Here is a 55,437-nt window from a genome sequence, read left to right on the forward strand (position 1 = left end):
GCCGTCTGGTCCAGCATGGCGCCGAAGTCGATGGCGGGGTTGAAGCTGGACAAGTCCAGCTCCAGCCGATAGGTCTCTGACAGGGCTTCGTCCAGCGTGAATTCAATAACGTCGAATGCCACACCGCGAGCGGACGGCACGAAGGTAAAGCGCAGATCGGATGAGGGGGGCATGGAGGGTTCCTGGGCAGGCGCACCGCAATACTCGCGGCCATACCTCAATGCAACTTCCGTGCCAGCTTTCCGTTTCCTGGATTAAACGCAATGGATTCAGAGACTTACGATTCAGAGCCAGCGCGTCCCTCCAGGAATTGGCCACCAAACCGCTGAAAACACGCGTTTTTCAGGGGAAATCAGGCCACATTTGACCCGCTTTTTGCTAAGCCATTGATTCATAAGGAAGTGCATCGAGTCAGATTTGGCCCGATCGAGTCAAATCTGGCCCACACGGCAGACGTACCGCCATTTCGCTCGCGGCCAACCCGATAGCGCCCTCCCCCCCAGCCATGCGTGTTCCGCATGGCCTTGATCAAATCCGGCATGCCCTCGCTGCCCTGATCGTCCCTACCATTAAGCCTTCCGACGACGGCGCCCTAGGCGCCAGCCACATCACAACAAGGCAAGGGGCATATATGGATCAACCCGTCCAGGCGGCGCTGCGAGCCGGCACGCTGACCGGTATGCGTGCAGCAAACGGCATGTGCCGCTACAGCGCCATTCCCTATGCGCAGGCACCCGTGGGCAGCCTGCGCTTTGCGCCGCCGCAAGCGCCCACGTGGCGCGGTGAGCGCGACGCCACCCAGCCAGGGCCGGTATCACCTCAACTGCCCTCGCGGCTGCGCGAGGCCATGGGCGATTTCGATACCCCGCAATCCGAAGACTGCCTGCACCTGACGGTGTGGACGCCCGCCGCGGACCAACAGCGCCGGCCGGTGGTCGTGTGGTTGCATGGCGGCGCCTGGCAAAGCGGTGGCGGCGCGCTGGACTGGTACGACGGCTCCGGCCTGGCAGCGCGCGGTGACCTGGTGGTGGTGGCCGTGAACTATCGGCTGGCCGCGTTGGGCTGGCTGTACGTGCCGGGGCAGACAGCGAACGTGGGCCTGCTGGACCAGGAGGCCGCCATTGATTGGGTGCTGGACAACATCCAGGATCTGGGCGGCGATCCCGAACGCATCACGGTCATGGGTCAATCGGCCGGCGCATCTTCCATTTGCGCGATGCTGGCGCGCCGTCCGCGCTTCTCGCGCGCCATCCTGCAAAGCGCCGCGCTGGGTCGGGGGTTCCGCACCGCGTCCCAAGCCGACGCGCTGGGCCGTGCCTTTCTACAGGCCGCCGGCGTCGACACCCTGGACGCCGCGCGCGCGCTTCCCGTGTCGGCCTTGCTGGCCGCGCAACGGGCGCCCGCCGTGGCCGAAGCGCTGCGCGCCGAGGGCAGCAGCCGCAGCCAGTTCGGCCCCGTTCTGGACGGACAGGTGTTGCCGGAAGGCATTGCGCCGGCACTGCGTCAGGCCGCGTCGCGGGCGGATGTGCTGGTGGCGTATACCCGCGACGAAATGGCCGCGTTTCCCGACCACGCCCTGGATGCGGCCAGCCACCAGATGGGTGACGAGGTCTTCGGCGCGCCTTCCCGCCTGTGGGCGCAAGAGGCCTTGGCCCAAGGCCGTCAAGCCTGGTTGGCGCGCTTTGACGTGGCGCCTTCCACGCGCTTCGGCGCCTGCCATTGCATCGAACTGCCCTTCGTGTTCGGCACGCTACCGGCCTTTGCCGATGCACCCATGCTTGCAGGGCTGAGCCAAGATCACGCGGAACAGCTGGTGACGCAGACCCAGCAGGCATGGATAGCGTTCATACGCGGCGACGCGCCCGACTGGCCGATGGCGCCGCATCAACAACTGCTGGCCTGAACCAGCAACAAATACAAGGGGAATTCCATGTTCAAGCAAACCGTGCTGGCGCTTGCGCTGCTGACGCCGCTGGCCGCGCAGACCACGCAGGCCGCCTATCCCGACAAGGCGGTGAAGATCATCGTGTCGAACCCACCGGGCGGGCCGGTGGACGTGATGCTGCGCGTCCTGGCCAGCAAGCTTGGCGCCGCCTGGGGCCAGCCCGTGGTGGTGGAGAACCGGCCCGGCGCGTCCGGCATCATCAGCACCGGCGCGCTGGTCAAGTCCGCGCCTGACGGCTACACGCTGGGCATGGTGGTGGCCTCGTCGGTCACCATCGTGCCCTTCGCGGTCGACAGCCTGCCCTTCGATACCGAGAAAGACCTGCAACCCATTTCGCTGGTGGCGCGCACGCCGTTCATATTCATCGTGCCCAAGGACAGCCCCATCAAAACCTGGGACGATTTTGTGCGCGAGAGCAAAGCGCGCAGCCTGAGCGTGGGCTCGTTTTCAATCGGCACCGCGTTTCACCTGGTGTGGGAACAGACCGCGCGGCGCGCGGGAATCCAGGCCTTGTACGTGCCGTCGTCTTCATCAGGAAAAACGCAGAACGACCTGATCGGCGGCCAGCTGGATGTGGGTCTGGACGCGCCCTCCAGTTCCAAGGGCTTGATCGACAGCGGCCGGCTGCGTGCGTTGGCCATCACCAGCCCGGAGCGTTTCGGCGGGCTGCCCGACACGCCGACGCTGAAGGAATCCGGCTTGAAAGACTACGCGCCGCAACCATGGATTGGTCTGATGGCGCCTGCCGGCGTGCCGAAGGATCGCGTGGCGCTGATTCAGAAAACCGTGTCGGACATCCTGAAGCAGCCCGAGATGCGCGCACAAATGGAAACGCTGGGGATGATACCGATCGGCAGTACGCCGGAAGAACTCGCGGCCACGATCAAGGCAGATCGCGACACCATGGCGCCCCTGATCAAGGAACTGGGCATCAAACTGCAGTAGCGCTTTCCTTGCGGCATCACCTTGCGGCCATTCCGCATTGACGGCCGGGCAGGCCCTGGATACATTGGCCGGCAACCCTGCGCCATCGGCATCGATGGCGTTGCCTTTTTACCCCGTGTGCGTTTGCATGTGCATTTGCATGTGCATTTGCATTTGCGCCGCGGGGCCAATCCGCACGATCCCAGGAATTTTCATGAACAGCTACCGCGTCGGCATCGCCGGCTTCGGCGCCATCGGCCAGGCCGTGGCGCAATCCCTGGATGCCGGGCTACCCGGCCTGACCCTTGCCGCCATCGCGGTGCGCGACCCCAAGGCCGCACCCGAGGTGGCGTGGACCCAGGCGGCGCCGGCCTTCACCACCCTCGACGCGCTGCACGAGCATTGCGACGTGGTGGTGGAATGCGCGCCTGCCTCGGTGTTCCGCAACATTGCCGAACCCGTGCTGCGCGCCGGCAAGAAGATGGTGGTGCTGAGTTCCGGCGCGCTGCTGCAAAACGATGACCTGATTGAACTCGCCCGCCGGCACCACGGGCAGATCCTGGTGCCGTCGGGCGCCATCCTGGGGCTGGACGCGATTACCGCTGCCGCCGAAGGCGTCATCCACTCCGTCACGATGATGACGCGCAAGCCGCCGCGCGGCCTGATGGGCGCCCCCTACCTGACCGACAACAACATCAATCTTGATGGCCTGACCGAACCGCGCCTGATCTTCCGTGGGTCGCCGCGCGAAGCCGCAACGGGTTTTCCGGCGAACTTGAACGTGGCGGTCAGCGTGTCCCTGGCGGGCATCGGACCCGACCGGACCACACTGGAAATCTGGGCCGACCCGTCCTTGGAACGCAATGTGCACCGCGTGGAAGTCGTGTCGGATTCCGCCATGTTCTCGATGGAAATCCAGAACATCCCGTCGGCCAATCCCAAGACCGGCCGCATCACCGCGCAAAGCGTCATTGCGGTCTTGCGCAAGCTGACCGGGCCGTTGCGCGTGGGGACCTGAGCCGAATCACGCCGCCTCGCGCAGCGCGGCCTTGTCTTGCGGCGGCGCCATCGGGCCCGTCGTCCACCCGCCTGCGCCATCCAGATGCAGCCGATGCGTATGGAACGGGTCCAGCGTGCTGCGGTGCCCCACGCTGACCAGCATGCAGTCAGGCAAGGCGCTGCGCAGCAGGCCGTACAGCATGTGTTCCAGCCCTTCGTCCGTGGCGGAGGTGGCTTCATCCAGGAACACGATGGCCGGGCGGTTGAACAGCACGCGCGCGAACGCCACGCGCTGCTGTTCACCAATGGACAGGATGCGCGACCAATCCGCCACCTCGTCCAGCCGATGGCTCAGATGCCCCAGGCTGACCAGACGCAACGCATCCACCAGCCGCGCGTCGTCTTGCGGCAGCGCTTGCCCGGGATAGGCCACCGCGCTGCGCAGATCACCCAGCGGCAGGTATGGCCGCTGCGACAGGAACAAGGCCGCCGTGCCCTCCGGCCGCCGCACATGGCCTTGCGCATAGGGCCACAAGCCCGCCAACGCGCGCAACAAGGTGGTCTTGCCACTACCGGACGGCCCCTTGATCAGCAAGGTCTGCCCGGGATGCAAGCGCAGATTCAAGCCTTGCAGCAAGGCGTGGCCATCGGGCCGCCTGACCGTCACGCCATTGATGTCCAGGCCATCGGGCAAGGGTTCCGTATCCACCGAAGGCAGCGCACGCGCGGCTTCGTTGGCGTCGAGAAAACCATTCAGCCGGTCCAGCGTGGCGCGGTACTGCGCAAAGCTGTCGTAAGACGTACGAAAGAAAGACAGCGCGTCCTGCACCTGCCCGAACGCCTGCGAGGTTTGGATGACGTCGCCGAGCTTGATCGCGCCGCTGAAAAAACGCGGCGCTTGCAGGATGAAGGGAAACACCACCGCCACCTGGCTTACCGACAGGTTGAAGCCGTCGAACTTCAGGCCCCGATACACGCGCGCCCACAGGTTGGCGATGTAGGCGCTAAAGCGCGTCCACAGCGTGCCGCGCTCGACCGCTTCGCCTTGATAAAACGCCACGTTTTCAGCGTTCTCGCGCAGCCGCACCAGCGCATAGCGAAAGTTGGCGGTCAGCCGTTCAGACAGGAAATTCAGCTTGATCAGCGGCCGGCCGATCTTGAAGGCGAACCAGGTGGCGACGATGACGTACAGGAACACCACGAACACCATGGCGCGCGGAATTTCCACGCCCGCCACCATCAAGGGGCCGGACAAGCCCCACAAGATGCCGGTGAACGCCACCAAGGACACAATCGCGCTTAACGCGCCGATGGCAAGCGTGCGCGACCCCGTCACGAACATCGAGATGTCTTGTTCGATGCGTTGGTCGGGGTTGTCCACGGGCTCATCCACGAAATGGCCCCGGTAGTACGCGCCCGCGCCCAGCCAGTCGCGTGTCAGGCGGTCGTTGAGCCACACGCGCCAGTGGATGTCGAAGGCCTGGCCCACGTAGCTGTCGGCCAGCGCGCGCACCACATGCACACAGGCCAACACTGAAAAAATGCCCAGAAAGCGCCAGAACGCGCTCTGGTCCAGCGCTTGCAGCGCACTATAAAAGCCGTTGTACCAAAACGAGAACAGCACTGTCATGCGCACGGCGGCCATGGCCAACAGCAGCAGCACGGCCAACGTCAACAAGGGCCGCCAACTACGCCGGGGCGTCAGATACGGCCACGCCAGGCGCCAGAACTTGCGCCCCCAATCGGTCGTGCGCGCCAGCACGACGGACACGACGGCCAGCGCAAGCGCCGTGATGCCAAACGCGCTCGCCAACCAGATGGCGCTGTCCACCAATTGCTGCTGCCAGTTCAGATCCATCGACACGCCCCTATCAACACCGATCCTGGTTAGACGGGGACTTTGTGCCGGGTTCCACGAAAAATGCGGTCTTAAGCGTCGCTTAAGCGTTTCGGCTGGGTAGGTGAAGGCGGTTTGAAAGGATGGGCCGCATCAGCGCGTGCCCAGGTCCAGATTGGCGAACACATCGGCCAAGGTAGGCACCGAGCGCGCGGGCCAGATGGCGCTCAGGTCGAAGCTGGGTAGCGCTTGGCCGTCGCGCACTTCGCAAAAGCGCACGCCGCCAAAATTCATCGTGCGGATCCAACTGGGCAGCAAGGCCACCCCGCATCCACCCGCTACGCAAGACAGCACCGTCAGCGTGCGGTTGGCCTCTTGCGCGACGTGCGCGTCGTGGCCGCCCTTGCGCATGGCGTCCAGGATGCCCGCATAGAACGCCGGCAATTGCGCCTGCGGGTACATCACCAGCCCGGCGTGCGCAATCTGCGCCATGGATACCGTGCCGTCGTCGGCTACGTCAAACTCATCCGGCACGGCGGCCACCAAGCGGTCACGCAGCAGTTGCCGTTCGCGCATGCGTCCGCCCACCGCCACCGGCGTGTGCATCAGGCCGATATCGATCTCGCCGGTTTGCAGCGCATCGGCCTGCTCGGCATTGCTCATCTCGCGCAAGATCACGCGCACCCCGGGCGCCTGCCGCCGCATCTCGCGCAGCGCGCGCGGCAAGGTGTCAAACAAGGCCGACGACACCAGGCCCACCGTCAGTTGCCCCGCGCTGCCGCGCCCGATCTCTTGCGCGCGATGCGCCGCCGCGTCGATCCGGGCCACGCTGATACGCACGTCTTCCAGAATGGCCAGCGCGGCCGGCGTGGGCGCGGCCCCCAGCCGCGACCGCTCAAAGAGACGCACGCCCAGATCTTTTTCCATGCGGCTTAGCGCCTGGCTCAAAGCGGGTTGCGCAATGCCCAGCCAGTCAGACGCGCGGCTCACGCTGCCGTGATCCACCACCGCCAGGAAATACCGCAGGTGCCTGGTTTCCATATTGATCCGATATATAAATCGCAGTTTCAAACAATAGAAAACTATACCTCGACTCCCTAGAATCCGGCCATATAGAAGAGCGCGCGGCCATGCCCGCGCCACGGACAGGAGACTGCTTTGCCCCCGCTTTCGAACGGCGTTGCCGTCGACACCCATGCACACGTATTCCGGCAAGGCCTGGCGTTGGCAGGCACCCGCCGCCATACCCCGGATTACGACGCCACGCTGGCCGACTACCTGGCGCTGCTGGATGCGCACGGCTTGAGCCATGGCGTGCTGGTGCAACCCAGCTTCCTGGGCACCGACAACAGTCACATGCTGCAAGCGCTGCGCGCGGCGCCCGAGCGCTTGCGCGGGGTGGCCGTAGTGGCACCGGAAATCACGGACGCGCAGCTACAAGCGCTGGCCGACGGCGGCGTGGTGGGTATCCGGCTGAATCTGATCGGTCTGCCCCCCCCTGCCCTGCATGCCTCGCCGTGGCAAGCCTTGCTGGAACGCGTCAATGCGCTGGGGTGGCACGTAGAAGTCCACCTACAGGCCGCGCGCCTGCATGAAGTCTTGCCTGCATTGCTGGCGGCGGGCTGCCGCGTGGTGGTGGACCACTTCGGCCGGCCCGACCCGGCGCTGGGCGTGTCCGACCCCGGCTTTGAATACCTGCTGCAACAAGGCCGAAGCGGCCAGGTGTGGGTGAAGTTGTCCGCGCCCTACCGCAATTGGACGGGTACGGACTGCGCCGCGTCTGGTCGGCAGGCCGCGCAGCTTTTGCTTCAGGCCTACACGGCCGAACGCCTGATGTGGGGCAGTGACTGGCCGCACACCGAACATCGCGACGTGGCGTCCTACCCTGCGGCAACGCAATGGCTGGACGCCTGGATCGACGATCCCACGCAACGACGCGGCGTGCTTGCCGATACGCCGTTGCAATTATTCCAATTCCAAGGAGACAAACCATGAACCCCTTCTTCAAACGACTGGCCCACCGTGGCAGCGTGTTGATCGCGGCAGGCCTGTTGGCAAGCGCCGCGGGCGCCGCATCGGCCGCTTATCCCGAACGCCCCGTCACGCTGGTGGTGACGTATCCGCCGGGCGGCACCGTGGACGTCGTTGCCCGCCTGATCGGCCCGAAGCTGGCCGCCGAATTGGGCCAGCCCGTAGTGATTGAAAACCGGGGCGGCGCGGGCGGCATGATCGGCGGCGCGGTCGTGGCCAAGGCGCAGCCTGACGGCTATACCTTGATGCTGGATGCGTCCAACCACGCGCAGAATCCCGCGCTGCATTCCAAGATGCAGTTCGACACGCTGACCGCCTTCGCGCCGGTATCGCTGCTGCTGCGCGTGCCCAACGTGCTGGTGGTCACGCCGTCGTATGAAGTGAAGTCGGTGGCCGACCTGATCCGGCTGGGGCAGCCCGACGCCAAGGAACCGGTGTACTTCGCGTCGGCCGGCCCCGGCTCGGCGCAGCACCTGGCCGGCGAACTGTTCAACCTGCTGGCCAAGACAAATCTGCAGCACGTGGCCTACAAGGGCGGCGGCCCGGCCATGATCGACGTCATGTCGGGCCAGGTGCCCGTCATGTTCGCCAGCATGGGTTCGTCGTGGCAGCACGTGAAGAACGGCAAGCTGCGCGCGGTAGCCGTCGGCGGCTCGGAGCGTTCCAAGGCCGCCCCCGATCTGCCCACCATCGCAGAGTCCGGCGTGCCAGGCTACGAAACCTATGAATGGAATGCCGTGTTCGCGCCGGCCGGCACGCCGCCCGCCATCGTGGAGCAGGTGTCGCAAGCGTTGGCCAAGGTGCTGAAAGACCCCGCCATTGCCGCGCAGTTGGCGGGTATTGGCGCGGAGCCCATCGGCTCGACCCCGGCCGAACTCGACATCTTCCGCCGCGCCGAGATCGCCAAATGGCAGCGCGTCGTCAAGGAAGCCAATCTGAAACTGGATTAAGACCTGCCCGGCCCGCCGGCACATTGCCGGGCGGGCCGGGTTGGCGGAAAGCCGGACTTGCGGCGTCCCTCAGGGCGCCGTTTTTTTTGAATGCGCGCTCGGGGCTATCATTGCGGCTTGGGCAAAACACATCGCAAAGCGCTTCAAAATGGACAAAATTCGACTCGACAAATGGCTGTGGGCCGCGCGCTTCTACAAGACGCGCAGCCTTGCCGTGCAAGAGATCGGCAAGGGCCGCGTCTTCGTGAACGACCAGGCCGCCAAACCGTCGCGCGAAGTCTCGGCCGGCGACCGCGTCACCATCCGCAAGGAAGACCCCGCGCTACAGGTGCAAGTCGTTGCGGTCAGCGGCGTGCGTGGCCCCGCGCCGGTTGCGCGGCTGTTGTATGAAGAAACTCCCGACAGCATTGCCGCGCGCGAACGCGCGGCGGAAATGCGGCGGCTGGCGCCGGAACCCGCGTTGGGTATTGAAACCGGCCGCCCCACCAAGCGCGACCGCCGGCTGATCGACCAGATGCGAGGCAAGTAAGCATCATGAAACGCAGCTCAAGCGGCGGCCTGGTCTATTCCACCGAATCCGGCCGCATGTGCCCGACATGCCGCCAGGCACTTGCGCAATGCCAATGCAAAACCGCCGCGCGCGCCCTGCCTGCGGGCGACGGCGTAGCGCGTGTATCGCGCGAAACCAAGGGCCGCGGCGGCAAAAGCGTAACGGTCGTACGCGGACTGGCATTGGACCCGTTAGCACTTGCGGCCCTGGGCAAGCAACTGCGCACGGCATGCGGCTCGGGCGGCACCACCAAGGATGGCGTGATCGAGGTGCAGGGTGACCACTGCGAACGCATCATCAACGCCCTGACAAGCAGCGGCCATCGCGCCAAGCGCGCGGGTGGCTGAACCGGACAAGACACTCATGAATGATCTGGCAATAAGCAGCGTGGTCAGTTGGCACGCGCATGTGTACTTCGACGCGGCCAGCCGCGACGCCGCGTTTGCATTGCGTGAACGCGTGCTGGCGCAGTGGGACGGCAAGATGGAAATGGGGCGCTTCCATGAGCGCCCCGTCGGCCCGCATCCGCTATGGAGCTACCAGATTGCGTTCGCCCCTGAGCACTTCGCCGACATCGCTACCTGGCTCACGCTGAATCACGGGGCGCTTGACGTGTTCATGCATCCGAACACGGGCGATTCACTACGCGACCACCGCGATTGCGCCGTGTGGATCGGACGCAGCCATGTACTGAACCTGCAAGCGCTGGGCGGCTGACCCCGACAGGCGCGGGGCCACTGACTTCTTACAGCGCACGGCCCACGATCAGCGGGTCCAGCGCCAGGCCGGGTTCACCGCTCTTGCCCTCGTAGGGCAGGCGGTTAAGCACATAGCGCATGGCGTTCAGGCGCGCGCGCTTCTTGCAGTCCGACTTCACCACGATCCACGGCGCGTCGGCAGTATCCGTATGCGCGAACATCGCCTCCTTGGCGCGCGTGTAATCGTCCCATTTATCCAAGGACGCCAGGTCCACCGGGCTCAGCTTCCATTGCTTCAGCGGATGCACCTTGCGTTGCAGGAAGCGCCGGCGCTGCTCTTCGCGGCTGACCGAAAACCAGAACTTCACCAGGTGGATGCCGCTGGATACCAGGTGGCGTTCGAAGTCCGGCACCTGGCGCAGGAAGTCCAGGTATTCCTGCTGTGAACAAAAGCCCATCACACGCTCAACCCCGGCGCGGTTGTACCAGGACCGGTCAAACATCACGATCTCGCCGGCAGTTGGCAGATGCTGCACATAGCGCTGGAAGTACCACTGGCCCTTCTCGGTATCCGAGGGCTTTTCCAGCGCCACCACGCGTGCGCCGCGCGGATTCAGGTGTTCCATCATGCGCTTGATGGTGCCGCCCTTGCCCGCCGCGTCGCGCCCTTCGAACAGAATCACCACGCGCTGCCCGGTGGCCTTGACCCAGGCTTGAAGCTTCAGCAACTCCACTTGCAACTGGTACTTCTGCTTTTCGTAATTGCGGCGCAGCATGCGGTGGCGATAGGGGTAGATACCTTCGCGCCAGTCCATCGCCAGCTCTTCGTCGGGATTGCGCCGCGTGCCGGGCGCCTGCGTGTTGGCCTCCAACAGCGCGCGATGCACGGCGCGTGCGTCGTCGGGCGACAGTTCTTCGATGACGGAACGCAGCGCCTCGTGGGCTTGCGCGTCGGGGCCGACGGTATAGCGGCGGGCAATGTCCGCCAGCACCGACACCGTTTCCTGCCGCGCGGCGTCTTCACGTGCCCTGACCTGCGCGGCCATCACCTGCTTGCGCGCCAGCACGCCATTGTTGGCGGACGGCGCCGGGCGCGAGGCCGCGGCGCTGCCGGTTTCGGCGCTACGTTTGGCACTGTTTTTTGCGCTGTTTTTTGCGCTGCTGTCAGCGCTGCTGTCAGCACTACTCTTGGCGGCGCCTGGCGAAGCTGCGCGGCGCTTGCGCGGCGCGGCGGCTACATTGTCCGGAATGGCTTGCGGTGTCTTGTCTGTCATCGATCCTGTCCTTGCTGCGCTTGTCGTCCAGCCCACGCTGGCCAACCCAGAGCGAGCAGCCCGTCAGGGCAAGGCGCAACCCTACCTGCTTGCATGCGGCGTGGAATTGACGAGAATCAAAGGTTGTAACATTCTTTACAACAACAGGCGCCGCTACACTGCCGAATCCTCATCGCTCCCTACCTCTCATGTGGTCACGCATCAAGCGCTTTCTGTCCGGCCCGCCCGCGCCCGAAGATCCTTTCCGGCAATCGGTGAGCTTCGACGATGCCGGGTTCACGCGGCACTGCGAATTGGCGCGCGCGATGGGCCTGCAAGCGTTCTGGCCTTGGGCGGACGTGCATGAGTTCGGCTTTTCATTCCAGCGCGCACTCTATCCCGACCCCTGGTATGGCGACTACATGGAAAGCCTGTGGTACCTGTGGCTACGCTGCGAAGACGGCGACATGATGCGGGTGTTCATTGATGAACGGCTGCTGGACGCCAACCATTTGCCGCCCGCGCTGTTGCGCAACCTGCCCGGGCTGGACATAAGCGTGCTGCACGCCGGGCTGGCGACCGCGCGCCGGGGGCTGCGCCATTTCAAAGGCGAAGGCGAGTGGCCCGCCTGGCGCCGCGATAGCGCCGCGCCATAGCCCCCGCTATAGCCCCGAGTCATTGCCGGACACTGGATGCCAGGCACGGCACTTGCTGACGCCCTGGCCCGATTGACGCCGTCAAACTCGCTTACTACAGTCAAGACCGATGACCCCATTTGTTGGTGCGCCATGAATTCCCAGGAAAACACGCTGTCGCCATGGAAGCGCTTGCGCGCGCACCGTGGCGGGCGCGTCGCGTTAAGTGCAGGGCTGATTGTGCTGGCGGCCATCGCGGCCACGCAGGCATGGGACCACCTGGGCGAACGCGCTCAGGAAAAGGTCGCCACCGCTGAAATCCGCAAGGTCGCGGATACGCTCAGCCAGATGGTGGCGGGCGCCGAGGGCGAGCCGGACGCCCTGCCATCCATCGACCCCACCCCCAAGGCCAAGGGTTTCTATGGCGAACTGGAACGGGCGGTCAAGACGGTGGCCAGTGAACGGGTGGCGCAGCACAAGGCCTATCTGACCGAGCTGAAAGACATCGGCATGCCCCGGTTGCTGGACGCGCACCGGCTGGCGCTGGACACCGGCCTGGTGGAAAGCCGAATGATTCTTGAGCAGGCCGAGCGCCTGGTGCCCAAGTACCGCGACCAAAGCATCCGGGTGCTGCAAGACATGCCGGAACTGATCCGGTCGCTGGCCATACGCGAACCCGAAAAGCAGAAGATGATGAACACGCTGACCGCAACCCTGGCGCGCCGCAGCGACAGCCTGGGCCAGGTCTGGCTGCTGGAAACGCGCATCCTGCACGAGTTCGGCCAGATGATTTCACTGCTGGATGACAACCGCCAGTTTTGGTACGCCGACCATGACGAGCTGATGTTTGAACGCGACGGCGACTTGAAGCGCTTTAACCAACACATGGTGGCGATCAACAAGATGGCGTTTGAACAGGAACGGCTGGGCAAGCAGCAGTTGGCCAACCTGTTCGCGGTACTTCCTTGACACCCTGCCCCGCGCCGTCCGTCAGAACGGCTTGACCACCACCAGCGTCACGATGACCGCGCACGCGATCACGGTGAATGGCGCGTAAAGGTCCACCAGCGGCGGACGCTTGAGCGAGCCGTTGACCATCCGGCGCAACGACGCGCTTTGCAGGCCCAACAAGGCCGACAGCGCCAGCGCACAGCCCACCTTGATCCAGATCCAGTTCATGGCGAACCAGCCGAAGGTCATGGCCAGATGCAGGCCAATCAGCCACGACACGAGCATGGCCGGCGTGGTCACCCACAGCGTCCAGCGCCGCAGCGCGCCAAGCATCTTGCGTTCCTTGGGCGCTTCATCGCCGTCTTGCGGCTGCGACGACAACAGAAACAAGGACACGAACAGCGAGCCGACAATCCACGTCACCACGGCCGCCACATGGGCCATCTTCAAGAGTTGATACGTCATGGCGCGGGCTTGTCCGCGCCGGCGTCGGACGCCGATTCGGCTTTCTCGTTGAGCGTGGCCGAACCGGAGGGACCATTCGCGGTGGCCGGGTTCAGCGTGTCGGCTGGCGCGTCCGGCGACACCACGGGGTCAGCCGGCGGCTCGGCAGGCTTGGAGGCGGCGGGCGGCGGGGACGTGGTGCTGGGCATGGAGGGCTGAGCGGCGCTGGCCGGGCCGGACGGAGCGGCTGGTGGCGCCACCTGGGGCACAAGCTTGGGCGCAACCCGTGGCGCAACATGCGGCGCCACGGCGGCCTCGGCATCCGGCAGGAAACGCTGCAAAAGCTGGAAAAACCCTTCGTAGAACTTCGGCCGCGACACCGTCTGGCTGGCCGTCTTCACCAGCGAATCGTCGCTGGAACCGAACGGCATCGATACCTGCCCCAGCACGCTCACGCCCACGCTGGCCGAGCTGGTGGTGCGCTTGATGGAATAGCGGTCTTGCACCGCGTTGGCGAACACCGTGGCGCGCTGGTTGGCGCTGCCGTCCGAGGCGCAATCAATATTGAAATTGATCTGCGTGTGCTGGCCGTCTTCGCCCTGGAAATTCTTGTGGCCGGACACTCGCGCCGGGTCAAAGCGATCGATGTTGTAGCCCTGGCTCAGCAAGGCGCGGCGGCCCGCGTCGCAGGCCGTGGTGCTGGCAGTGGGAAAGGTGCGCGAGAACACGTCGTTCTGCGTGAAGTCTTCGCGTTCGTAGGCCGGTTTGGGGGAGGTACATCCCGCCAGGATCGCCGTCAGGCAGACAAACAGGGCAACAGGCAGACGACGGGTAACGCAGGGCATGAGGGGTCCGGCTTTGGGCGTAAAGCGGGCATTATCGACCAGAAAGAAACGGCTGGCGAATGGCTGCCAACCGGATCCCCCCGGCCCGTGATGCGTTGAAACAGTTAATTCACCCGAATACACCTCACCTCGTGCCCCGACGCCACGGGCACGATGTCCGGCACCGCCGCCTGGCAGCGCGGCTCGGCCAATCCGCAACGCGGCGCGAACGCGCATCCGGGCGGCAAGGCGGCCAGGTCGGGCGGCGACCCCGGTATGGTTTCCAGCCGTTGACCTTTCTGCATGGCGCCATGCGCGCGGCCCTTCAGCAAAGCCAGCGTGTAGGGATGACGCGGTGCGCGCAGCAGGTCCGCCACGCTGCCCTGCTCCACGATGCGCCCGCCATACATCACCGCCACCCGGTCGGCAATTTCCGCGGCCGCACCGATGTCATGGGTCACAAACACGATGGACAAGCCCAGTTCGCGTTGCAGCTCGCGCAGCAACAGCAGAATCTGAATCTGCACCGTGGCGTCCAGGGCGGTGGTGGGCTCATCCGCCAGCAGCACCTTGGGGTTGCACGACAGGGCCAGCGCGATCATGGCGCGCTGGCGCATGCCGCCGGACATTTCATGCGGATAGGCTTGCAGCCGCCGCTCGGGGCTGGGAATACGCACGCGCTCGAACAGCGACAAGGCGCGCGCACGCGCCTCGGCGGCGCTCTTGCCGGTGTGCCGGCGCACCATTTCTTCAATCTGACGGCCCACGGTGTAGACGGGGTCCAGCGCCAGCAACGGCTCCTGGAACACCATCGACACCACCGGGCCGCGCAGGGCGGCAAGCTCGCGGGCGTTCATTGCCAGCACGTCGCGGCCATCCACGCTCATTTCGCCGCTGATGCGCGTGCGGCGCGGCGGGTGCAGCCGCATCAGGGCGCGCAGGGTCACGCTCTTGCCGGAACCAGATTCGCCGATCAGCGCCACGGCTTCTCCGCGCCCCACGTCCAGGTTCACGCCATTCAAGGCATGCACGGTCTTGGCGCCCGCCTGAAAGGCGACTTCCAGGTTGCGGATGCGGACCAAGGGGGAGGTCGGCGCGGTCATGTCAGCGCTCCAGAAGCGGCATAGCCCGAATCAGGTTGATGGATCAGGCAGCGCACGGCATGGCCGCCCTGCTGCGTCACGGCTGGCGCTTCGGCCGCACAGGCCGCGCGCGCAAACGCGCAGCGGGTGTGGAAGCGGCACCCCGAAGGCGGGTCGATGGGGTTGGGCGGGTCGCCAGACAAGGGCGCCGATTCCGTGCGCTGCCCAGGTTCCATCGACGGCATGGACCGCAGCAGCGCTTGCGTGTAGGGATGGCGCGGCGCGTCGAACACCTGATCCACCGGCCCCAGCTCCACGACCTCGCCCAGGTACATCACCATGACGCGGTCCGAGATGTAGCGCACCACGTTCAAGTCGTGGCTGATGAACATATAGGTCAGCCCGAAATCGTCTTTCAGGTCCAGCAGCAGGTTCAGCACCTGCGCTTCCACCGACTTGTCCAGGGCGGACACCGCTTCGTCCAGAATCACCAGGCGCGGATGCAAGGCCAGCGCGCGCGCGATGTTCACGCGTTGGCGCTGACCGCCCGACAATTCATGCGGGTAACGGCCGGCAAAGCGCTGCGCCTCCAGGCCCACGCGGCCCAGCAGCCCACGCGCCACCGAGATGGCGTCGCGCTTGGGGCTGCCGTGCACCAGCGGGCCGAAGGCCACGGAATCTTCGATCGTCATGCGGGGGTTCAGCGACGAATAACTGTCCTGGAACACCATCTGTGTCTGGCGGCGAAATTCGCGCAGCGCCAGCGCGCGCGAGCCTACCGCCATGCCATCGAACACCAACTCGCCCCGGTCCTGTTTGATCAGTTGCATCACCAGCCGCGCGGTGGTGGACTTGCCGCAACCCGATTCCCCCACCACGCCCAGCGTCTCGCCCTTCTTCACGTCGAAGTCCACGCCGTCCACCGCGCGTACCGCGTTGCCGCCCCGGCCACGCGAGAGCGGATCGCGCTTCAGCGGGAAGTGCTTGACCAGGCCGCGCACGCTCAACAAGGGCTGGGCCGGGCCGCCCACGTCTTCATGAGCCAAGCGCACTGCATCGTTGACCGCATTCATTCCTTGACATCCATGGCCGAGCGCAGTCCGTCGGACAGCAGGTTGAAGGACATCGACGTGATGAAAATCATCACGCCCGGCAGTGCCGCCACCCAAGGTTGGGTGTAGATGGCGGTGCGCAAGGTGTTCAGCATCAAGCCCCATTCCGGCTCGGGCGGGCGCACGCCCAGCCCCAGGAACGACAGGCCCGAGGCCAGGATCATGGACACCGAGATCAGGCTGGTGGAATGCACGAAGATGGGACCCAGCACGTTCGACAGCACATGCGCGCGCACGATGGTCAGCGGCGATGCGCCCGAGGCCCGCGCCGCGTCCACGTAGTCGCTGCGCCGCACCTGCGTGGTGACGCTTTCGGCCACGCGCACGATCTGCGGAATGAAGACGATGGTGAGCGACAGCAGCGCGTTGAAGATGCCCGCGCCCAAGGTGCCCGACAGCGCAATGGCCAGCAGCACCGACGGAAACGCATAGAACACGTCCACCACCCGCATGATCAGCGTGCTGGTCCAGCCGCCCGCGTAGCCCGCCAGGATGCCGATGGCGCTGCCCACCACGAACGCCGCAATCACCGGCACGATGCCCATGAACAGCGACAGGCGCGCGCCCAGCATCAAGCGCGACAACATGTCGCGGCCCAGCTCGTCGGCCCCCAGCGGATAGCCTTCGGTACCGATGGGCCGCAGGCGCTTGAGCATGGACGCATGGAACGGGTCCGCCGGCGTGATCCATGGCGCCAGGATGGCGATGAGGATCAGCGCCAGGATGACGCCGCCGGCGGCCAGCGCCACGGGGTCGCGGCGCAAGCGGCGCAGCACGTTCGACCAATAGCCCGGCGATCGCGCCACGGGCGCCACGACCGCCGTGGCGGTCAGGCTGGCAACGGAATCGCTCATGTCAGCTCCTTTCGATGCGTGGGTCGAACAGGCCTTGCAGGATGTCCACGGCCAGGTTCAAGACCACGAAGAACAAGGCCAGCACCAGGATCGTGCCCTGCAACAGCGGCAGGTCGCGCTGGAAGATGGCGGCGTTGAGCAGGAAGCCCGTGCCCGGCCACGAGAACACCGTTTCGATCAGGATGGAGCCGCCCAGCAGATAGCCCAGTTGCAGGCCCATCACCGCCAAGGCGGTGGGCGCGCAGTTCTTGACGACGTGCAGGAATACGCCCAGGTCGGTCAGGCCGCGCGCGCGCAGACCCACCACGAATTCCTGCGACAGCGTCTCGGCCACCAGCGCGCGCACGGTGCGCGCGATGATGCCCATCGGTATCACCGACATCGTCACGGCGGGCAGGATCATGTGGCGGATGTGCGCCCAGTCCGCCGCCCATTCGCCCGACCCGCCCGGCCCCGCCCCCGTGGGCGGCAGCCACATCAGCTGCGTTGAAAAGATGATGACCAGCACCATGCCCAGCCAGTAATGCGGCACGCTGACGCCGAAGACCGACACGAAGGACGCAATGCGGTCCAGCGGCGAATTGCGGAAGTACCCGCCGACAAAGCCCAGGAACGCGCCCACGACAAAGCCCAGCAGCGTGGCCAGACAGGCCAGCCGCAAGGTGTTGCCCACCGCCTTGAAGACCTCGGCCGACACGGGGCGGCCGGTGGCGATGGACGTACCCAGGTCCCCATGCAGCGCGCGCCACAGCCAGCCGGCGAATTGCTCGATCAAGGGGCGGTCAAAGCCGTAGAGCTGCATCAACTGCCGTTGCAGGTCGGCGGACGCATCGGGAGGAAGAATGGACACCAGCGGATCGCCGGGCGCCAGGTGAATCAGCAGAAAACAGAGCAGCGCGACCCCCACCATGATGGGCAAGGCGTACACGATGCGCCGCAGGATGTAAGACAGCATAGGCGTCACCGGCTAGGGCGCCGAAGGCCGCATGGCGCGGCCTTCGGCGCGTTCAGGATCAATCCATCGACATGGTGGCGATATCGATGAACCAGCTCTTGGGCTGCACCACGCCCTTGACCTTCGGCGAAATCGCGCGCGGGCCGACGTCATGCGCAATCCAGACAAACGGCGCCTCTTCCACCACGCGCGCATGCAGCTTGGCCAGGGCGGCGTCGCGTTCGGCGGGGGTGAAGGTGGTGCGCGCGTCCTTGATCAAGCCGTCGATTTCGGCGTTGCCGAAATAGCCCCAGTTGTTGGAGGCCGGCGGAAAGGTCTTGGTGCTGGCAAAGCGCACGATGGCGAAGAACGGGTCCATGGCCGCGAAGCTGACGTTGATGGCGTCGCTGCCGTTGGCCGACGGGTCCTTGGCGCCCTTGCGCCAGTTGGTGAACAGCGTGTTCCACTCCACCACGTCAAAGCTCACGTCGAAGTAGCAGTCCTTCAGGTTCTGCTGCACGAACTCGTTCATGGGCAGGGGTTGCATCTGGCCGGAGCCCGATGCCGAGGTCTGCACCTTCACCTTGATGGGCTTGGCCTGGGAATAACCCGCTTCGGTCATCAGCTTGCGCGCGGCGTCCGGGTCGTACTTGATGTCGAACTTGGGGTTGCCCCACCACGGATGGCCAGGCGGCACCGTGCCCTTGGGCTCGCCCATCATGCCGCCCAGCAACTGCTTGAGCTCGCCCCGGTTCACGCACAGGTTGGCGGCCTTGCGCACCCGCGCATCGAGCCACGGCGAGCCTTCCTTGAACGACAACTGCCACGGCCACACGTGCGGCTGTTCATTGGAATAGATGATGAAGCCACGGCTCTTGATGGCGTCAAAGGCGTCCGGCGCTGGCGCTTCAATCCAATCCACCTGGCCGGACATCAACGCGGCCGTGCGCGAGTTGGCTTCGGGCAGCGGTAGCATCACCACGCGGTCGATCTTCGGGCGGCGCTTTTCGTCCCAGTACTGGTCGTACTTCACCACTTCCAGCCGTTCGCGCGGCACGAACTTGTCCATCTTGAAGGGGCCGGTTCCCGAGGCATCGGCGGCAAAAGCGGCCCAGGCTTTTTGCGAACGCTCGGCCGGATCCGTGACGGACGCCGGCACCTCGGCCAGCTTCTTCTTCCACTGCGCGGGCGACGCCATGTACAGATTGGTCAGGTTGATCGGCAGAAAGGAGTCCGGCTCGGACGTGGTCAGTTCCACCGTCAGGTCGTCGATCTTTTTCGCGGACCTAAGGGTCGGCATGCGCGAGGCCGTCACGCCAACCTGGCTGGCGTCAAACTGCGGCGCGCTCTTGTCCAAGACCTTGCCCACGTTCCAGACCACGGCGTCGGCATTAAAGTCGGACCCATCGTGGAACTTCACGCCGGGGCGCAGCTTGAACACCCACTTGGTCTTGTCCGCCGCGTCCACGTCCCACGACAGGGCAAGGTCAGGGATCAGCACGCTGGGGCCGTCCTTCTTGGACAGGTCCCATTGCGTCAGGCCGTCGTACATCGGAATGCCGGTGAAGCGGTTTCCCTCAAAGCCTTGGTCGGGCTGGCCCAGCGTGCGGGGGATGTCGCCGGCGGTCATGCCGATGCGCAACACCTTTTCGGCTTGCGCCGCGCCAGGGGCGATCACTGCAACGCCGGCGGCCGTCAGCGCAAGCGCGGCGGCATAGGACTTGAGGCGGAAACTCCGTGTCTGCATGTGGTTCTCCAATGTCTTGCAAGATGCCTTCCCCGCGAGGGTGAGGCGCGCGTGAACAGGGTTGGTACACAGATTTTGTATAAGCAATATCCGTGCCATTTTTGGAACCGGGAAGCAGAGTCAGGGATAGTCCCGAGGCGGGCGCGGGGGTGCCGGGCGCAGCGTCGGACGCCCCCGCCGCGCGAACGTGTCCGAGCGCGTGCGGGGAGTCAATGCAAAGGGATTACCAGCAGGTGCTGGGGTGGGTGACGGGTAGGAGCCAGACGGGCGACAGGCACCACGGCGGCGCGAAGTGCGCTCCCCGTGCGCCGCCTTGGTGCAGCATGCACACGTCCGCGCACCTGCGCGTCAACACATCAGTTGGCAACGCCCGCTTGCGCCAGCATGGCGCGCAGCAGGACGTTGCATCCTGCCTCCAGATGGTCGGGGCGCGCGTCTTCGATTTCGTTGTGGCTGATGCCGTCCTTGCAGGGCACGAAGATCATGGCCGCGGGCGCCACACGGGCCACGTAGACGGCATCGTGCCCCGCCCCGCTGACCACGTTCATCGCCGACAAGCCCAGGTCGCGCGCGCCTTCGCGCACCGACTGCACCAAGGCAGGCGCGAACGGTTGCGGCGCAAAGTACACCACCTGCTCGATCTGCGCCGTGACGCCACGGCTGTCGGCCGCCGCATCCACCGCCGCGCGCAAGGCCGCGTCCATGGCCGAGAGCGTGGCGTCGTCGGCCGCGCGCAGGTCCACGGTCAGGCGCACGCGGCCGGGAATCACATTGCGCGAATTGGGGAACACATCCATCCAGCCCACCGTGGCACGCGCATCCGGCGCGTGCGCCAGGGCAATCTGGTTCACCGCCAGCACCAGCTCGGACGCCGCCAGCAAGGCATCGCGGCGCAGCGGCATGGGCGTGGGGCCAGCATGCGCCTCGACGCCCGTCAGCACCACGTCGTACCAGCGCTGGCCCAAGGCGGCGGTGACCACGCCGATGACCGTGTCGGCGGCTTCCAGCACGGGGCCTTGCTCAATGTGCGCCTCGAAGTAGGCGCCTACGTCATAGGCAGGGACGCCGTCCTGCCGCGCTGGCGGCACGGCAACCTGGCCCGCATAGCCGATGGCCTCCAGGGCCTGGCTGACGCTCACGCCCTCGCGGTCCTGCTGCGCCAGCGCATGCTGCAAGGTAAAGGCCCCGGCATACACGCCCGAGCCCATCATCACCGGCACAAAGCGCGAGCCCTCTTCATTGGTCCAGACAGCCAGTTCCAGCGGCGCCTCGGTCTGCACGCCATGGTCATTCAGCGTGCGCAGCACCTCCAGCCCGGCCAGCACGCCGTAGTTGCCATCGAACTTGCCGCCCGTGGGCTGGGTGTCGATGTGGCTGCCCGTCATGACGGCGGGCAAGTCGTTGTTGCGGCCCGGGCGGCGCGCGAAGATATTGCCGATGGCGTCCACGCGGACATCACAGCCGGCCTCTTGTACCCAACGCACGAACAGGTCGCGTCCCTGGCGGTCCAGGTCGGTCAGGGCCAGGCGGCACACGCCGCCTTTTTCCGTACCGCCAATCTGCGCCAGATCCATCAATGACTGCCATAGGCGCGCGCCATCCACGCGCAGGTCGGCCAGCGTTTCGGTAGCGGGGGCAAGGCTCATGGGGACTCCTGTTCAACAAGCAGCCGCGCAAGCTCGCGGCACGGGTTCTGGTTCGGACTCGCCCGATTCTGCTCTGTGTACCAGCGCCCTGCCAAGCCCATTTACAAGACGTAGCCCTGGCCGTGTTCTTGCGTGAGGCTCTGCCGGTAGCTGGCGCAGCCCACCGCCAGCAGCAGCACGCACAGCACGGTGGCCCCGGCGATCAGCAGCGACAGCGATTGCCCTACCGCGCCGGGGTTGCCGAACAGCCGGTCGGTCAGCAAGGCGACAGCCGTGGTGCCCACGCCTAGACCGATCAAATTTGAGATCAGCAGGAACAGCGCCGAAACCTGCGCGCGAATCTGGTTGGGCGGCAGGATCTGCATCGCGGCGGTAGACGTCGGCATCGGAAACGAGGCGAAGAACATGGCGGGCAGCAGCAAGCCCACCGACAGCCACAAGCTGTCCACCTGCGTGAACGCCACCGCCGGCAGCGCCATGCCCACCGCGCCGATCACGCCCGCGCGCAACGGCGCGTCGCGATAGCCGCGCTTGGCCAGCCCGTCCATCAACCAGCCACCGCAGAAGACGCCGGCCGTGTTGGCCACCAGCACCACCACACCCAGCATGTAGCCGGCTTCCACGGGCGACATGCCGAAGCGGCGCATGTAGAACGCGGGCGTCCAGCTCAGCAGTGCGAACAGCACCATGGCGTAGAAAGAAAAGCCCAGGTAGTGGCAGAAGAACGTGCGCCGGTGCCGGCCCAGAAAGCGGAAGGTGTCGCGGATGCTGGGCTTTTGCGCCTGGCCGTCGGCGGCGCGGCGCAGGCCCAGGCGCTGCGGATCGCGCACGGTCAACACAATCAGCAGCGCCACCAGCAAGCCGGGCAAGCCCACGATAAAAAACGTGACCTGCCAGGGCCGCATCGCGCCCACCCAGGGCACCACCACGGTGTCTACGCTTTTCAGCAGGTTGATGACATAGCCGCCGATCAGGAAAGCCATGCCGCCGCCGATGAACGAGCCTATCGAATAGACACCCACCGCGCGGCCGAGCTTGTCGCGCGGGAACATGTCGCTAAGCATGGAATAGGTGGCGGGCGACAAGGCGGCCTCGCCCACGCCCACGCCGATGCGCGCCAGGAACATGTGGGCAAAACTGCGCGACAGGCCACAGGCGGCCGTCGCCAGGCTCCAGAACGCCACGCCGATCGCGATGATCTTGGGGCGCGAATAGCGGTCGGCCAGCAAGGCGATGGGGATGCCCATGACGGCGTAGAACAAGGAAAACGCCAGGCCGTGCAGCAGGCTGAACTGCGTGTCTGACAGTTGCAGATCGCGCTTGATGGGTTCGATCATCAGCGCCAGGATCTGCCGGTCGACGAAGGAAAATATGTACGCTAGCATGCATATCACCACGACGTACCACTCGTAGGCGTAGCGTCTTTTGGCCAGTGGCGGCAGGGTGGCGTCGGTCATGTTTTTTCCCTTGTCTTGTCCTTGTTCTGTCCATCGTTTGTAGGCCTTTGCGCCGCCGGACTCTATACGCCGCGCGCAACGGCTGTTCCCACCGCGCAGGAAAGCATGTTCAACGACACCTATCCGCTGAACCGACATTGCTTGCTGAACTCGGGCAACGCCGCCGAGGTCAAGGATCAGGTCAGCCAACACCTGTGGTCGCACCGCATGTGCGTCGCCCAGGGAAAACCCTTGCAATCGCGGCTGTACGGCGTGTTCTTCGGCAACGCCGCGCTGTTTGATCTGCACTACGGCGCCGAAGTCGAGATCGATGCGGGCGACATCGCCAGTTATTACCTCATCCGCATCACGCTGCAAGGCTCGGGCCTGGTCACGCTGGGCAAGCGCAGCGCGGCCATGCAGGCGGGCAGCCTGACGATTTCGTCACCGTCCGAGCCCAGCATCATCAGCATCGGCCGCGACTGCCGCAACCTGATCCTGCGCGTGGAACGCCAAGCGCTTGAACATCAGTTGCAACGCCTGCTGGACCGGCCCATCAAGCACGCGCTGGTCTTCGACCTGGAAGTCGGCCCCGATTCCCCCGGCCTGGCCGCCGTGCGCGAAACGCTGGACTATCTTTGCCGGCTGTACCAGCACCCCGCCATTGATGGCGTGACGCAGACGCTGGCGGCGGGCTTTTCCGACTACCTGCTTGCCTTGTTGCTGACGCAGTTGCCGCACAACTATTCCGACGCGCTGCGCACCGACCACCGCCAGCCCTTGCCGCAGCACGTACGCCGCGCGCGCGACTACATCGAAACGCACGTCGATGAAGCGATTTCATTGGCTGACCTGGCGGCGCACTGTGGCGTATCCGTACGCACGCTGCAAAACGGCTTCACGCAGTTTCTCAAGCAAAGCCCCAGCGACTACGTGCGCCACCAGCGCCTGACGCTGGTGCATGCCGCGCTGGAACAGGCCCGCGCGGGCGACAGCGTGACCGACATCCTGCTACGCCACGGCGTAACCAGCTTCGGCCATTTCGCCACGCACTACCGCAAGCGCTACGGATGTCTTCCATCAGACACCTTGCGCCAAAATCGTAGGATGGGTGAAGCGCGAGACGCCATCCAAAAAAATGGAAATGGGGATCGCGCGTAATCCATCGCGCGGAGGTGGTGCTGTGGCTGAGGGGGTTAAGAATTCCATCGCTGCATGATGGGTTGCGCGCGTTGCGCAGCATTGTTCTTTTTTAAGGATTCTCGCGCTTCACCCATCCTACGGTCATCCTTTTTCGCTGTTAGCCGCGCGCCGCATTTCCTTGCCGGATCTGAACGGCGCTTGCGCGTTTGGCGCAGCCCGCGCTCCGCGCCACCGCTAGGATCAAGCCTTCATCGAAGGAGCTTGATCATGCGAATCAGCGTCATAGGCGGCGGACACGGCTGTTACGCGGCAGCCGCCGAACTGGCCGAAAAAGGACACGAGGTGCGCTGGTGGCGCCGCGACGGCGCCGCCTTCCAGGGCTTGCGCGATGCCGGCGCGTTGACGGTTACCGACTATCGCGGCACGCGCCAGGTTCCCTTGGGCTCGGGGCCGGGCCATCTGGCGCTGGTCGACGCCTTGCCTGACGCCGTGGCCGACGCGCAGGTGCTGGTCATCCCCCTGCCCTGCACCACCCACGACGCGCTCGCCGCCGCCTTGGCGCCGCTGCTGCAAGACGGCCAGGTGGTGTTCCTGCCGCCCGGCACCTTCGGCAGCTACCTTTTTGCGCGCGCGCAGAAAGACGCCGGCAACCCCGCCCGCGTCGCGTATGCGGAAACCGGCACCCTGCCCTACCTGGCGCGCAAACACGGCAACACGGTGGTGATCAGCGGGTACGCCACGCGCCTGCCCACGGGCGTGTTTCCCAGCCGCCTGTCGGACAACGCGCTGGCGCTGCTGGGCCAGGTTTACCCCAGCATCGAACCCATCGAAGACGGACTGGCGGGCGCGCTGATGAACGCCGGCCCCATCATCCACCCGCCGCTCATCCTGATGAATGCTGGCCCCTTGGAACACTTCGACAAGTGGGACATCCATAACGAAGGCACGCAGCCCGCCATCCGCCGCGTGACCGACACGCTGGACGCCGAACGCGTGGCCATCCGCGAGGCGCTGGGCTACGGGGCGCCCCACTTTCCGCTGGCCGATCACTACGCCAGCCAAGGCGACGAATGGATGTACGGACGCGGCGCGCACGGCAAGCTGACCGACAGCGGCGACTGGCGCGAAACCATCGACCTGCACACGCACCGCTACATGCTGGAAGACACGCGGCTGGGGCTGTCGTTCCTGGTGTCCACCGGCCGCTGGGCAGGTGTACCGACGCCGGTCGCGCAGGGCCTGCTGAATATCGCCAGCGCCATTACCGGCCGCGATCTTTACGCCGAAGGCCGCACACTGGAACGCCTGGGGCTGGACCGCTTGTCGCGTGCCGGCATGGCGGAATTGCTGGAACAGGGGTGCTGATCATGGAAGACAGAATCTGCGTGATCGGCGCCGGCCGCATGGGCGAAGGCATCACCTTGTCGTACGTGCATGCCGGCCGCGACGTGACGCTTATCGACATCAAGCCCAGAACGCCCGCCGAACAAGCCGAGCACCACGCGCGCGTGCTGGCCAACCTGCGGCGCGAACTGGGCACGCTAAGCCGCCTGGGTTTGCTGGATGCCGAGCAGGCCGACACCGCCATGCAGCGCGTGCGCCTGTGCGGGCGCGACGACGCCATTGCCGATCTTCAACACGCGCGCGTCGTCTTCGAAGCCGTGCCCGAACGCCTGGACGCCAAGCGCGACGCCTTCGCCTGGTTGGGGCAGGTCTGCGCGAAGGACGCCATCATTGCGTCAACCACTTCCACGTTTCTGGTGACCGAGCTGGCGGAACTGGTGCACGGCCCCGAGCGCTTTCTGAACGCGCATTGGCTCAACCCGGCCTATCTGATTCCGCTGGTTGAAGTCAGCCGTGGACCGCGTACGGATGATGCCGCCGTGCAAGCCTTGCTGAACGTGCTGCGCCAGGCCGGAAAGGTGCCCGTGCAGTGCGCGCCCTCGGCGGGCTACATCGTGCCGCGCATCCAGGCGCTGGCGATGAACGAAGCCGCCCGCATGGTCGAGGAAGGCGTGGCCAGCGCCGAGGACATCGACACGGCCGTGCGCCTGGGATTTGGATTGCGCTTTTCGGTGCTGGGCTTGCTGGAATTCATCGACTGGGGCGGCGGCGACATCCTGTACTACGCGTCGCGCTACCTTGAAGGCGAGATCGGCCCACGCTTCGCGTCGCCGGATGTCATCGCCCGCAACATGGAACAAGGCCGCAACGGGCTGCGCGATGGCAAAGGCTTTTACGACTATGCCGGCGTGGACGTGGACGCCTACAAGATGGAGCGCCTGGGGCAGCTGTGCAAGCGGCTGGAAGTGATGGGGCTATTGCCGCGCGCGGGTGGCGCGCGCCAGCCCCCCCCTTAGTGCGCGTCCGCTTCAACTCAGCGCGCGTCCGCCTCAAGAATGCGATACGCCAGGCGCACGCGCGCCTCGTTCGGAATATTTCGATTGGCCAGGATCACCACGCCGACCTTCCTGGCAGGCACGAACGCCACGTAGGCGCCGAAGCCGTTGGTGGAACCGGTCTTGTTGATCCACACATCGGCGCGCGGCGACTGCGGCGGCGTCAAGGCCTTGGCCGGCTGGCTCTGGCTGTTCATCGTGCCCGCGTTGGCGGCCAACAGCGCGTCCAGCGTGACGGGGTACGCCAGTTGTTCCCACGCCAGGTCCTGCGTCATCGCGCCCACGTCGTAGTAAGCCACGTGCGTGTCCGCCAGCGCCTTGGCAATCACGGCATCACCAACGACGTCCTTGGCAATCTTCGCTTCGCGCGCGGCCTTCGCGCTGAATTCGCGCGGGGCAGACGCGACGCCCATGTTCGCATCCACAAAGCGGATCAGGTCGCTGGCGCTGGTCTTCACGCCGTACGCTTCGTCGGCCAGCACGCCCGGGTTCACGCGCACGGGCGCGTTCTGTTTGTTGTAGCCCTGCGCGTAGTCACCCATCTTGGCGGCCGGCACGTGGATGTATGTGTTGGACAAGCCCAGCCGGGGCAACAGCGTCTTCTCGATGGCTTGTGCATACGGCTCACCCAGGCTCTTGGCCGCCACCACGCCCAGCATGCCGATGCTGGGGTTGGCATAGGTACGGTAAGTGCCCGGCGCGTAGCGCGGCGTCCAAGCGGCCAGGTAGGCCATCAATTGTGCGTCGTCCGTCACCGCGTCCGGCACTTGCAGGGGAAAGCCGCCGCCCGTGTGCGTGCCCAGGTGTATCAGGTTCAGTTTGCCGAATGCCGTGCCCTGCAAGGCCGGCACGAAGCGCGCCGGGCTGTCGGACAGCGACAGCTTGCCCAGTGCTTGAGCATAGGTGGCCAAGGTGGCGGTAAAGGTCTTGCTGATGGAGCCCAGCTCGAACAATGTGTCGCGGCTGACGGGGGTGTGCGTTTGCAGCGAGGCCACGCCATAGTTGCGGAATTCATGCTGCCCTTCGCGGGTGACGGCGATGGCCAGGCCGGCCACGTCGTACTCCTGCATCAGCGCATGCACGGCGTCGTCGATATCGGCGCCAGCAGGCACCGGCTCGGCACGCGCGGGCTGGCCGGAGGTGGCGGATTGATCCGCCTTCGCAGGAGGCGAGCCCGCCTGCGCGCCGGACACGGCCATCAACGAAAACAGGGAGCAGCCGGCCACGGTGGCCAGGGCGTGCAAGACGGCGCGTCGCGCGGCGTGAAACATCATTCCTATCGTCCTCTCGGTTTGCGCCGCCCCATCAACGTGCGCGGCGCACGCGACATAGTACTAACCCTGAATCAATTACGACAGGAACTTGGCTATTCTCTACCCCGTCGATTCAAAACCGCGCAGAAGAGATTGGCCCTTGCGGCCAACGCCGACGGAGCAACCGCCCCGGAAACTCTCAGGCAACAGGACTGCGCGCGTCTAGACAATCTGGAGAGAGGCGCCGTGTGCGCCCACCGAAGGGGAACCCGCCGCAAAGCCGGCCGGGTGAAGCTCTCAGGTATCAAAGACAGATGGGGTGCCGCGTCCACATTGGGTGCGGCCACCCCCTCTGGAGCCACCATGCCCCGCATCGCCATCATTGGCGCCGGTATCACCGGCGTCACGTCCGCCTATGCCTTGTGCAAACTGGGATACCAGGTCACCGTCTACGACCGCCAGCGCTATCCCGCCATGGAAACGTCCTACGCCAACGGTGGCCAATTGTCCGCCAGCAACGCCGAAGTCTGGAACAGCACCGCGACCATTCTCAAAGGGCTGCGCTGGATGCTGCGCAAAAACGCGCCGCTGTTGCTGAACCCCCGGTTCAGTTGGCACAAGTATTCGTGGCTGGCGCAGTTCATGGGGCAAATTCCCAACTACCGCGACAACACCATCGCCACCACGCGCCTGGCCATCCAGGCGCGGCAACACCTGTTCGATATGGCCGAGGCCGAAGGCATTGACTTCGACCTGGAACGCCGAGGCATCTTGCACATCTACCACGATGCCGACAGCTTCAAGGCGGCACATCGCGCCAACGCGCTATTGCAAGCCGGCGGGCTGGACCGCTATGCGGTCACCGCCGACGAAGCCCGCGCCATCGAACCCACCCTGCAAAGCCAGTGCCACGGTGGCTTCTACACGCCGTCGGACGCCACCGGCGACATCCACAAGTTCACCCGAGGCCTGGCCCGCGCGTGCGAACGCCGTGGCGTGGCCTTCGTGCAAGACGCCGACATCGGCGCCCTTCGCCCGCACAACGGCGGATACCGGCTGGAGGTACGGCGCAACGGCGGCGCCGAACGCGAACCGCACGAGGCCGACGCCATCGTGGTGTGCGCGGGATCCGCCAGCCGACAATTCGCCAAGCTGCTGGGCGACACGCTGAACATCTACCCGGTCAAGGGTTATTCGATCAGCGTGCACCTGGACGACGTCGACAGCCGCGCCGCCGCGCCCCGCGTCAGCTTGCTGGACGAAGCGGCAAAGATCGTCACCAGCCGCCTGGGCGACCGCTTCCGCGTGGCAGGCACGGCCGAGTTCAACGGCTTCAACCTGGACATCCGCGCCGAGCGCGTGCAACCCCTGATCGACTGGACCCGCCAGCATTTCCCCAACGTGATGACATCGCGCGTGGTGCCCTGGTGCGGCCTGCGCCCGATGACGCCCAACATGCTGCCGCGCGTCGGGCCGGGCAAGCGCCCGGGCGTGTTCTACAACACCGGGCATGGGCACCTGGGCTGGACCCTGTCGGCGGCCACCGCGCAAGTACTGGCGGAAAGCGTCAGGACGGCGTTTTCTTCGTCACCAACAGCGCATACGGGTTGATGGCCCCGCCGTCATAAATTCCATAATGCAAATGCGGCGGCGTTCCTTGGGCATTCCCCGTATTGCCGACATAACCCAGCACGTCGCCCGGCGCCACCAATTGCCCGCGTTCAATGTCGGCGTAGCCGTCCAGATGCGCGTAGTAATGCCGTTGGCGGCCGGGGCCCAGCACCCACACCACCTGGCCGCCCAGGTTGTTGGTGCCCACCTGCATCACGACGCCTTCGGTGGTGGACAGCACGGGCGTGCCACGGGGCGCAAAGATGTCGATGCCCTCGTGGCGCCGGCCACCCGACCGGGCTGCGCCCCAGGTGTCGGCAAGGCGCGCGGCGGACACGCCCTGTACCGGCACGGGCAATGACGCCGGGGCTTGCTGCCAGGCAAGCCGCGCCATATGCCAGGGCGCGCGCACCGCGTCGGGCAGGCGCGGCCAGGCCCAGACCGCCAGCGCGGCCAACAAGGAAAGTACGACGATGCGCTTGATGAAGCGCAATACAGGGTTGGCGTTCATGAACCGTTCGACGCCGAGCGGGCGGAGGGGTTCCCCGATGAGCGAAATGAACAGGGCCCTCGGCCCCCTACGCGAACACCAGGCACACAGGCGTGGGGGCCTGAGCCACCACCTGGGGGCTGCCCAGGCGGCCCGTCTTGGCATCGATGCCAAGACGCAGTATCGAATCGCCCTTCTGGTTCAGCGCGTACAAGGCTCCGCCATCCGGCGCCAGGGTCAACGCGCGCGGAAAACGCAGCCCCTCGGTCCAGAACTGCAGGGGCGTCAACGCGCCATCCGCGCCGATGTCGAACACGGCAATGCTGTCGGCCTGCGGATGATCGTTCTGCACCCGGCGGGTTGAGACATACAAAAAGCGGCCGGACGGGTGGATAAGCAGCGCCGCCGCGTTGCCCGTGCCGGTAAAGCCCGAGGGCGTGGCCGGCACCGTGTGGCGCGGTTCAAGCACACGGCCCGCGATGACGTCATAACCATGGCACGACACGCTGGCATCAAGCTCGTTGACCACATACAGCAACGCGCCGTCGGGATGCAGCGCCAGGTGGCGCGGCCCGCTGCCTGGCGGCAGCTCGGTGCGTCCGGCAAGCGACAAGTCGCCGTCTTCAAACGTGAACAGATTGATGCGGTCGCTGCCCAAATCAGTCGCCAGCACGCGCAGGCCGGTGGGGTCGAACAACACCATGTGCGGGTGCGCGGACTGCTGTTCGGGGCGAGGGCCCGAGCCGGTTTCCTTGACAATGCCCGACACCGCGCCCAGCGAGCCATCGCGGTGGATGGGCAGCACGTTGTAGGTGCCGCCCAGATACTGCGCGGTGACCAGATGCTTGCCATCCGGCGACACCGCCAGGTGGGCAGGCGCGGTGCTGGACAAGGACAGCGGCTGTCGGTTCAGCAAGCGCAAGCGGCCATCATCGGGATCAATGGCGTAGGCTTCCGCCGTGCCCCGGGGCAGCCCTTGCCAGAGTTCGATCTCGTTGATGGCGTACAGAAAACGCCGCGTCGGATGCATGGCGAGGTAGGACGGGTTGTCGCTTTCCATGACCTGGATCAGCCGCCAGCCCGCCTCGCGCACCGCAAACACCTGTATGCCCGTCGACGGCGGCCCGCCCGCCGTGCCGCCCGGCGCATCGTGCGTGTAGGTGCCCACATAGGCGAAGGCGGCGGCATCGCCACGGGATGCCGTGGCGCCCATCGCAGACAACCACGGCCCCGCCGCGCTCGCGGCCGACAAGCCGCCCGCAAGCTGGATAAAGGATCTGCGCGGCGCGCTGGCAAGGGTATTCATGGCAGGTTCCGGCTGGGCGTAGCGGGCGTCATCACGGGCGCACCGACATCGCATGGTGGAAGACATTGTTCGGATCGTAGCGGCGCTTGACCTGTTGCAGGAAAGGATAAAGCTCGCCCTTGCCGTAATACAACCGCGGCCACATGGCATACGCAAGCATGTCGCGGTCGGGGTAGTTGATGTAGCAGCCTTGATAGCGGTCCCCGGGATACGGCGTGCCCGCCACATCGGGTTCGGACGGCTCCGCCGGGTCGGCATACACGTCACGGTAGAAGTCCGTCATCCAGCGCAAATGAATGGCGTCCTGGTCAGCGTGGGTCCAGTAGCTTTGGTATTGCAGCTTCATGACCGATTCGCGCTGATGCACGGCGGTATCGTGCAGGCGTTCGGGGCGGTTGATGGCGCCGCCATAGGAGTCCACTTGCAAGAGCGACTGGCGCAGGTCGGCGCCGGGCATGTCGCGGGTCAGATGCGCGTAAATGCGGGCGGCTTCATGCGCGCTGAAGTTGCGTTTCATATAGGCGGACTTGTATTTGCCGCGCTGGTTTGGCCCAGAACCATTCAGCGTTTGCGTGGCCGTCAGCCAGTCGTAGCGGATGACGGTGTGAGGTTCGCTGCAGAGCAGGTCCCCGCCGATGCGCGGGCGCGGCAGGCCCGGCGTGGTGGGGCGCGCGGCCACCGGCGCGCAGGCGAGAAAGCGGTCCAGAAAGTCTTGCAGCACCGTCAGGTCTTGGCAGGTGCCGTCGGGGTTGCAGAACTGCACGATCATCACGATCTGCCCCGCCGCCTGATGCGTAAGCTTCAGCAAAGAGAACATGCCCCAGGTATCGGACTGCCTGCCCCGCGTTTCCCAATAGCTGCCGTAGATGTCCAGCAATTGCGCGAAGCGTCGGGGCGTCATGCCGGCCCAGTCGAACGCGACCGTGGCGATGGCCACTTCGCGCGGGGCCTGTGGCAGCGTGGCGAAACCATAGCTGGTGATCACGCCGAAGTTGCCGCCGCCCGCGCCGCGGCAGGCACGGAACAGGTCAGGGTCGCGCGTGGCGTTGACGGTGCGCGGCACGACGTTGCCGCCCGCGTCCACCGTCAGGATGTCGACCGCGCTCAGCCAGTCGCACGCCAGCCCTTGCAAGCGCGACAGCAGGCCGTAGCCGCCGCCTGTGATGTGGCCGCCCGCCCCCACCGAATAGCATGAACCGCCGGGCAAGGACACGCCATGGCGCTTGTACAGGTCTTGGTCGCCGTTCCAGTTTTGCGAACCGGCCGCAATGCGCAGCAGCCCGTCGGATGCGGGCGGCACGCGGTCCAGCAGGCTGAGGTCCAGGATGACGCCGTCGGGATTGTTCGAGACGAAGTCCTCGTAGCAATGGCCCCCGCTGCGTATCGTGGGGCGCTTGCCGTCGGCGACGATGCGGGTCAGGGCGCGGGCCGCATCCTCGGGCGTTTCACAGAGTTCGATGCGTGCGACGGCATCAGCAGGTTGAGCGGGCCACCGCAGGTTGAAGCCCTTTTTCAGGGTCTTGTAGCGGGGATCATCTTGCGTGACGCTGATGCTCATGTCGGCTTGCCTCCCGGGCCTGGGAGTCAGGCCGCGACGCATCAAGAATAGGCCGAGAGCGCCCCGAACATCTGTAAGAGAAGTCCGATTTTCTACTGATACCGTTCGCGATAGCCCACGGGCGACATGCCGCAATATTTATTGAAGATGTCGCGAAACGCCTTGGTGTCGTTGTAGCCCACTTCGTACATGACTTCGGCCACGCTCTTGCGCGAACTTTCCAGCCGCTTCTTGGCCGCTTCCACGCGCACGCGCTGCAGGTATTCCACGATGCTGTTGCCCGTGGCCTGGCGAAACCGCCGCTCCAGCGTGCGACGGCCCATGGCGTGGTGGCCGGCCAGCTCTTCCACGGTGATCTTTTCCGTGTAGCGGCCTTCGATGTAAGTCTGCACGGCGCGCACCACCTCGTCTGCGTGGGCCTTCTGGCCCATGAACACCGAAAACGGCAACTGGCTCTGGCGGCTCCAGTCCAGTTGGAAATACTTGGCGCACCAGATGGCGGTGTCGCGGTCGGTGTATTTTTCGATCAGGTGCAACACCAGATGCGCCGCCGAAAACGCGCCGCCGCTGGTGTAGACGCCGTTCTCGGCCATGACCACGCGGTCGCTGATCCAGCGGACATTCGGAAACAGGCTGGCATACAGGTTCTGCGCCACCCAATGCACCACCGCCTGCTGTCCGTCCAGCACGCCGCCCGCGGCCAACAGCGCGGCGCCCACGCACAAACTGGCCACTTCGCCGCCGTTGCGGTGATGCGTCGACAACCAATCGATCAACTCCCGGTTCGACAGCACCACGTCGGACACCGTGCCCAACAGGGGTGGAGCAATGCAGATGTCGATTTGCGGCGCGTCGGCCAGCACCAGGTCGGCCTGCACCTTGATGCGCCCCTCATCCAGGCTGACCTCGCGCGTGAGCGCCAGGGTGCGCACATGGAATTGGGGTTCGCGCCCTTGCGCGGCCAGGTAGTTATTGGCCACCAGGAAGCCGTGGCGCGCGGTTTCCAGGGACGCAATGTTGGTGCCCGTGGGCAGAAGAAACGCGACATTTTTCATGACGCTAAGCATACGCCCGGGCGTTGACGCAATCCACCCGCAAGAATGTCGCAATCCCCTATCTGAAAGCGGCGCCGATGCCGATAAAGTGGCGTCTACGGCTGTATGGCCGGACGGCGGCAGGCGCGACCAGCGGGCGCGCTCGCCGAACCAACCACAGCAACCAAAGGAGTGTGCGATGGAAGAATACGTAGACGGTTTCTTGCTGCCGGTGCCCAAGGCCAACCTGGCCGACTACAAGAAGATGGCGGAACAGGCCAAGGTGGTCTGGCTGGACCATGGCGCGCTGGATTACCGCGAATGCGTGGCCGATGGACCGGGTGGCGAAAACATGCGGTCGTTTGCCGAAGCGGCCGGCGTCAAGGACGGCGAAACGGTGGTCTTCGCCTGGATCCTGTATGCCAGCAAGGCCGACCGCGACCGCATCAACCCGTTGGTCATGGCCGACCCCCGCCTGGCCAATATGAGCGGTTGCGAAAACGTGTTCGATTTCAAGCGGATGTGCTGGGGCGGATTCAGCACCTTGGTAAGCAAATAAAAAAAATGGCGCGGCGTGTCGATATCGACACCGCCCGTTCGTCGTATAGACAGGACAAGCCGGCACGCCACGCGCGGCGGTGCTCCGTCCCCAACCCATCACCTCACCTATCTGGAGACTGACCATGGCCACGCCCGCCACCACACCCATTCCCGCCGGCATGCACACGCTGACCGCCCACATCATCTGCGAGGGCGCCGCCGACGCCATCGCCTTCTACAAGAGAGCCTTCAACGCCGAAGAGCTGGCGCGCTTGCCCGGCCCGGGCGGCAAGATCATGCACGCGGCTGTGCGCATCGGCGATTCCGTGCTGATGCTGATGGATGATTTTGCCGAATGGGGCAGCCTGGGGCCGAAGGCGCTGAAAGGCACGCCCGTCACGCTGCACCTGTACGTGAAGGACGTGGACGCCGCGATGAAGCAAGCGGTGGACGCCGGAGCCACCCTGGCGATGCCCGCCGAAGATATGTTCTGGGGCGACCGGTACGGCCAGGTGGTGGACCCGTTTGGCCACCGCTGGTCCATCGCCACGCACCAGTTCGACTACACGCCCGAAGAAATCCAGCAAAACATGGCCAAGATGGGCGAGATGTCGGGTTGCGGCGACGCCAACAAAAAGTAAGCCTACGCGGCGGGCGGCGGGCCCGCAGGTCTGCATGGCCTGCGTTTGCCCGGCGCCTGGCCGCCGCTTATTGCGAGTACGGCCCCAGGAAATCCAGCTTGCCGATCTTTACGCCCGCATGGCGCAGAATCGCGTAGGCGGTCGTCACGTGGAAATAGAAGTTCGGCAGCGCGAAGCTCAGCAGATAGGTGTCGCCCTTGAACTCGGGCTTGAAGTCGCCGAAGTTGATGACGATCTGTCGGTCTTCGGCGCCGTCGAACTGCTCGGGCGTCACGCTTTGCAGGTAGGCGATCGTGTCCTGGATGCGTTGCTGCAATTGCGCAAACGTGGTTTCTTCATCGGGAAACTTGGGTGCTTGACCCTGCGACAAGCGCTGCACGGCGAACTTGGCCGCATCGCTGGCGCGCTGGATCTGGCCCGACAAGGGGTACATGTCGGGCGCCAGGCGCGCGTTGACGAGGTCGGCGGGGTCGGTGCCCGCTGCTTCGGCATGGGCAAGGCCTTTTTCCAGCAGGCTGGCCAGCACGGTCAGGCCTCGGATGAACACGGGCACGGAGGCCTGATAAACAGAAAGCGTCATGGCGGGAAGTTCCAAAGGGGTTCGTCTGGTGGGCGCGCGCGGAATGCAGCCAGCGCCAGGGATGCGGCGATGTTACTGCCACCGGGTGCCATTTCCCTGGCGCCCGGCCTCGACATATCCGTTCCCAAAATCGGAACAATCCTGCCTAGGGTTTGGAGCGACCCGCCCCCACGCGGCGCAAGCCCTGGAAGAAGCGCCACACCAGCGCCGACGCATCCGGCCCACCCCGGGCGTGGTACTTCACTGAGGCATCTCCTCCGCTCCAGGCATGCTCCAGGCGCGTGATCTCACATAGGCGCAGCACGGTTTTTCGGCCGCGCAGCAGATCCACGCGGCGATACGCCGTGTCAGTGCCCAAGCCCAGCACACGTTCAATTGGCACGTCTTCCGGGCGTGGGGCGTTCAGCGCGCGGAACTGCTCGAACAATTGCTTGGCGTTGCGCGGCGCCACCGCCGGGTCCAGTTGGCCCTGAAGAATCAGCGCGGGCATGCCCAGTTGAAACACGGCGGGGTCTGACACGCTTGCCAGCAGCGGCAGCAAGGGCTTGACTGAACCGCGCCGCATGGTGCTGATGCCGGCCGTGGCACTGTGGGCGTCGCCCACCACCGGCCCCGAGTGCATTGCCACCGCCGCGATCATCGACGGATGGCGCAAGGCCACCAAGGCCGCCATGCCCGCGCCCGCGGACAGGCCAGCCACATAGACCCGCTCGGGGTCCAGGCCGTGCCGCGCAACTTCAGACTGGATCAGCGCCGCGATCAAATCGGCCTCGGCACCGCCGTGCGCGTCGTCGGGCTGGAACCAGCGCCAACAGCGCTGCACCTGGCGCGTCATGGACTGCTGCGGGTACAGCACCATGAAGCCCCCCGCGTCCGCCCATTGGTTCATGCGCGTGCCCCGCGCGAAGGCCAGCGCGGTCTGGCGGCATCCATGCAGCATCACCACCAAGGGCATGCCCGTGGGCGGCGCGGAAGCCGGGGTATAGCGCGCAAAGCTCAGTTGACGCCCCTGGCCATCGGAAAATCGCCGGGAGCCTTCCCAGCGCCCGCTACCCAGCGACGGGGTTACGGGTTGACGTGGGGTGGCCGTGGCCGGCGCTGCCTTGGCCGCCGCCTTGCGCGCCGACGTGGCCCGCTTGCGGGCGGGCTTGGGCGTCGCCATGCGCATCGCGGTGCGTTGCAGCTTGCTCAGCTTCTTTGCCGCTTTGAAAAACAGATTGGTAAAACTGCGCGCCATTGGTAGGCCTCGGCCAGTAAACCTGCTAGAACCTCCCGGCCAGGCCGGGGCCGCCCGTCAGCCATTGCAAACGGGACACCAACGCGACCGCGATGGTCAGAACGCTAAGAGTATCTGTTGCGCTGACGCCGATGCGCCAACGCGGGTGCGAGCCCAGGAAAAAGAACAAGGCGACCGCCTCTGCGGGCGGTTGAATAGCCGCATGAAATGTATCACAGGGTTACTGCGGAGTAAGTCGCTTCCGGTTGATCACGTGCGCTGGGCTTGCACAATATCAAGCGCGACCCGCATCCCCCGCGCCCACCACCCCGCCAACCATTGAGCCCGCCGCCCAAAGCGCTTATGGTTGTAGCCTTGCATCAATAAGACGTATTCATGTTTCCCAACGACCGCCCCCAAACCTTCGGCGAAGAAATCGCCAACACCGTCAGCCACGGCATTGGCGCCGTGGGCGCTTTGGCTGCCGCGCCCATCCTGATTGTGGCCGCCGTGCGCCAGGGGGATGCCGCCTTCATCGCGGCGGCGGCGGTGTTCGCCGCGTCGATGTGTTTGCTGTATCTGGCATCCACGATTTATCACGCCTTGCCGCTGTGCCGGGCCAAGCAGATATTCAACGTGCTGGACCACTCGGCCATCTACCTGCTGATTGCCGGGACCTATACGCCGTTTGCCTTGGGCGCCCTACGTGGGCCCTGGGGCTGGACCTTGTTCGGGCTGGTGTGGGCGATGGCGTTGCTGGGTGTGGGGTTGAAGGCCAGCAAGCGGCTGAATCGCCCTGCTCTGTCCACCGGCCTGTACCTGGCCATGGGGTGGTTGGTGATCATCGCGGTCAAACCGCTGATCGAAAGCGTGCCCTCGGGCGGGCTGGCCTGGTTGGTGACGGGCGGGCTGGCGTATACGGGCGGCGTGGTGTTCTTCGTTTTCGACAACCGCTGGCGCTACAGCCATTTCATCTGGCATCTGTTTGTGCTGGCGGGCACGGTCTGCCACTTTTTTGCAGTGCTCTGGTACGCGGCCTGAGCTTTACGCATGTCCGCCGCTCGGCACTAGCGATGCCGCAGGTAGTCGGTGGGCGCGCGTCCCAGCACTCGGCGGAACATCGTTGAAAAGGCGGCGGGGCTTTGGTAGCCGAAGTCCAGCGCAATGGCGGTGACCGAGCCGCCAGCCGCCAGGCGGGCCAGCGCCAAGACCACGCAAGCGCGTTGGCGCCATTGCGCAAACGCCATTCCCGTCTGCTGACGGAAATATCGGCTAAACGTGCGCGGGCTCATGTGCAGCCGGTCAGCCCAGGTTTGCGGCGGCATGCGCGCATCCGGCGCGGCGATGAAGGCGCGGCACAGTGGCCCTAGCTTCTTGTCACGCGGCAGCGGAATGTGCAGCGGCAAGACGGGCGCGCGTTCCACTTCGTGCAGCAGCAAGGCCGCCAACGCTCCGTCGCGGCCCGAGGGGTCATAGGAAGCGGGCATATCCACCGCGTCCAGCAGCAACTGCCGCAACAGCGGCGACACGTCGATAACCTCGCACACGTTCCGATCAACGCGCGCCGCGCCCGGTTCGATATAAGCGCTGCGCGTGCTGACGTCCCACATGCGCACCTGATGCGTCACGCCGGCGGGGATCCATACCGCGCGCTGCGGCGGCACCACCCAATTGCCGTCGCGCGTGACCACATGCATGACGCCGGTCGCGCCATACAGCAGTTGCGCGCGCCGATGCGCATGCGCAGGCAGCACATGGCCGGGTGGGTAGTCGTTGCCGATGGCGACCACCGCACGGTCCAGCGCGTCGTAGCGGTCGATATGGGTATTGCGCATTGCAAGAGGACGGGTTTGGCCGAAATGCAAACATTATTGTCCAAAGCGCGATAACCAGCCACCGCACCGCGCCGTATCGTCCTGGCTTGTTCTTCAGGATGACAACCATGCTTTATCTATTACTGGCGCTGTTCGGCGGACTCAGTGGTGTCACGACCGTGCTGTTCGGCTTTGGCGGCGGCTTTGTCGTGGTGCCCGTGCTGTATGGCGTACTGACCGCCATGCATGGCGCAAATTCAGGAGCAACGCCGGGCGTCATCGATCTGATCGGCCAGTCCGCAATGCATATCGCGGTGGCCACTTCCACGTGCGTGATGGTGGTGAACGCCATCGCCGCCACGCGCAAGCATCAGCGCGCGGGCAATCTATTGCGGCCGTACGTCTGGCCGCTAGCGGCGTATATCGCCCTGGGTGCGCTGCTGGGCGCGTGGGCCGCCACGCGGGCCAGCGGCGACCTGGTGCGTTGGGCCTTCATTGCCTACCTGGCCGTGACCATCCTGGACTGCCTGCTGCGCCAAGGCTTCCTGACGCAAGCCGATGCCCGCGCGCCCGTGCCGCTGGGCCGGGGCGTTGTGGTGAGCGGCGGCGTGGTGATCGGCGCCATCGCCACGTTTCTGGGCGTGGGCGGCAGCGTGATGACGGTGCCGCTGCTGCGGCGACGGGGCCTGCCGATGGCCCAGGCGGCAGCGATGGCAAACCCCTTGACCCTGCCGGTGGCCATCGTGGGAACCGTGGCCTACATGGCGGCGGCACGCGGTCTGCCTGCCCCGCTTGCGCCGTGGATCATCGGCTATGTCGACCTGTTGGCTTTCGTGGTGCTGGCGCTGGGTTCGCTGGCGGGCATCCGACTGGCGGCCCCGCTGATTCCCCGCATTCCCGACCGCCTGCACGCGCGGGTCTACATCGCGCTGCTGGTGCTGGTGATGGTGAGCATGCTGCTGATCTGACTGGCCGTTGCAAAGGACTGCAACGGTAACTACGTAGGATGGGTGCAGCGCGCGGTGTCCGCGGCAAGATCGCCGGGGCACCATCGCGCGTAACCCATCTGGCAGCGGTCCAATTTATATCCACCGGTGGCTGATGGGTTGCGCGCGTTCGGCGCTTGGGTCTTTCTGAACGTCTCCTCGCGCTCCACCCATCCTACGATCGCCCCGCACATTCGTGGGCCGCAACGTCCCACCCGCGCACACCTGCCGACACATCGCGGCCAGCAGCCACTACGAAACCACGCAAAACGTTTCCGTGGCCGCCCCAGGGGCCTCCCTCCTACAGGGCGGCGCCCGCTCGTGGCCTGCCGACACAGGAAAACACATCGCGAAACTTGCCCCTGGGCGCTTGCGGTCTTCATCATGGTCGGACACTTAACCGGAACACGGAGGTTTCATGCAGCGTTCCACTTACGCATTCCTATCCGCCGCCATCCTGACGACGGCGCTGTCCGGTGCTCCCGCGATGGCGCAGAACGCCAGCCAGCCGGCCGCTCAGCCGCAGATGGCCCCCGCCATCACCCAACCCACCGATCAGCAACTACAGCGCTTCGCTTCGGCATCGCAAAAGGTGTCGGGCGTGGTTGACGAATACCGTCCCAAGGTCGACGCCGCGAAGACCAACGACGACAAGCAGAAGGTCGTGCAGGAAGCCGACGCGAAGATGGTGCAGTTGGTGCGCGCCGACGGCCTGACGGTTGAAGAATTCAATGGCATTGGCCAGGCCGTTCAAAAAGATCCGCAGTTGAAGCAGCGGGTCATGAACCTGAGCCAGGGCAAGTCGAAGTAGGACACACAGGCATGACCGGCCGGACCGGGGATTGTCCGGCCCGCGCCACGCGTTCTTTGAGCGCGTGGCGCTTTTCATTTGTGCTTTCGGATTTGCGCTTTCCACTCGCGCGCCACGTTTTCCGCGCCACCGGAAAGCAGTATCCTGGCTGCCGGTTCCGCTATCGACCCCACTTCGAAGGAGCACGGCATCTTGACCCCGGATCTCACCCTGTATGACCTGGCTGGCGCCGACGAGACGCTGCGCTTCAGCCCGCACTGCTGGAAAACGCACATGGCGCTGGCCCACAAGGGGCTGTCGGCCAAGACCGTGCCGTGGCGCTTCACTGAGAAAGAAGCTATTGAATTTTCTGGCCAGAAGCTGGTGCCCGTGCTGGTGCACGGCGAGCATGTGGTCAATGATTCCTGGCGCATCGTCTGCTATCTGGAAGACACCTTCCCCGAGCGGCCCTCGCTGTTCCATGGCGAGGGCGGCCGCGCGCTCAGCCTGTTCGCGAACTCCTGGGCCGACACCACCTTGGTGCCGGTGTTGGCGCGCTTGCTGCTGCCCGCCATCCACGAACTGATCCACGAGAAGGACAAGGATTATTTCCGGGCCTCGCGCGAAAAGCGTTTTGGCAGGCTTGAAGATTTGCCGGCGGGTTACGCCGAACAGATCGACGCGCTGCGGGCGGCGCTGCTGCCTTTGCGCCACACGCTGGGCAAGCAGCCGTTTTTGTCGGGCGCCCAGCACGGCTACGCCGACTATGCGGTCTTTGGCATGTTCATGTGGGCGCGCTGCACCAGCTCGCTGGAACTGCTGGCGGAAGACGATCCCGTTCACGCCTGGCGCGAACGGTTGCTGGACGCCTTTGGCGGCCTGGCGCGCAAGGCGCCGACCGCAGCCTGCTAAGAGGGGCCACCAAGCGGGCTTGCCAAGAGGGCCCGCTGAAAGGCCCCGCTAAGAGGCCGCGCTGAGAGGCCCCGCCAAGAGGCCCTCGCTGATCAGGTCTTCAGGCGGTAACCCGTCTTGAAGATCCAGCGCACGCCGATCAGGCAGGCCAGCAGGAACACCAGCGTCATGCCCACGCTGACGCCCAGGCTGACGTCCGACACGCCATAGAACGCCCAGCGAAAGCCGCTGACCAGGTAGACCACCGGATTGAACAAGGTGGCGGTCTGCCAGAACGGCGGCAGCATCTTGATGGAATAGAAGGTACCGCCCAGGAAGGTCAGCGGCGTGACGATCATCAGCGGAATGATCTGCAGCTTTTCAAAGCCGTCAGCCCACACGCCGATGATGAAGCCGAACAGGCTGAAGGTCACGGCGGTCAGCACCAGGAAGCCCAGCATCCAGAACGGGTGGGCAACCTCGAACGACACGAACAGCCGCGCCGTGGCCAGCATGATCAGCCCCAGGATGATGGACTTGCTGGCGGCCGCCCCCACATAGCCCATGACGATCTCAACATACGAGATGGGCGCGGAATGGATCTCATAGATGGTGCCGGAAAACCGTGGCATGTAGATGCCGAAGGATGCGTTGGCGATGCTTTGCGTCAACAGCGACAGCATGATCATGCCGGGCACGATGAAGGCGCCGTAGCTGACGCCGTCGATCTCGACCATGTGCGAGCCGATGGCCGACCCGAACACCACGAAATACAGCGACGTGGAAATGACGGGCGACAACACGCTTTGCATCAGCGTGCGCCAGGCGCGGGCCATTTCAAACAGGTAGATAGCGCGTATGGCGTAGAAGTTCATGATTGACCGTGTACCAGGCTGACGAAGATATCCTCAAGCGAGCTTTCCGATGAACTCAGGTCGGTGAATTCAATCTGGAGCCGGCCCAGGTCCTGCAGCAACTGCGAAATTTGCCCGCCGCCCTGGTTGTCATAGGTGTAGACCAGCTTGTAGCCGTCGGCCGACAGGTCCAGCTGATAGGCATCCAAACCGGTGGGAATGCCCGGCAGCGGCGCCTTCAGGGTCAGGCTCAGTTGGCGCTTGCCCAGCTTGGCCATCAGCGCGTTCTTCTCTTCCACCAAGATGATTTCGCCCTTGCGGATCACCCCGATGCGGTCGGCCATTTCCTGCGCTTCTTCGATGTAGTGCGTGGTCAGGATGATGGTGACGCCGCTTTCACGCAGCCGCCGCACCATTTCCCACATGCCGCGCCGCAATTCCACGTCCACACCCGCGGTGGGCTCGTCCAGGAACAGAATGGCCGGCTCATGCGACAGCGCCTTGGCGATCATCACGCGGCGCTTCATGCCGCCCGACAAGGCCATGATGCGGCTGTCCTTCTTGTCCCACAGGGACAGGTCGCGCAGCACTTTTTCTATGTAGGCCGGGTTGGCCGGCTTGCCGAACAGGCCCCGGCTGAACGTGACCGTGTTCCACACGCTTTCGAAGGCGTCGGTGGAAATTTCCTGGGGCACGAGCCCGATCTTGGAACGCGCGGCGCGAAAGTCCGACACGATGTCATGGCCATCGGCCAGCACCCGGCCGTCGGACGGGTTGACGATGCCACAGATGATGCTGATCAGCGTCGTCTTGCCCGCGCCGTTCGGCCCGAGCAAGGCGAAGATTTCACCGCGCTGAATGTCCAGGTTGACGCCCTTGAGCGCCTGGAATCCCGAGGCGTATCGCTTGGATAAACCTTGAATTGAAATAACCGGCTGCACACAAGCCCCCAACGTAATCGATAGCCGGGGATTTTACTCGTTACACCAGGGCCGCTTGGTCGGCCTGGTGGAACGCTGTGTTTGACATCTGGCGCTTACCGCCCCCAGCGCAGCACCAGGGGGTCCAGCCGGCGGGCGGTTTCCAGCAGGCCCTGGCGCACCTCGTCGCGCATCGGCGGGAACGGATGCCGGGGCGCGTCGCAATCAATCACGCCGCCCGCCTTCATCAAGGCCTTGGCCGTGAGGATGCCGCCCTGGCGGTTTTCATAATTGATCAGCGGCAGCCAGCGTTCATACAGGCGGTAGGCCTCGTCGCGCTGCCCTTGGCGATGCGCCTGGATGATGGGCCGGATGCCGTCGGCAAAGCCGCCGCCCGTCATGGATCCCGTGGCGCCGGCATCCAGGTCGGGCAGCAGCGTGATGGCCTCTTCGCCATCCCACGGGCCTTCAATGGCCGCCCCGCCCAGCGCAATCAGGTCACGCAGCTTCGAGGCCGCGCCCGCGGTCTCGATCTTGAAATACGACACCTGCTCGATCTCGCGCGCCATCTTCGCCAGCAGCGCGGCCGACAGCGGCGTGCCCGCCACCGGCGCGTCCTGGATCATGATGGGAATATCCACCGCGTCCGACACCTGCTGGAAGAAGGCTTCGATCTGCGCCTCGGGCACCCGGATGGTGGCGCCGTGATACGGCGGCATGATCATCAGCATGGCGGCGCCCTGGTCTTGCGCGCGCCGGCTGCGCGCCGCGCAAACGCGCGTGCCGAAGTGCGTGGTGGTGACGATGACCGGCACGCGGCCGCTGACGTGTTCCAGTATGGTCCGCGTCAGCACCTCGCGCTCGTCGTCCGACAGCACGAACTGCTCCGAGAAATTGGCCAGGATGCACAGCCCATCCACGCCAGAATCAATCATGAAGTCCACCGCGCGCTTCTGGCTGGGCAGGTCCAGCTCACCCGATTCGGTGAACGTGGTGGGCACCACCGGGAAAATGCCGCGATAGCGCGGCGCCTGGGATGTCGGCGTCATGGTTGTGGTCAGGGTCATGGCGGCTTACTCGATGATGTTGAAATCGTTCAGGTATTCGGTCTTCAGCGTCAGCCCCAGGCCCGGCTTGTTGTCATCCAGGTCGATAAACCCTTCCTTGGCCACGGGCTCGCCGTCGAAGATGTAGTAGAACAGCTCGTTGCCGACTTCCACATCGAACATCGGGAAGTACTCGCTCATGGGCGAGGCCAGCGTGCTCATCGTCAGATGGTAGTTATGCATCTGGCCGGCATGCGGAATGACCGGCACGCTGTAGGCTTCGCACAGCGCGTTGATCTTGTGCGCCGCCGTGATGCCGCCCACGCGGTTGGTGTCGTACTGCACCACCGACACGGCCTTCCTGTCCAGCAGTTGCTTGAAGCCATACAGCGAAAATTCGTGCTCGCCGCCCGAGATCGGAATCGAGGTCAGTTGGTTCAGCTCGGCGTAGCCGTCGATGTCATCCGCAATGACGGGTTCTTCCAGCCAGCGCGGCTCAAACTTTTCAAGCTTGGGCAGGATGCGCTTGGCATATTCCAGGTTCCAGCCCATATAGCATTCCAGCATCAGATCGGTGTCGTAGCCGATGACTTCGCGTATGGCCTCCACCGATTTCAGGTTCTCGACGACGCCCTTCTGAAGATGCGCGGGCCCATAGCCAAAGCGCATCTTGAACGCGGTAAAGCCCTGGTCCAGATAGGTCTGCGCTTCTTCCTGCATGGCTTTCAGGTCGGTGCGGTACAGCTTGGAGTAATAGACGGGAATCTTCTCCTTGGTGCGCCCGCCCAGCAGCTTGAAAACGGGCTTGCCCACCGACTTGCCCAGAATGTCCCAGATAGCCAGATCCACGCCTGAAATCGCCGCCATCGTCACGCCCTTGCGGCCCCAGGCATGCGTGGCGCGGTACATGCGCTGCCACAGGTATTCGTAGTCCCAGGGGTCTTGCCCCACCACCAGGGGCGCCAGGTATTGGTCGATGATGGCCTTGGCCACGCGCGGGGCCAGCGCCACATTGCCCAGCCCGACGATGCCGTCGTCGGTTTCCACTTCCACCACCGTCCAGCCATGAAAGCGGAACGTGCTCATGGTTTCCTCGCGTGAATACAGCAGGTCCATGGCGTTGGAGCAGAAGTTGCCTTGCGGCGGCACGGTCTTGCCGGTCCATTCAAAGACACGGGCGCGGACGGATTTGATCTTCATGGTGTGGTCCCTGTTCAAACAAGAGAGGTTCGGTGCGATGCGCCCATGCGGCAGGCAATCAGGAACGCCTGCCAGGTGGCGTCCACATTGGCGCGGCCCTGGCCCGCGATGTCGTAAGCGGTGCCGTGCGCAGGCGTGGTGATGGGAATGGGCAGGCCGCCCTGCACCGTCACGCCGCGCGAGAAGCCCAGCAGCTTGATCGCGATCTGCCCCTGGTCGTGATACATGGTGACAATCGCCTGGAACTCGCCGGCCTGCGCCTTCAGGAAGATCGTGTCGGCGGGAAAGGGCCCGGCGATAGGCAGCCCTTCCTGATTCATCTGCCGCACGGCGGGTTCGATGATGTCGACCTCTTCGCGCCCGCAAGTGCCGCCGTCGCCGCCGTGCGGGTTGAACGCCGCCACCGCCACGCGCGGCTGGGCGATGCCGTTGGCTTGCAGTGACCGATAGATCAGGCGCGTGGCGGCCTTGATGCCTTCGATGCTGAGCGCCGCCGCGGCGTCCTTGAGCGGAATGTGCGACGACACGCGCGACGTCCACAGATCGCCCAGCGTATTGAATTCACAGAAGTAGCCCGTCACGCCCAGGTACTGCGCAAAGTGATGCAGCTCGTCGTCGTGCTTCAAGCCGCCCTGCTTCATGGCGAATTTGTTCAGGGGCGCAAAACAGATGGCGTCGATATGCCCGTCGCGCGCCGCGTCCATGCAAGCGTCAAGCACTTGCAGCACCGACGCGCCGCCGGGCGCCTGGGCTTGGCCCACCGTTACCTGCTCGGGCCGGACCGTGTCCATGGCCAGCCAGGCGGGCTGGCGGGTATCGGCGCGGCTCCGCACGGCGGCCATGCTGTCCACGGTTTGGGTCGGCACCTGCACGCCGGCTACGCGCTGGCCCTCGCGCCAGAGCCAGGCGTCGCCCACCAGCACGATGTTGGCGCGCTCGCACGCTTCAGGCCGGGCCAACAGGCGGGCGATGAGTTCGGCGCCGATGCCGGCCGGGTCGCCCAGGGTCAGGGCGATGACGGGTTTTTGCTGCGTGTCCATGTCAGGTCATTCCACGGAAATATTGTTTTTCTTGATGATGTCGGCGTAGCGCTGGTTCTCAGCGGCATGGAACTGCGCGAACTGCGCCTGGCTCATCGGGGTGATGTCCGCGCCGATCGCCAGCAGCCGGGCCTGCGTTTCAGGCAGGGCCAGAATCTGGTTCACGTCGTCGTGAATGCGCGTCTGGATGGCGGCGGGCGTGTTGGCGGGCATGTAGATGCCGTACCAGGCGCTCATCTCCACGCCCGGCACGCCGGCCTCGGCCATGGTGGGCACATCGGGAAGCTGGGGATTGCGGCGGGCGCTCAGCACCGCCAGCGCGCGCACCTTGCCGCTCTTGATGTGCGGAATGACGGACGACGCGGTTTCAAACGCAATCTGCACCTGTCCGCCCATCAGGTCGACCATGGCGGGGCCACTGCCGCGATACGGGATGTGCGTCATCTGCACGCCGGTTGCGTCCTTGAACAGTTCAGCGGCAATGTGCTGCGTGCTGCCCGAGCCGCTGCTGGCGAAATTGAACTCGCCGGGACGGCGCTTGATCAGCGCAATCAGCGCCTGGACGGAATCAGCCGGCACCTGGTTATTGACCACCAGGATGTTCGGCACCGCCCCCACGAACACCACCGGCGTCAGGTCGCGGTCATTGTCGTAACCCAGCTTGAGCAGATGCGGGGCAATGGCGTGGGCGGTGGATACCCCCATGACCATGGTGTGCTTGTCGGCCGACTTCGCCGCCTGGTCCGCCGCCAGCGTGTTGGAGGCGCCCGGCTTGTTCTCCACGACGACGGTCTGGTTGAGCATCGGCCCCAGGCGGTCGGCCACGGCGCGCGCCATGGCGTCGGTGCCGCCGCCGGGCGCGGAGCCCACCAGCAGGCGCAGCGGTTTGTTGGGCCAGTCGGCGTTTTGCGCCTGGGCGGGCGCCAGGGTTGCGAGGCACAGCGCGGCGGCCGCCAGGGCGAGCACAGCGCGGATGTCGCGGATATCACGGATCTTCATGGTTTGTCTCCTTGATGTTTCTTCGCCGCTTACGGCTTTGTTGTGAAGCCATCTTAGAAACATCGGCTGTTTCCGTAAAATGAAACTTTTGCACCAACCGTTCACCACAGGCGATCAATCATGGACCGCAATTTGAATGTTCCCGCCCTGCTCTCGCGGCTGCGCATGCGCCAGATCGTGCTGTTGCTGGCCATTGATGAACGCGGCACGCTGCGGGCGGCGGCGTCGCAACTGAACATGACCCAATCGGCGGCCAGCAAAATGCTGCACGAACTGGAATTGGCGCTGGGGCAGCCGCTGTTTGAACGGGTGGGCCGCGGGCTGGCGCTGACACCGGCCGGCGCTTGCGTGATGGGGTATTTCCGGGGCATGCGCGGCACCATGTCGTCGCTGGCGCGCGAGCTCGATGAACTTAGGCTGGGCAGCGCCGGCAAGCTGTTCATCGGCAGCATCATGGCGGCGTCGCCGGGGCATTTGACTGATGCCCTGCTGCGCTTGAAGCAGACGTATCCGCTGCTTGCCGTGGAGATCGCCACCGGCACCAGCGACCTGCTCATCGCGCAATTGAACGAAGGCAAGCTGGACGTGGTGATCGGGCGCATGCTGACCCTGTCGGATCGCAACTACGTGTTCCGGCCAATCGGCGACGAGGCGCTGTCCGTGATCGCGGCGGTGGACCACCCGCTGGCTTCGCCGCAGGCCGTGCATAAGCGCCTGGACTTCGAGGCGATGCTGGCGTATCCGTGGATTCTGCAACCCCACGGCAGCCCGATGCGCGAGGTGATAGAACAGGAATTCCGGTCGCATAACGTGGCGACGCCGCCGGGGTTGATCGAATCGGCGTCCATTCTGACGACCACCAACCTGGCCATGAAGTCGCACATGCTGGGCGTGATTCCGGAATCGGTCGCCAGCCGGTACGCGGCGCATGGCTTGTTGGCGATCCTGCCCTACCAGATCCGGCAATCGCTGACCGCCTTCGGCAGCATCGTGTCGCGCGACCGCCCGTTAAGCGCGGCCGGACAACATTTTGTCGACCTGCTGCACGATATTCAACGATGATGGGCGCGTTTTAGGCGAAATTTTGACGCTGCGGGACGTACAATCGCCGATTGCGCAACGCGCGTGATTTATCCGAGGTCTTCCGTGAGTGCATTACCCGCCTGTCCCGCCTGCCAATCCGAATACACCTACGAAGACGGCGGCGTCTATATCTGCCCGGAGTGCGCGCATGAGTGGTCGGCCCAGGACACCGCCGCTGTCGTCGAAGAAGCGCGCGTCTACCGGGATTCCGCCGGCAACGTGCTTCAAGACGGCGACACCATCACCGTCATCAAGGACCTGAAGCTCAAGGGTTCCAGCGGCGTGGTGAAGATGGGCACGAAGGTCAAGGGCATCCGCCTGGTCGACAGCGACCACGACATCGATTGCAAGATCGACGGCTTTGGCCAGATGAGCCTGAAGTCGGAATTCGTGAAGAAAATCTGACGCCACGTGCGCACCCCGGGCGGCACTGCGCCGCGCGGGGGGCCGTTCATGACGGCGATTCATAGCGGCCAGATCAAGGCTGGCGTGTCACGGCTGTCCCATCAAGACCCCCTCATCAGAACCGCGGCATCAAAGGTCTTCGTCTTCCGCCGCCTTGGGCATCAGGTAGGCCGTGAGCGTGCTGGACATACCCGCCATCACCCACAGCACGAAGAACGACACCGTATAAAAGCCCATGCGTCCCGTGGGCACGTACCCGAAGATCGCCACATCCAAGGGGTCAATCAGCGCGAATATCAGCGCGCTGCCTATCCCGGCCGCCATGAACGACGGCCACAGAATCCACATCAATGCACGCAGGCCCATCTGTGCTCTCCCTGCTCAAGGCTTGGCTTGCGCGGCGCCCGCGCCCTCGCTTGCCTGGGGTGCGGCCTGCTCAATGACCAGGCCGCGCTTGACCACGCCGTCCTGGATAGGCTCGTGGATGAAGTTGCTGTAGGCGAAGTAGATCGTGATGAAGCATCCGACCATGGCTGCGAACGGGCCAGCCATCAGAATCCAGGGCCAGGGTTCCCGATACCAGGGCTTGGGGGTCGGGGCATGTTGAGCAAGTGTCATGAGCAGTCCTTGGCAGGCTTAGTCGGGTACGTAGAAACTGGCGGCCTCATCGGTATGGATGGAGCGGTTTTCGCCGTCGTGGCCGCGCGCGCGCAGCGTGATGGGGTGGGCGCCGGGTTCAGCGCCCGCGGGCGCGCGGATCACCATGGGCACCAGCTTGTTGGCGGCGGCCGGCACCTCGACCGTGTCCGATCCCTGACGCCCGGCCATCACTTGCAGCCCGGGCATGCCGTCGGCCGACAGACGCAACTGCATGGCGCTGTCCGACGTGTTGATGATCTGCAAGCGGTAGACGTTTTCAATCTGCCCGCCCGCCACTTCGCGACCCAGCGCGCCCCGGTCGCGGATGACGTCCACCCGCAAGGGGTTGCGCATCGCCAACGAGGCAACAAACGCCACGACCAGAATCAGGATCAGCGTGCCGTAGATCAGCACACGCGGGCGCAGCAGATGCGACCGCGCGCTCTGGCTGCTCAGGCCGTCCTGCATGGCGCGGTCCGACGTGTAGCGGATCAGGCCCGGTTCGTACTGCATCTTGTCCATGACTTGTTCGCAGGCGTCAATACAGGCGCCGCAGCCAATGCACATGTATTGCAGGCCGTCGCGGATGTCGATACCCGTGGGGCAGACTTGCACGCACAGGCTGCAATCCACGCAATCGCCCAGGCCAGCCGCCTTGTGATCGACTTTGCGCGAACGCCCGCCGCGCGGGTCGCCCCGGCGCTTGTCATAGGTGACGACGAAGGTGTCCGGGTCCACCATGACGCTCTGGAAGCGGGCATAGGGGCACATGTACTTGCACACCGATTCACGCATGAAGCCGGCGTTGCCCCAAGTGGCGAAGCCGTAGAACAGCATCCAGAACCATTGCCACGGGCCCAGTTGCAGCGTGAACAGTTCATGGCCCAGTTCGCGAATAGGCGCGAAGTAGCCGATGAAGGTGGACCCGGTCCACCAGGCCAGCGCGATCCATAAAAAGTGCTTGGTGATTTTCAGGCGCGCCTTGCGCAGGCTCCACGGCGACTCGTCCAGGCGAATGCGCGCAATGCGGTCGCCTTCGACCTTGCGCTCGATCCACATGAAGATTTCGGTGTAGACGGTTTGCGGACAGGCGTAGCCGCAGAACAAGCGGCCGGCCACGGCAGTGAAGAGGAACAGCGCCAACGCCGAGATCACCAGCAGCACGGCCAGGTACACGACGTCTTGCGGCCATAGCACCAGGCCGAACAGATAGAACTTGCGCGCACCCAGATCGAACAGCACGGCTTGGCGGCCGTTCCATTGCAGCCAGGGCAAGCCGTAGAAGATGAGCTGGGTGATGAATACGAACGCGATGCGCCAGCGGGCGAAGATGCCACTGACGGAGCGCGGATAGATCTTGCTGCGCACGCCTGCCAACGTCTGCTCCAGGGTTTCAGCCCCCGGGCGTGGCGGCCGAGTGTGCGGGCGCCAGGGCGGCGGCTCGCCGCCAGGCGGCGTGCCCACGCTTGCGGTTGACCCATCATCCATATGCTGCTCCGTACGGTAAATCCGATGATGTGGGGTTGGCCGTGCGTGGCCCGCCCCACCTAAGCGCCACTGGCCGGCTTACTTGGCCAGGGGCGCGGTGCCAACAGCCGCGGTGTTGATCGCCGCGGTGTCGACCGCTTGCACGTCTCCCGCACCTTCCGGCTTGTTCGACAGGCCCCACACCCAGGCCGTCAACACCTTGATCTGTTCAGGGTTCAGGATGTGTTCGTGCGCGGGCATGCGGTTGTCGCGGCCGTCCAGGATGGTCTTCACGATAGAGGCTTCCGAAGACCCGTACAGCCACACGTCGTCCGTCAGGTTGGGCGCGCCCATCAACTGATTGCCCTTACCGTCCACGCCGTGGCACGCCACACAGAAGTTGCCAAACTCGCGCTTGCCGCGAAACACGCGGATGGGGTCCGCCGTCAGCCCCGACAGCGAACGCACGTACTGCGCGATGTCGCCCGCCGCCTTCGCATCGATGGCGGACTTCCAGGGCGGCATCACGCCGTGACGGCCTTCCTTGATGGTCTTCATGATGACTTCCGGCGAACCGCCATGCAGCCAGTCGCCATCGGTCAGGTTGGGAAAGCTGGGGCCGCCCTTGGCGTCCGAGCCATGGCATTGCGCGCAGTTGTTCAGGAACAGGCGCTGGCCGATTTCGCGGGCGCCCGCGTCCTGTGCGATCTGCGGCACGGTCATGGTTTCAAAGCGCGCGTAGATGGGGCGCACGGCATCGGCCATCTTGGCCTGGTGCCGCGCCACCTCTTCCGTGCTGCTGTAGCCCAGTTGGCCCTTGTACGAGCCCAGGCCCGGCATGAAGAACAGATAGCCCAGCGCGAACAGGCAGGCCAGCAGGTACATCCACGTCCACCAAGTGGGAACGGGATTGTTCAGTTCGGTCAGGTCGCCGTCCCAGACGTGGCCGGTGTCTTCCACCTGCCCGGCGGCCGGCTTGGCGCCCAGCCAGCGGCGCTGCGTGTACAGCAGCCACACGCACCAGAGCACGCCGCCCACGGCGACCACCGAAATGAAAATCCCCCAGAAGCCATTGACGAAATCGCTCATGATCGATTCGCTCCATCTTGTTGTGCCTGGCCGAATTCATCGGGCAGGGCGAACGGCAACATGGCCGCGTCGCGGTTGGCGCCCTGGCGGCCGCGCGAGCAGGCCCACCAGACGATGCCGAAAAAGGTCGCCATGGAAATGGCGGTAACGATTGCGCTCAGATAAGCCACCATGGTCAGCCTCCGGTGGCGGGTTGCGCCGCGGACTGCGCGGTCGGCTCGGCCGATTCAGCGCCCTTCTTGGCCTGTTCCGCCTTCGTTGCCTCTTCCGCCTTCTTGGCCTCTTCTGCCTTCTTGGCTTCAGCCGCCTGCTTGGCGAGGCGCACACCCACGCCCAGGCTTTGCAGGTAATCCACCAGCGCGTCCTCTTCCGTCTTGCCTTCGATTGCCTTCGGCGCGGCGGCGATCTGCTCGTCGGTGTAGGGCACACCCAGCGTGCGCAAGGCGCGCATGCGCTCGGCCACGTTCTGCCCGGTGATTACCGTCTTTTGCAGCCAGGGATAGGCGGGCATGTTCGATTCCGGCACCACCTTGCGCGGGTCGCGCAGGTGAATGCGGTGCCAATCGTCGGAATAGCGTTCGCCCACGCGCGCCAGGTCTGGCCCGGTGCGCTTGGAGCCCCACAGGAACGGATGGTCGAAGACCGATTCCGCCGCCGTCGAATACGAGCCGTAGCGTTGCACTTCGGCGGCCAGCACGCGCACCTGCTGCGAGTGGCAGCCCACGCAGCCTTCGCGGATGTACACGTCGCGCCCCATCAGCCGCAGCGGGCTGTAGGGTTCGACGCCCGCCACGGGCTGGGTGGTGCTGTGCTGGAAGAACAGCGGAATGATCTGAACCAGGCCCGCGAAGGACACCACCAGGATGCTGGCGATGATCATCCAGCCGATGTTCTTCTCAAGCGTCTGGTGAGAAAAGAAGCCAGTTTTATTGTTGGCCATGATGTCCTCGTCAAGCAGTGGCCGGCACGGCGGGCGCGGCGGGCACGTCGGTCGCTGCGACCGGCGGGCGGGCGGCATGGGGGTCGTCTTCGGGAATGGCGGGGTTGACCGGCAGCGCACCGCGCACCGTCATCCACACGTTCCAGGCCATGACGAACACGCCCGACAGGAACAGCGCGCCGCCCAGCAAACGGATCAGGTAGTACGGCACGCGCGTCTTCAGTTCTTCAACGAAGCTGTAGACCAGAGTGCCGTCGGGTGCGGTATCGCGCCACATCAGACCCTGCTGCACGCCGGCAATCCACATGGCGGCGATGTACAGCACCACGCCGATGGTGGCGATCCAGAAGTGCAGCTCGATGGCCTTCACGCTGTACATCTTTTCGCGGCCATACAGGCGCGGGATCAGGTAGTAGAGCGAGCCGAAGGAAATCATCGCCACCCAACCCAGCGCGCCGGAATGCACGTGGCCGATGGTCCAGTCCGTGTAGTGCGACAGCGAATTGACCGTGCGGATCGACATCATCGACCCTTCAAACGTGGACATGCCGTAGAACGACAGCGCGGTGACCATGAACTTCAGGATCGGGTCGGTGCGCAGCTTGTACCAGGCGCCTTGCAGCGTCATGATGCCGTTGATCATCCCGCCCCAGGACGGCGCCAGCAGAATCAGCGAAAACGTCATGCCCAGCGATTGCGTCCAGTCAGGCAACGACGTGTACAGCAGGTGGTGCGGTCCCGCCCACATGTACGTGAAGGCCAGTGCCCAGAAGTGCACGATGGACAGACGGTACGAATAGATCGGGCGGCCGGCCTGCTTGGGCACGAAGTAATACATCATGCCCAGGAAGCTGGTGGTCAGGAAAAAGCCCACCGCGTTATGGCCGTACCACCACTGCACCATGGCGTCCTGCACGCCGGCGTAAGCCGAGTACGACTTCCACATCGACACCGGCATTTCAATGTTGTTGAAGATGTGCAGGATGGCGATGGTGAGGATGTACGAGCCGAAGAACCAGTTGGCCACGTAGATGTGCTTGGACCGGCGCTTGACGATGGTGCCGAAGAACACGATGGCGTAGGCCACCCAGACCAAGGTGATCAGGATGTCGATGGGCCATTCGAGTTCAGCGTATTCCTTGCTGCTGGTGAAGCCCATCGGCAAGGTGATGGCGGCGGCCACGATGACGATCTGCCAGCCCCAGAACGTGAAGGCGGCAAGCTTGTCGCAGAACAGCCGCGCCTGACAGGTGCGCTGGACGACGTAGTACGACGTCGTGAACAACGCGCTACCGCCAAAGGCGAAAATCACCGCGTTGGTGTGCAGCGGGCGCAGACGGCCGTAGCTGAGCCATGCGGTATCGAAATTCAACTGTGGCCAAATCAGCTGCGCGGCGATAAAAACGCCCACAGCCATGCCGACAATGGCCCAAACCACCGTCATGAGCGCGAACTGCCTCACGATCTTGTAGTTGAAGGTGTCGGCCTTGCTTGCGATTGCGGCGCAATCGTTCATCACCCTTCCCCCAAAGTAACAAATAGCTCCAGGCTTGAATGATGGGACCGGGTTCAGAAGTCGGCGTTGATATGGATCAAGCGCGCGTGGGGCAGCAAGGGAACGCGGCAACGCCGCAACGCATCAGCAAGGGTTTGTTATGAATTAGCGCCGCGGCCAGCGCGGCCGCTGTCGTCATCGCGCAGGATCGCCGTGCCGGCGCTGTCGGTATCGTCGTACTGGCCGTTGAACACGGCCCACCAGAGCGATACGCCGATGGCCAGCACGAACAGCAGCGACAGGGGCAGCAACAAGTACAGGATGGTCATTGCGCAGTTTCCATCCTGGCGGCTTCCAACGCGCCCACGGGGGCAGCACCGCCAGACCAGTCGCGGCGGCACAGGCGCCACGAGTTATAGGCCACCGCCAACGACGACACCAGCATCGTGATGGCGGCCAGCCAGGGCTGCACCCAACCCATCAACGCCAGCGGCGTCATCAGCAGATGCCAGACAAGCGAACCGTACAGGTTCTGCCGCGCCTTGTGACGTGCCTGGCTCAACAGCGCATCCAGCGCGGCGTCGGGCATGGTGGGATGCGCTGCCAGCGCCGAGTGCGCGGACGCCATCGCCGTGGGCACCGCCATCGACATGGCGCAAGGGCAGCTCATGACCAGCAACGCCACCATCACGGGCAGGCTGTGGGCGGGGTCGATATAGGCCCAGCCAATTGCAGCGGCCAGCGCCAACGCCACCTGCGCCAGAACAAAACGCGACGCCAGGCGATCGGCGCGCGCACCCAGGTCCAGCCGCTGCGCCTCAACGCGCTGATGACGCACCCCGCCCGCCGCGCCGCCAAACGATTGCCGGGCGCACAGTTCCAGGTAGCGCGCGGTCAGCAGAAACGCCACGAACATCGTGACGGAATCAAAATAGACTTCGCCGCGCCCCGTCCAGGTGGCGTGCACGCTGGGTATGAACGCAGCCACGATGCCCAGCGCCACCGGCACGTCCATGCCGGCGCGGCCTTGGCGCAGGTTGTCGCCGGCATGGCGCCAGATGGGCCAGGCCGAATACAGCACCACGGGAATGGTCAGCGCGAAGCTGGCCCAGTTCATCAACACGATGGCCCAGTCCAGCGTTTCCAGGGCGTCGGC

The 55,437-nt window shown here is 65.0% G+C and carries 57 protein-coding genes and 1 riboswitch (1 of these 58 only partly in view); of the genes, 22 read left to right on the forward strand and 35 right to left on the reverse strand.

Annotated elements, in window-relative coordinates:
* The first annotated feature begins 631 nt into the window (after positions 1–631).
* From WBR68_RS17725 to WBR68_RS17735, 3 genes are all read left to right on the forward strand, one after another.
* Entirely contained in the window at positions 632–1,903 is a 1,272-nt protein-coding gene (locus WBR68_RS17725; RefSeq protein WP_230694872.1) for a carboxylesterase/lipase family protein, read from the forward strand.
* 27 nt (positions 1,904–1,930) lie between these two features.
* Positions 1,931–2,890, forward strand: a complete 960-nt coding sequence (locus WBR68_RS17730) for a Bug family tripartite tricarboxylate transporter substrate binding protein (RefSeq protein ID WP_230694873.1) — start codon at positions 1,931–1,933, stop codon at positions 2,888–2,890.
* Positions 2,891–3,083: 193 nt separating this feature from the next.
* Positions 3,084–3,887: an aspartate dehydrogenase gene (locus WBR68_RS17735; protein WP_127185068.1), complete on the forward strand. Its 804-nt coding sequence runs from the start codon at positions 3,084–3,086 to the stop codon at positions 3,885–3,887.
* Between the two features lie 6 nt (positions 3,888–3,893).
* Here the strand turns inward: WBR68_RS17735 and WBR68_RS17740 are convergent, their stop codons facing one another.
* Positions 3,894–5,726, reverse strand: a complete 1,833-nt coding sequence (locus WBR68_RS17740) for an ABC transporter ATP-binding protein/permease (RefSeq protein ID WP_230694874.1) — start codon at positions 5,724–5,726, stop codon at positions 3,894–3,896.
* Positions 5,727–5,858: 132 nt separating this feature from the next.
* Positions 5,859–6,746, reverse strand: a complete 888-nt coding sequence (locus WBR68_RS17745) for a LysR family transcriptional regulator (protein WP_127185070.1) — start codon at positions 6,744–6,746, stop codon at positions 5,859–5,861.
* Positions 6,747–6,863: 117 nt separating this feature from the next.
* On the opposite strand from WBR68_RS17745, the gene WBR68_RS17750 reads away from it, so the two are divergent.
* The 5 genes from WBR68_RS17750 (at position 6,864) to WBR68_RS17770 (ending at position 9,953) form a co-directional block, all read left to right on the forward strand.
* A complete protein-coding gene (locus WBR68_RS17750; RefSeq protein WP_230694875.1) occupies positions 6,864–7,700 on the forward strand; it encodes an amidohydrolase family protein in 837 nt (278 codons plus the stop codon).
* On the forward strand, positions 7,697–8,686 hold the full coding sequence (locus WBR68_RS17755; RefSeq protein WP_127185072.1) for a tripartite tricarboxylate transporter substrate binding protein: 990 nt from the start codon (positions 7,697–7,699) through the stop codon (positions 8,684–8,686). Before WBR68_RS17750 ends, WBR68_RS17755 begins: the two co-directional genes overlap by 4 nt.
* A gap of 148 nt (positions 8,687–8,834) precedes the next feature.
* On the forward strand, positions 8,835–9,215 hold the full coding sequence (locus WBR68_RS17760) for an RNA-binding S4 domain-containing protein (RefSeq protein ID WP_127185073.1): 381 nt from the start codon (positions 8,835–8,837) through the stop codon (positions 9,213–9,215).
* Between the two features lie 5 nt (positions 9,216–9,220).
* Positions 9,221–9,583, forward strand: a complete 363-nt coding sequence (locus tag WBR68_RS17765; protein ID WP_050445072.1) for a translation initiation factor Sui1 — start codon at positions 9,221–9,223, stop codon at positions 9,581–9,583.
* 16 nt (positions 9,584–9,599) lie between these two features.
* Positions 9,600–9,953 (forward strand): DOPA 4,5-dioxygenase family protein, encoded by a 354-nt coding sequence (locus WBR68_RS17770; RefSeq protein ID WP_050445071.1) that lies wholly within the window; start codon positions 9,600–9,602, stop codon positions 9,951–9,953.
* 28 nt (positions 9,954–9,981) lie between these two features.
* On the opposite strand, the gene ppk2 is transcribed toward WBR68_RS17770, so the two are convergent.
* The gene (ppk2, locus tag WBR68_RS17775) at positions 9,982–11,208 is read right to left on the reverse strand and encodes a polyphosphate kinase 2 (protein ID WP_230694876.1); all 1,227 of its coding nucleotides are present in this window, start codon (positions 11,206–11,208) and stop codon (positions 9,982–9,984) included.
* A 188-nt stretch (positions 11,209–11,396) separates the two neighbouring features.
* Between ppk2 and WBR68_RS17780 the strand changes: the two genes are divergently transcribed.
* Complete coding sequence (locus WBR68_RS17780) at positions 11,397–11,843, forward strand: hypothetical protein (RefSeq protein WP_127185075.1); 447 nt, start codon at positions 11,397–11,399, stop codon at positions 11,841–11,843.
* 132 nt (positions 11,844–11,975) lie between these two features.
* Positions 11,976–12,791, forward strand: coding sequence for a hypothetical protein (locus WBR68_RS17785; protein ID WP_127185076.1), 816 nt, complete (start codon positions 11,976–11,978; stop codon positions 12,789–12,791).
* A gap of 21 nt (positions 12,792–12,812) precedes the next feature.
* On the opposite strand, the gene WBR68_RS17790 is transcribed toward WBR68_RS17785, so the two are convergent.
* From WBR68_RS17790 to WBR68_RS17830, 9 genes are all read right to left on the reverse strand, one after another.
* Positions 12,813–13,238 (reverse strand): CopD family protein, encoded by a 426-nt coding sequence (locus tag WBR68_RS17790; protein ID WP_050445067.1) that lies wholly within the window; start codon positions 13,236–13,238, stop codon positions 12,813–12,815.
* Complete coding sequence (locus WBR68_RS17795) at positions 13,235–14,062, reverse strand: DUF2242 domain-containing protein (RefSeq protein ID WP_230694877.1); 828 nt, start codon at positions 14,060–14,062, stop codon at positions 13,235–13,237. Before WBR68_RS17795 ends, WBR68_RS17790 begins: the two co-directional genes overlap by 4 nt.
* A 104-nt stretch (positions 14,063–14,166) precedes the next feature.
* Complete coding sequence (locus WBR68_RS17800) at positions 14,167–15,144, reverse strand: ABC transporter ATP-binding protein (RefSeq protein ID WP_127185077.1); 978 nt, start codon at positions 15,142–15,144, stop codon at positions 14,167–14,169.
* Positions 15,141–16,196 carry an ABC transporter ATP-binding protein gene (locus WBR68_RS17805; protein WP_127185078.1) on the reverse strand — a complete coding sequence of 352 codons (1,056 nt, stop codon included), beginning with the start codon at positions 16,194–16,196 and terminating at the stop codon, positions 15,141–15,143. The genes WBR68_RS17800 and WBR68_RS17805 overlap by 4 nt, the downstream gene beginning before the upstream one ends.
* Positions 16,193–17,089 carry an ABC transporter permease gene (locus WBR68_RS17810; protein ID WP_230694878.1) on the reverse strand — a complete coding sequence of 299 codons (897 nt, stop codon included), beginning with the start codon at positions 17,087–17,089 and terminating at the stop codon, positions 16,193–16,195. The genes WBR68_RS17805 and WBR68_RS17810 overlap by 4 nt, the downstream gene beginning before the upstream one ends.
* 1 nt (position 17,090) lies before the next feature.
* Entirely contained in the window at positions 17,091–18,044 is a 954-nt protein-coding gene (locus WBR68_RS17815; protein WP_050445063.1) for an ABC transporter permease, read from the reverse strand.
* A 58-nt stretch (positions 18,045–18,102) separates the two neighbouring features.
* Entirely contained in the window at positions 18,103–19,770 is a 1,668-nt protein-coding gene (locus WBR68_RS17820) for an ABC transporter substrate-binding protein (protein ID WP_230694879.1), read from the reverse strand.
* 356 nt (positions 19,771–20,126) lie between these two features.
* Positions 20,127–21,416 (reverse strand): Zn-dependent hydrolase, encoded by a 1,290-nt coding sequence (locus WBR68_RS17825; protein WP_127185081.1) that lies wholly within the window; start codon positions 21,414–21,416, stop codon positions 20,127–20,129.
* A gap of 101 nt (positions 21,417–21,517) precedes the next feature.
* Entirely contained in the window at positions 21,518–22,873 is a 1,356-nt protein-coding gene (locus tag WBR68_RS17830) for a spinster family MFS transporter (RefSeq protein ID WP_230694880.1), read from the reverse strand.
* 105 nt (positions 22,874–22,978) lie between these two features.
* On the opposite strand from WBR68_RS17830, the gene WBR68_RS17835 reads away from it, so the two are divergent.
* From WBR68_RS17835 to WBR68_RS17845, 3 genes are all read left to right on the forward strand, one after another.
* The gene (locus WBR68_RS17835; protein WP_050445059.1) at positions 22,979–24,013 is read left to right on the forward strand and encodes an AraC-like ligand-binding domain-containing protein; all 1,035 of its coding nucleotides are present in this window, start codon (positions 22,979–22,981) and stop codon (positions 24,011–24,013) included.
* 249 nt (positions 24,014–24,262) lie between these two features.
* Positions 24,263–25,360: an NAD/NADP-dependent octopine/nopaline dehydrogenase family protein gene (locus WBR68_RS17840; RefSeq protein WP_230694881.1), complete on the forward strand. Its 1,098-nt coding sequence runs from the start codon at positions 24,263–24,265 to the stop codon at positions 25,358–25,360.
* Positions 25,361–25,362: 2 nt separating this feature from the next.
* Complete coding sequence (locus WBR68_RS17845) at positions 25,363–26,355, forward strand: 3-hydroxybutyryl-CoA dehydrogenase (protein WP_230694882.1); 993 nt, start codon at positions 25,363–25,365, stop codon at positions 26,353–26,355.
* A 17-nt stretch (positions 26,356–26,372) separates the two neighbouring features.
* On the opposite strand, the gene ampC is transcribed toward WBR68_RS17845, so the two are convergent.
* Complete coding sequence (ampC, locus tag WBR68_RS17850; protein ID WP_370641250.1) at positions 26,373–27,593, reverse strand: class C beta-lactamase; 1,221 nt, start codon at positions 27,591–27,593, stop codon at positions 26,373–26,375.
* 188 nt (positions 27,594–27,781) lie between these two features.
* A riboswitch (glycine riboswitch) is annotated at positions 27,782–27,872 on the forward strand.
* 138 nt (positions 27,873–28,010) lie between these two features.
* On the opposite strand from ampC, the gene WBR68_RS17855 reads away from it, so the two are divergent.
* Positions 28,011–29,258, forward strand: coding sequence for a D-amino acid dehydrogenase (locus tag WBR68_RS17855; RefSeq protein WP_230694884.1), 1,248 nt, complete (start codon positions 28,011–28,013; stop codon positions 29,256–29,258).
* Here the strand turns inward: WBR68_RS17855 and WBR68_RS17860 are convergent.
* From WBR68_RS17860 to WBR68_RS17875, 4 genes are all read right to left on the reverse strand, one after another.
* Entirely contained in the window at positions 29,215–29,769 is a 555-nt protein-coding gene (locus tag WBR68_RS17860; RefSeq protein WP_230694885.1) for a M23 family metallopeptidase, read from the reverse strand. The genes WBR68_RS17855 and WBR68_RS17860 overlap by 44 nt on opposite strands.
* 67 nt (positions 29,770–29,836) lie before the next feature.
* Positions 29,837–31,054 (reverse strand): lactonase family protein, encoded by a 1,218-nt coding sequence (locus WBR68_RS17865; RefSeq protein ID WP_370641245.1) that lies wholly within the window; start codon positions 31,052–31,054, stop codon positions 29,837–29,839.
* A 31-nt stretch (positions 31,055–31,085) separates the two neighbouring features.
* Complete coding sequence (locus tag WBR68_RS17870; RefSeq protein ID WP_230694886.1) at positions 31,086–32,612, reverse strand: FAD-dependent oxidoreductase; 1,527 nt, start codon at positions 32,610–32,612, stop codon at positions 31,086–31,088.
* Between the two features lie 92 nt (positions 32,613–32,704).
* Entirely contained in the window at positions 32,705–33,679 is a 975-nt protein-coding gene (locus WBR68_RS17875; RefSeq protein WP_050445053.1) for a GlxA family transcriptional regulator, read from the reverse strand.
* A gap of 166 nt (positions 33,680–33,845) precedes the next feature.
* On the opposite strand from WBR68_RS17875, the gene WBR68_RS17880 reads away from it, so the two are divergent.
* Together WBR68_RS17880 and WBR68_RS17885 are read left to right on the forward strand one after the other, a co-directional pair.
* Complete coding sequence (locus WBR68_RS17880) at positions 33,846–34,205, forward strand: DUF1428 domain-containing protein (RefSeq protein ID WP_050445052.1); 360 nt, start codon at positions 33,846–33,848, stop codon at positions 34,203–34,205.
* A 124-nt stretch (positions 34,206–34,329) separates the two neighbouring features.
* The gene (locus tag WBR68_RS17885; protein ID WP_230694887.1) at positions 34,330–34,827 is read left to right on the forward strand and encodes a VOC family protein; all 498 of its coding nucleotides are present in this window, start codon (positions 34,330–34,332) and stop codon (positions 34,825–34,827) included.
* 67 nt (positions 34,828–34,894) lie between these two features.
* Here the strand turns inward: WBR68_RS17885 and WBR68_RS17890 are convergent, their stop codons facing one another.
* Positions 34,895–35,407 (reverse strand): DUF1993 domain-containing protein, encoded by a 513-nt coding sequence (locus tag WBR68_RS17890; RefSeq protein ID WP_050445050.1) that lies wholly within the window; start codon positions 35,405–35,407, stop codon positions 34,895–34,897.
* Between the two features lie 145 nt (positions 35,408–35,552).
* On the reverse strand, positions 35,553–36,644 hold the full coding sequence (locus tag WBR68_RS17895) for an extracellular catalytic domain type 1 short-chain-length polyhydroxyalkanoate depolymerase (RefSeq protein ID WP_230694888.1): 1,092 nt from the start codon (positions 36,642–36,644) through the stop codon (positions 35,553–35,555).
* A 375-nt stretch (positions 36,645–37,019) separates the two neighbouring features.
* Between WBR68_RS17895 and trhA the strand changes: the two genes are divergently transcribed.
* On the forward strand, positions 37,020–37,664 hold the full coding sequence (gene trhA / locus WBR68_RS17900) for a PAQR family membrane homeostasis protein TrhA (RefSeq protein ID WP_230694889.1): 645 nt from the start codon (positions 37,020–37,022) through the stop codon (positions 37,662–37,664).
* Between the two features lie 26 nt (positions 37,665–37,690).
* Here trhA and WBR68_RS17905 read toward each other — a convergent pair whose 3' ends face one another.
* Positions 37,691–38,458 (reverse strand): AraC family transcriptional regulator, encoded by a 768-nt coding sequence (locus tag WBR68_RS17905; protein ID WP_230694890.1) that lies wholly within the window; start codon positions 38,456–38,458, stop codon positions 37,691–37,693.
* A 107-nt stretch (positions 38,459–38,565) separates the two neighbouring features.
* Between WBR68_RS17905 and WBR68_RS17910 the strand changes: the two genes are divergently transcribed.
* The 3 genes from WBR68_RS17910 (at position 38,566) to WBR68_RS17920 (ending at position 41,125) form a co-directional block, all read left to right on the forward strand.
* The gene (locus WBR68_RS17910; RefSeq protein WP_230694891.1) at positions 38,566–39,405 is read left to right on the forward strand and encodes a sulfite exporter TauE/SafE family protein; all 840 of its coding nucleotides are present in this window, start codon (positions 38,566–38,568) and stop codon (positions 39,403–39,405) included.
* A 436-nt stretch (positions 39,406–39,841) separates the two neighbouring features.
* Positions 39,842–40,234, forward strand: a complete 393-nt coding sequence (locus WBR68_RS17915; protein ID WP_050445044.1) for a DUF4168 domain-containing protein — start codon at positions 39,842–39,844, stop codon at positions 40,232–40,234.
* 192 nt (positions 40,235–40,426) lie between these two features.
* Complete coding sequence (locus tag WBR68_RS17920; protein WP_230694892.1) at positions 40,427–41,125, forward strand: glutathione S-transferase family protein; 699 nt, start codon at positions 40,427–40,429, stop codon at positions 41,123–41,125.
* Between the two features lie 92 nt (positions 41,126–41,217).
* On the opposite strand, the gene WBR68_RS17925 is transcribed toward WBR68_RS17920, so the two are convergent.
* The 6 genes from WBR68_RS17925 to WBR68_RS17950 all read right to left on the reverse strand — a co-directional run bounded on the left by WBR68_RS17925 (position 41,218) and on the right by WBR68_RS17950 (position 47,163).
* Complete coding sequence (locus WBR68_RS17925; protein WP_050445042.1) at positions 41,218–41,979, reverse strand: ABC transporter permease; 762 nt, start codon at positions 41,977–41,979, stop codon at positions 41,218–41,220.
* Positions 41,976–42,899, reverse strand: coding sequence for an ABC transporter ATP-binding protein (locus WBR68_RS17930; RefSeq protein WP_230694893.1), 924 nt, complete (start codon positions 42,897–42,899; stop codon positions 41,976–41,978). Before WBR68_RS17930 ends, WBR68_RS17925 begins: the two co-directional genes overlap by 4 nt.
* 95 nt (positions 42,900–42,994) lie before the next feature.
* Positions 42,995–43,927, reverse strand: a complete 933-nt coding sequence (locus tag WBR68_RS17935) for a dihydrodipicolinate synthase family protein (RefSeq protein WP_230694955.1) — start codon at positions 43,925–43,927, stop codon at positions 42,995–42,997.
* 24 nt (positions 43,928–43,951) lie between these two features.
* On the reverse strand, positions 43,952–45,124 hold the full coding sequence (locus WBR68_RS17940; RefSeq protein ID WP_230694894.1) for an L-rhamnonate dehydratase: 1,173 nt from the start codon (positions 45,122–45,124) through the stop codon (positions 43,952–43,954).
* Between the two features lie 14 nt (positions 45,125–45,138).
* Positions 45,139–46,164 (reverse strand): 4-hydroxythreonine-4-phosphate dehydrogenase PdxA, encoded by a 1,026-nt coding sequence (locus tag WBR68_RS17945; protein ID WP_050445039.1) that lies wholly within the window; start codon positions 46,162–46,164, stop codon positions 45,139–45,141.
* 6 nt (positions 46,165–46,170) lie between these two features.
* Positions 46,171–47,163 carry a Bug family tripartite tricarboxylate transporter substrate binding protein gene (locus tag WBR68_RS17950; RefSeq protein ID WP_050445038.1) on the reverse strand — a complete coding sequence of 331 codons (993 nt, stop codon included), beginning with the start codon at positions 47,161–47,163 and terminating at the stop codon, positions 46,171–46,173.
* 120 nt (positions 47,164–47,283) lie between these two features.
* Between WBR68_RS17950 and WBR68_RS17955 the strand changes: the two genes are divergently transcribed.
* Positions 47,284–48,225 (forward strand): LysR family transcriptional regulator, encoded by a 942-nt coding sequence (locus WBR68_RS17955; protein ID WP_050445037.1) that lies wholly within the window; start codon positions 47,284–47,286, stop codon positions 48,223–48,225.
* A gap of 84 nt (positions 48,226–48,309) precedes the next feature.
* Positions 48,310–48,651: a zinc ribbon domain-containing protein YjdM gene (locus WBR68_RS17960; protein WP_050445036.1), complete on the forward strand. Its 342-nt coding sequence runs from the start codon at positions 48,310–48,312 to the stop codon at positions 48,649–48,651.
* Positions 48,652–48,780: 129 nt separating this feature from the next.
* Here WBR68_RS17960 and WBR68_RS17965 read toward each other — a convergent pair whose 3' ends face one another.
* The 9 genes from WBR68_RS17965 to WBR68_RS18005 form a co-directional block, all read right to left on the reverse strand.
* A complete protein-coding gene (locus WBR68_RS17965) occupies positions 48,781–49,017 on the reverse strand; it encodes a hypothetical protein (protein ID WP_050445035.1) in 237 nt (78 codons plus the stop codon).
* Positions 49,018–49,032: 15 nt separating this feature from the next.
* Entirely contained in the window at positions 49,033–49,269 is a 237-nt protein-coding gene (locus WBR68_RS17970; protein ID WP_083447215.1) for a FixH family protein, read from the reverse strand.
* 18 nt (positions 49,270–49,287) lie between these two features.
* Entirely contained in the window at positions 49,288–50,778 is a 1,491-nt protein-coding gene (gene ccoG, locus WBR68_RS17975; RefSeq protein WP_127185100.1) for a cytochrome c oxidase accessory protein CcoG, read from the reverse strand.
* 78 nt (positions 50,779–50,856) lie between these two features.
* Positions 50,857–51,846, reverse strand: coding sequence for a cytochrome-c oxidase, cbb3-type subunit III (ccoP, locus tag WBR68_RS17980; protein WP_050445032.1), 990 nt, complete (start codon positions 51,844–51,846; stop codon positions 50,857–50,859).
* Positions 51,843–52,019, reverse strand: a complete 177-nt coding sequence (locus tag WBR68_RS17985) for a cbb3-type cytochrome oxidase subunit 3 (RefSeq protein WP_050445031.1) — start codon at positions 52,017–52,019, stop codon at positions 51,843–51,845. Before WBR68_RS17985 ends, ccoP begins: the two co-directional genes overlap by 4 nt.
* 2 nt (positions 52,020–52,021) lie before the next feature.
* On the reverse strand, positions 52,022–52,786 hold the full coding sequence (ccoO, locus tag WBR68_RS17990) for a cytochrome-c oxidase, cbb3-type subunit II (RefSeq protein ID WP_127185102.1): 765 nt from the start codon (positions 52,784–52,786) through the stop codon (positions 52,022–52,024).
* Positions 52,787–52,796: 10 nt separating this feature from the next.
* Positions 52,797–54,302 carry a cytochrome-c oxidase, cbb3-type subunit I gene (ccoN, locus tag WBR68_RS17995; RefSeq protein WP_050445030.1) on the reverse strand — a complete coding sequence of 502 codons (1,506 nt, stop codon included), beginning with the start codon at positions 54,300–54,302 and terminating at the stop codon, positions 52,797–52,799.
* 137 nt (positions 54,303–54,439) lie between these two features.
* Positions 54,440–54,610: a cbb3-type cytochrome oxidase assembly protein CcoS gene (gene ccoS / locus WBR68_RS18000; RefSeq protein ID WP_083447214.1), complete on the reverse strand. Its 171-nt coding sequence runs from the start codon at positions 54,608–54,610 to the stop codon at positions 54,440–54,442.
* A protein-coding gene (locus WBR68_RS18005) for a P-type ATPase (protein ID WP_230694895.1) crosses the window boundary here: on the reverse strand, positions 54,607–55,437 show its 3' portion. 159 nt of this gene lie beyond the right edge of the window; only the last 831 of its 990 coding nucleotides appear in the window; its start codon lies beyond the right edge, outside the window — the gene reads right to left on this strand; the stop codon is at positions 54,607–54,609. Before WBR68_RS18005 ends, ccoS begins: the two co-directional genes overlap by 4 nt.

The sequence above is a fragment of the Achromobacter sp. JD-1 genome, assembly GCF_038594925.1.
Classification (GTDB): domain Bacteria; phylum Pseudomonadota; class Gammaproteobacteria; order Burkholderiales; family Burkholderiaceae_B; genus Achromobacter; species Achromobacter spanius_C.

Coding starts and splice junctions, on each gene's coding strand:
- WBR68_RS17725 (WP_230694872.1), top strand. CDS start 632: ATGGATCAACCCGTCCAGGCGGCGCTGCGAGCCGGCACGCTGACCGGT.
- WBR68_RS17730 (WP_230694873.1), top strand. CDS start 1,931: ATGTTCAAGCAAACCGTGCTGGCGCTTGCGCTGCTGACGCCGCTGGCC.
- WBR68_RS17735 (WP_127185068.1), top strand. CDS start 3,084: ATGAACAGCTACCGCGTCGGCATCGCCGGCTTCGGCGCCATCGGCCAG.
- WBR68_RS17740 (WP_230694874.1), bottom strand. CDS start 5,726: ATGGATCTGAACTGGCAGCAGCAATTGGTGGACAGCGCCATCTGGTTG.
- WBR68_RS17745 (WP_127185070.1), bottom strand. CDS start 6,746: ATGGAAACCAGGCACCTGCGGTATTTCCTGGCGGTGGTGGATCACGGC.
- WBR68_RS17755 (WP_127185072.1), top strand. CDS start 7,697: ATGAACCCCTTCTTCAAACGACTGGCCCACCGTGGCAGCGTGTTGATC.
- WBR68_RS17760 (WP_127185073.1), top strand. CDS start 8,835: ATGGACAAAATTCGACTCGACAAATGGCTGTGGGCCGCGCGCTTCTAC.
- WBR68_RS17765 (WP_050445072.1), top strand. CDS start 9,221: ATGAAACGCAGCTCAAGCGGCGGCCTGGTCTATTCCACCGAATCCGGC.
- WBR68_RS17770 (WP_050445071.1), top strand. CDS start 9,600: ATGAATGATCTGGCAATAAGCAGCGTGGTCAGTTGGCACGCGCATGTG.
- ppk2 (WP_230694876.1), bottom strand. CDS start 11,208: ATGACAGACAAGACACCGCAAGCCATTCCGGACAATGTAGCCGCCGCG.
- WBR68_RS17780 (WP_127185075.1), top strand. CDS start 11,397: ATGTGGTCACGCATCAAGCGCTTTCTGTCCGGCCCGCCCGCGCCCGAA.
- WBR68_RS17785 (WP_127185076.1), top strand. CDS start 11,976: ATGAATTCCCAGGAAAACACGCTGTCGCCATGGAAGCGCTTGCGCGCG.
- WBR68_RS17790 (WP_050445067.1), bottom strand. CDS start 13,238: ATGACGTATCAACTCTTGAAGATGGCCCATGTGGCGGCCGTGGTGACG.
- WBR68_RS17795 (WP_230694877.1), bottom strand. CDS start 14,062: ATGCCCTGCGTTACCCGTCGTCTGCCTGTTGCCCTGTTTGTCTGCCTG.
- WBR68_RS17800 (WP_127185077.1), bottom strand. CDS start 15,144: ATGACCGCGCCGACCTCCCCCTTGGTCCGCATCCGCAACCTGGAAGTC.
- WBR68_RS17805 (WP_127185078.1), bottom strand. CDS start 16,196: ATGAATGCGGTCAACGATGCAGTGCGCTTGGCTCATGAAGACGTGGGC.
- WBR68_RS17810 (WP_230694878.1), bottom strand. CDS start 17,089: ATGAGCGATTCCGTTGCCAGCCTGACCGCCACGGCGGTCGTGGCGCCC.
- WBR68_RS17815 (WP_050445063.1), bottom strand. CDS start 18,044: ATGCTGTCTTACATCCTGCGGCGCATCGTGTACGCCTTGCCCATCATG.
- WBR68_RS17820 (WP_230694879.1), bottom strand. CDS start 19,770: ATGCAGACACGGAGTTTCCGCCTCAAGTCCTATGCCGCCGCGCTTGCG.
- WBR68_RS17825 (WP_127185081.1), bottom strand. CDS start 21,416: ATGAGCCTTGCCCCCGCTACCGAAACGCTGGCCGACCTGCGCGTGGAT.
- WBR68_RS17830 (WP_230694880.1), bottom strand. CDS start 22,873: ATGACCGACGCCACCCTGCCGCCACTGGCCAAAAGACGCTACGCCTAC.
- WBR68_RS17835 (WP_050445059.1), top strand. CDS start 22,979: ATGTTCAACGACACCTATCCGCTGAACCGACATTGCTTGCTGAACTCG.
- WBR68_RS17840 (WP_230694881.1), top strand. CDS start 24,263: ATGCGAATCAGCGTCATAGGCGGCGGACACGGCTGTTACGCGGCAGCC.
- WBR68_RS17845 (WP_230694882.1), top strand. CDS start 25,363: ATGGAAGACAGAATCTGCGTGATCGGCGCCGGCCGCATGGGCGAAGGC.
- ampC (WP_370641250.1), bottom strand. CDS start 27,593: ATGGCCGTGTCCGGCGCGCAGGCGGGCTCGCCTCCTGCGAAGGCGGAT.
- WBR68_RS17855 (WP_230694884.1), top strand. CDS start 28,011: ATGCCCCGCATCGCCATCATTGGCGCCGGTATCACCGGCGTCACGTCC.
- WBR68_RS17860 (WP_230694885.1), bottom strand. CDS start 29,769: ATGAACGCCAACCCTGTATTGCGCTTCATCAAGCGCATCGTCGTACTT.
- WBR68_RS17865 (WP_370641245.1), bottom strand. CDS start 31,054: ATGAATACCCTTGCCAGCGCGCCGCGCAGATCCTTTATCCAGCTTGCG.
- WBR68_RS17870 (WP_230694886.1), bottom strand. CDS start 32,612: ATGAGCATCAGCGTCACGCAAGATGATCCCCGCTACAAGACCCTGAAA.
- WBR68_RS17875 (WP_050445053.1), bottom strand. CDS start 33,679: ATGCTTAGCGTCATGAAAAATGTCGCGTTTCTTCTGCCCACGGGCACC.
- WBR68_RS17880 (WP_050445052.1), top strand. CDS start 33,846: ATGGAAGAATACGTAGACGGTTTCTTGCTGCCGGTGCCCAAGGCCAAC.
- WBR68_RS17885 (WP_230694887.1), top strand. CDS start 34,330: ATGGCCACGCCCGCCACCACACCCATTCCCGCCGGCATGCACACGCTG.
- WBR68_RS17890 (WP_050445050.1), bottom strand. CDS start 35,407: ATGACGCTTTCTGTTTATCAGGCCTCCGTGCCCGTGTTCATCCGAGGC.
- WBR68_RS17895 (WP_230694888.1), bottom strand. CDS start 36,644: ATGGCGCGCAGTTTTACCAATCTGTTTTTCAAAGCGGCAAAGAAGCTG.
- trhA (WP_230694889.1), top strand. CDS start 37,020: ATGTTTCCCAACGACCGCCCCCAAACCTTCGGCGAAGAAATCGCCAAC.
- WBR68_RS17905 (WP_230694890.1), bottom strand. CDS start 38,458: ATGCGCAATACCCATATCGACCGCTACGACGCGCTGGACCGTGCGGTG.
- WBR68_RS17910 (WP_230694891.1), top strand. CDS start 38,566: ATGCTTTATCTATTACTGGCGCTGTTCGGCGGACTCAGTGGTGTCACG.
- WBR68_RS17915 (WP_050445044.1), top strand. CDS start 39,842: ATGCAGCGTTCCACTTACGCATTCCTATCCGCCGCCATCCTGACGACG.
- WBR68_RS17925 (WP_050445042.1), bottom strand. CDS start 41,979: ATGAACTTCTACGCCATACGCGCTATCTACCTGTTTGAAATGGCCCGC.
- WBR68_RS17935 (WP_230694955.1), bottom strand. CDS start 43,927: ATGACGCCGACATCCCAGGCGCCGCGCTATCGCGGCATTTTCCCGGTG.
- WBR68_RS17940 (WP_230694894.1), bottom strand. CDS start 45,124: ATGAAGATCAAATCCGTCCGCGCCCGTGTCTTTGAATGGACCGGCAAG.
- WBR68_RS17945 (WP_050445039.1), bottom strand. CDS start 46,164: ATGGACACGCAGCAAAAACCCGTCATCGCCCTGACCCTGGGCGACCCG.
- WBR68_RS17950 (WP_050445038.1), bottom strand. CDS start 47,163: ATGAAGATCCGTGATATCCGCGACATCCGCGCTGTGCTCGCCCTGGCG.
- WBR68_RS17955 (WP_050445037.1), top strand. CDS start 47,284: ATGGACCGCAATTTGAATGTTCCCGCCCTGCTCTCGCGGCTGCGCATG.
- WBR68_RS17965 (WP_050445035.1), bottom strand. CDS start 49,017: ATGGGCCTGCGTGCATTGATGTGGATTCTGTGGCCGTCGTTCATGGCG.
- WBR68_RS17970 (WP_083447215.1), bottom strand. CDS start 49,269: ATGACACTTGCTCAACATGCCCCGACCCCCAAGCCCTGGTATCGGGAA.
- ccoG (WP_127185100.1), bottom strand. CDS start 50,778: ATGGATGATGGGTCAACCGCAAGCGTGGGCACGCCGCCTGGCGGCGAG.
- ccoP (WP_050445032.1), bottom strand. CDS start 51,846: ATGAGCGATTTCGTCAATGGCTTCTGGGGGATTTTCATTTCGGTGGTC.
- WBR68_RS17985 (WP_050445031.1), bottom strand. CDS start 52,019: ATGGTGGCTTATCTGAGCGCAATCGTTACCGCCATTTCCATGGCGACC.
- ccoO (WP_127185102.1), bottom strand. CDS start 52,786: ATGGCCAACAATAAAACTGGCTTCTTTTCTCACCAGACGCTTGAGAAG.
- ccoN (WP_050445030.1), bottom strand. CDS start 54,302: ATGAACGATTGCGCCGCAATCGCAAGCAAGGCCGACACCTTCAACTAC.
- ccoS (WP_083447214.1), bottom strand. CDS start 54,610: ATGACCATCCTGTACTTGTTGCTGCCCCTGTCGCTGCTGTTCGTGCTG.